Annotated in this window: 42 protein-coding genes (1 of these 42 running past the window's edge); 22 read left to right on the plus strand and 20 right to left on the minus strand. The window is 42.1% G+C overall.

Annotated elements, in window-relative coordinates; all coding sequences use genetic code 11:
• Nucleotides 1-109 precede the first annotated feature (109 nt).
• From R9C00_01035 to R9C00_01045, 3 genes are all read right to left on the minus strand, one after another.
• Entirely contained in the window at nucleotides 110-2,653 is a 2,544-nt protein-coding gene (locus R9C00_01035; protein WPO36032.1) for an XrtN system VIT domain-containing protein, read from the minus strand.
• A 206-nt stretch (nucleotides 2,654-2,859) separates the two neighbouring features.
• The gene (locus tag R9C00_01040; protein WPO36033.1) at nucleotides 2,860-3,165 is read right to left on the minus strand and encodes a transcriptional regulator; all 306 of its coding nucleotides are present in this window, start codon (nucleotides 3,163-3,165) and stop codon (nucleotides 2,860-2,862) included.
• Nucleotides 3,146-3,787 carry a hypothetical protein gene (locus R9C00_01045; GenBank protein ID WPO36034.1) on the minus strand — a complete coding sequence of 214 codons (642 nt, stop codon included), beginning with the start codon at nucleotides 3,785-3,787 and terminating at the stop codon, nucleotides 3,146-3,148. Before R9C00_01045 ends, R9C00_01040 begins: the two co-directional genes overlap by 20 nt.
• Before the next feature lie 403 nt (nucleotides 3,788-4,190).
• Between R9C00_01045 and R9C00_01050 the strand changes: the two genes are divergently transcribed.
• The 4 genes from R9C00_01050 (at nucleotide 4,191) to R9C00_01065 (ending at nucleotide 8,013) form a co-directional block, all read left to right on the plus strand.
• Nucleotides 4,191-5,900 carry a GMC family oxidoreductase gene (locus tag R9C00_01050; protein WPO36035.1) on the plus strand — a complete coding sequence of 570 codons (1,710 nt, stop codon included), beginning with the start codon at nucleotides 4,191-4,193 and terminating at the stop codon, nucleotides 5,898-5,900.
• Nucleotides 5,900-6,439 carry a gluconate 2-dehydrogenase subunit 3 family protein gene (locus tag R9C00_01055; GenBank protein ID WPO36036.1) on the plus strand — a complete coding sequence of 180 codons (540 nt, stop codon included), beginning with the start codon at nucleotides 5,900-5,902 and terminating at the stop codon, nucleotides 6,437-6,439. The genes R9C00_01050 and R9C00_01055 overlap by 1 nt, the downstream gene beginning before the upstream one ends.
• Before the next feature lie 140 nt (nucleotides 6,440-6,579).
• A complete protein-coding gene (locus tag R9C00_01060; GenBank protein ID WPO36037.1) occupies nucleotides 6,580-7,017 on the plus strand; it encodes a peptidylprolyl isomerase in 438 nt (145 codons plus the stop codon).
• 129 nt (nucleotides 7,018-7,146) lie between these two features.
• Entirely contained in the window at nucleotides 7,147-8,013 is an 867-nt protein-coding gene (locus R9C00_01065; protein WPO36038.1) for an RluA family pseudouridine synthase, read from the plus strand.
• Between the two features lie 3 nt (nucleotides 8,014-8,016).
• On the opposite strand, the gene R9C00_01070 is transcribed toward R9C00_01065, so the two are convergent.
• Nucleotides 8,017-10,506 carry a ligase-associated DNA damage response DEXH box helicase gene (locus R9C00_01070; GenBank protein ID WPO36039.1) on the minus strand — a complete coding sequence of 830 codons (2,490 nt, stop codon included), beginning with the start codon at nucleotides 10,504-10,506 and terminating at the stop codon, nucleotides 8,017-8,019.
• A 135-nt stretch (nucleotides 10,507-10,641) separates the two neighbouring features.
• Between R9C00_01070 and R9C00_01075 the strand changes: the two genes are divergently transcribed.
• The 3 genes from R9C00_01075 to R9C00_01085 all read left to right on the plus strand — a co-directional run bounded on the left by R9C00_01075 (nucleotide 10,642) and on the right by R9C00_01085 (nucleotide 12,628).
• Nucleotides 10,642-11,151, plus strand: coding sequence for a shikimate kinase (locus tag R9C00_01075; protein WPO36040.1), 510 nt, complete (start codon nucleotides 10,642-10,644; stop codon nucleotides 11,149-11,151).
• Nucleotides 11,152-11,638: 487 nt separating this feature from the next.
• Nucleotides 11,639-12,196, plus strand: a complete 558-nt coding sequence (locus R9C00_01080) for a SiaB family protein kinase (GenBank protein WPO36041.1) — start codon at nucleotides 11,639-11,641, stop codon at nucleotides 12,194-12,196.
• 39 nt (nucleotides 12,197-12,235) lie between these two features.
• Nucleotides 12,236-12,628 carry a DUF1987 domain-containing protein gene (locus tag R9C00_01085; GenBank protein WPO36042.1) on the plus strand — a complete coding sequence of 131 codons (393 nt, stop codon included), beginning with the start codon at nucleotides 12,236-12,238 and terminating at the stop codon, nucleotides 12,626-12,628.
• Nucleotides 12,629-12,705: 77 nt separating this feature from the next.
• Here the strand turns inward: R9C00_01085 and R9C00_01090 are convergent, their stop codons facing one another.
• Nucleotides 12,706-13,071: a phage holin family protein gene (locus R9C00_01090; GenBank protein ID WPO36043.1), complete on the minus strand. Its 366-nt coding sequence runs from the start codon at nucleotides 13,069-13,071 to the stop codon at nucleotides 12,706-12,708.
• A 110-nt stretch (nucleotides 13,072-13,181) separates the two neighbouring features.
• Nucleotides 13,182-15,578: a TonB-dependent receptor gene (locus R9C00_01095; GenBank protein ID WPO36044.1), complete on the minus strand. Its 2,397-nt coding sequence runs from the start codon at nucleotides 15,576-15,578 to the stop codon at nucleotides 13,182-13,184.
• 486 nt (nucleotides 15,579-16,064) lie between these two features.
• Between R9C00_01095 and R9C00_01100 the strand changes: the two genes are divergently transcribed.
• Together R9C00_01100 and R9C00_01105 are read left to right on the plus strand one after the other, a co-directional pair.
• Nucleotides 16,065-17,021, plus strand: coding sequence for a CorA family divalent cation transporter (locus R9C00_01100; GenBank protein ID WPO36045.1), 957 nt, complete (start codon nucleotides 16,065-16,067; stop codon nucleotides 17,019-17,021).
• 47 nt (nucleotides 17,022-17,068) lie between these two features.
• The gene (locus tag R9C00_01105) at nucleotides 17,069-17,278 is read left to right on the plus strand and encodes a hypothetical protein (GenBank protein WPO36046.1); all 210 of its coding nucleotides are present in this window, start codon (nucleotides 17,069-17,071) and stop codon (nucleotides 17,276-17,278) included.
• Here the strand turns inward: R9C00_01105 and R9C00_01110 are convergent, their stop codons facing one another.
• Nucleotides 17,279-17,836 carry a pentapeptide repeat-containing protein gene (locus R9C00_01110; GenBank protein WPO36047.1) on the minus strand — a complete coding sequence of 186 codons (558 nt, stop codon included), beginning with the start codon at nucleotides 17,834-17,836 and terminating at the stop codon, nucleotides 17,279-17,281.
• 72 nt (nucleotides 17,837-17,908) lie between these two features.
• On the minus strand, nucleotides 17,909-18,769 hold the full coding sequence (locus tag R9C00_01115) for a mechanosensitive ion channel (protein ID WPO36048.1): 861 nt from the start codon (nucleotides 18,767-18,769) through the stop codon (nucleotides 17,909-17,911).
• 309 nt (nucleotides 18,770-19,078) lie between these two features.
• Between R9C00_01115 and R9C00_01120 the strand changes: the two genes are divergently transcribed.
• Complete coding sequence (locus R9C00_01120) at nucleotides 19,079-20,257, plus strand: sorbosone dehydrogenase family protein (protein WPO36049.1); 1,179 nt, start codon at nucleotides 19,079-19,081, stop codon at nucleotides 20,255-20,257.
• Nucleotides 20,258-20,348: 91 nt separating this feature from the next.
• On the opposite strand, the gene R9C00_01125 is transcribed toward R9C00_01120, so the two are convergent.
• The 4 genes from R9C00_01125 to R9C00_01140 form a co-directional block, all read right to left on the minus strand.
• Nucleotides 20,349-22,940 carry a fibronectin type III domain-containing protein gene (locus tag R9C00_01125; GenBank protein WPO36050.1) on the minus strand — a complete coding sequence of 864 codons (2,592 nt, stop codon included), beginning with the start codon at nucleotides 22,938-22,940 and terminating at the stop codon, nucleotides 20,349-20,351.
• 220 nt (nucleotides 22,941-23,160) lie between these two features.
• A complete protein-coding gene (locus R9C00_01130) occupies nucleotides 23,161-24,639 on the minus strand; it encodes an arylsulfatase (protein ID WPO36051.1) in 1,479 nt (492 codons plus the stop codon).
• 167 nt (nucleotides 24,640-24,806) lie between these two features.
• The gene (locus R9C00_01135) at nucleotides 24,807-26,357 is read right to left on the minus strand and encodes a RagB/SusD family nutrient uptake outer membrane protein (GenBank protein WPO36052.1); all 1,551 of its coding nucleotides are present in this window, start codon (nucleotides 26,355-26,357) and stop codon (nucleotides 24,807-24,809) included.
• Between the two features lie 12 nt (nucleotides 26,358-26,369).
• The gene (locus tag R9C00_01140; protein WPO36053.1) at nucleotides 26,370-29,444 is read right to left on the minus strand and encodes a TonB-dependent receptor; all 3,075 of its coding nucleotides are present in this window, start codon (nucleotides 29,442-29,444) and stop codon (nucleotides 26,370-26,372) included.
• Between the two features lie 289 nt (nucleotides 29,445-29,733).
• Here R9C00_01140 and R9C00_01145 point away from each other — a divergent pair, with 289 nt between their 5' ends.
• From R9C00_01145 to R9C00_01165, 5 genes are all read left to right on the plus strand, one after another.
• Complete coding sequence (locus R9C00_01145) at nucleotides 29,734-33,885, plus strand: two-component regulator propeller domain-containing protein (GenBank protein WPO36054.1); 4,152 nt, start codon at nucleotides 29,734-29,736, stop codon at nucleotides 33,883-33,885.
• Nucleotides 33,886-34,038: 153 nt separating this feature from the next.
• Entirely contained in the window at nucleotides 34,039-35,481 is a 1,443-nt protein-coding gene (locus R9C00_01150) for a sulfatase (protein WPO36055.1), read from the plus strand.
• Nucleotides 35,482-35,833: 352 nt separating this feature from the next.
• Complete coding sequence (locus tag R9C00_01155; protein WPO36056.1) at nucleotides 35,834-37,195, plus strand: leucine-rich repeat domain-containing protein; 1,362 nt, start codon at nucleotides 35,834-35,836, stop codon at nucleotides 37,193-37,195.
• Between the two features lie 282 nt (nucleotides 37,196-37,477).
• The gene (locus R9C00_01160) at nucleotides 37,478-38,047 is read left to right on the plus strand and encodes a sigma-70 family RNA polymerase sigma factor (GenBank protein WPO36057.1); all 570 of its coding nucleotides are present in this window, start codon (nucleotides 37,478-37,480) and stop codon (nucleotides 38,045-38,047) included.
• A 214-nt stretch (nucleotides 38,048-38,261) separates the two neighbouring features.
• On the plus strand, nucleotides 38,262-39,221 hold the full coding sequence (locus tag R9C00_01165; GenBank protein WPO36058.1) for a FecR domain-containing protein: 960 nt from the start codon (nucleotides 38,262-38,264) through the stop codon (nucleotides 39,219-39,221).
• Nucleotides 39,222-39,250: 29 nt separating this feature from the next.
• Here R9C00_01165 and R9C00_01170 read toward each other — a convergent pair whose 3' ends face one another.
• Nucleotides 39,251-39,577, minus strand: coding sequence for a hypothetical protein (locus R9C00_01170; protein ID WPO36059.1), 327 nt, complete (start codon nucleotides 39,575-39,577; stop codon nucleotides 39,251-39,253).
• A gap of 405 nt (nucleotides 39,578-39,982) precedes the next feature.
• Here R9C00_01170 and R9C00_01175 point away from each other — a divergent pair, with 405 nt between their 5' ends.
• The gene (locus R9C00_01175) at nucleotides 39,983-40,819 is read left to right on the plus strand and encodes an energy transducer TonB (GenBank protein ID WPO36060.1); all 837 of its coding nucleotides are present in this window, start codon (nucleotides 39,983-39,985) and stop codon (nucleotides 40,817-40,819) included.
• Nucleotides 40,820-40,921: 102 nt separating this feature from the next.
• Here the strand turns inward: R9C00_01175 and R9C00_01180 are convergent, their stop codons facing one another.
• Entirely contained in the window at nucleotides 40,922-41,803 is an 882-nt protein-coding gene (locus R9C00_01180) for a nucleoside phosphorylase (protein WPO36061.1), read from the minus strand.
• Between the two features lie 255 nt (nucleotides 41,804-42,058).
• On the opposite strand from R9C00_01180, the gene R9C00_01185 reads away from it, so the two are divergent.
• Nucleotides 42,059-42,400: a hypothetical protein gene (locus tag R9C00_01185; GenBank protein WPO36062.1), complete on the plus strand. Its 342-nt coding sequence runs from the start codon at nucleotides 42,059-42,061 to the stop codon at nucleotides 42,398-42,400.
• Between the two features lie 12 nt (nucleotides 42,401-42,412).
• On the opposite strand, the gene R9C00_01190 is transcribed toward R9C00_01185, so the two are convergent.
• Complete coding sequence (locus R9C00_01190) at nucleotides 42,413-42,754, minus strand: SMP-30/gluconolactonase/LRE family protein (protein WPO36063.1); 342 nt, start codon at nucleotides 42,752-42,754, stop codon at nucleotides 42,413-42,415.
• A gap of 1 nt (nucleotide 42,755) precedes the next feature.
• A complete protein-coding gene (locus R9C00_01195) occupies nucleotides 42,756-43,160 on the minus strand; it encodes a hypothetical protein (GenBank protein ID WPO36064.1) in 405 nt (134 codons plus the stop codon).
• Nucleotides 43,161-43,758: 598 nt separating this feature from the next.
• On the opposite strand from R9C00_01195, the gene R9C00_01200 reads away from it, so the two are divergent.
• The 3 genes from R9C00_01200 to R9C00_01210 all read left to right on the plus strand — a co-directional run bounded on the left by R9C00_01200 (nucleotide 43,759) and on the right by R9C00_01210 (nucleotide 50,437).
• A complete protein-coding gene (locus R9C00_01200; GenBank protein WPO36065.1) occupies nucleotides 43,759-48,888 on the plus strand; it encodes an amino acid permease in 5,130 nt (1,709 codons plus the stop codon).
• A 1-nt stretch (nucleotide 48,889) separates the two neighbouring features.
• Nucleotides 48,890-49,432, plus strand: coding sequence for a GNAT family N-acetyltransferase (locus tag R9C00_01205; GenBank protein ID WPO36066.1), 543 nt, complete (start codon nucleotides 48,890-48,892; stop codon nucleotides 49,430-49,432).
• Between the two features lie 246 nt (nucleotides 49,433-49,678).
• On the plus strand, nucleotides 49,679-50,437 hold the full coding sequence (locus R9C00_01210; protein WPO36067.1) for a mechanosensitive ion channel: 759 nt from the start codon (nucleotides 49,679-49,681) through the stop codon (nucleotides 50,435-50,437).
• 22 nt (nucleotides 50,438-50,459) lie between these two features.
• On the opposite strand, the gene R9C00_01215 is transcribed toward R9C00_01210, so the two are convergent.
• Complete coding sequence (locus R9C00_01215; protein ID WPO36068.1) at nucleotides 50,460-51,395, minus strand: ADP-ribosylglycohydrolase family protein; 936 nt, start codon at nucleotides 51,393-51,395, stop codon at nucleotides 50,460-50,462.
• 150 nt (nucleotides 51,396-51,545) lie between these two features.
• Entirely contained in the window at nucleotides 51,546-51,866 is a 321-nt protein-coding gene (locus R9C00_01220) for a hypothetical protein (protein WPO36069.1), read from the minus strand.
• Nucleotides 51,867-52,253: 387 nt separating this feature from the next.
• On the opposite strand from R9C00_01220, the gene R9C00_01225 reads away from it, so the two are divergent.
• The gene (locus R9C00_01225) at nucleotides 52,254-54,137 is read left to right on the plus strand and encodes a hypothetical protein (protein WPO36070.1); all 1,884 of its coding nucleotides are present in this window, start codon (nucleotides 52,254-52,256) and stop codon (nucleotides 54,135-54,137) included.
• A gap of 9 nt (nucleotides 54,138-54,146) precedes the next feature.
• On the opposite strand, the gene R9C00_01230 is transcribed toward R9C00_01225, so the two are convergent.
• Complete coding sequence (locus R9C00_01230; GenBank protein WPO36071.1) at nucleotides 54,147-55,463, minus strand: gluconate:H+ symporter; 1,317 nt, start codon at nucleotides 55,461-55,463, stop codon at nucleotides 54,147-54,149.
• A 288-nt stretch (nucleotides 55,464-55,751) separates the two neighbouring features.
• Here R9C00_01230 and R9C00_01235 point away from each other — a divergent pair, with 288 nt between their 5' ends.
• Nucleotides 55,752-56,525: a TIGR00266 family protein gene (locus tag R9C00_01235; protein ID WPO38752.1), complete on the plus strand. Its 774-nt coding sequence runs from the start codon at nucleotides 55,752-55,754 to the stop codon at nucleotides 56,523-56,525.
• 352 nt (nucleotides 56,526-56,877) lie between these two features.
• On the opposite strand, the gene R9C00_01240 is transcribed toward R9C00_01235, so the two are convergent.
• Nucleotides 56,878-57,671: the 3' portion of a hypothetical protein gene (locus R9C00_01240; GenBank protein WPO36072.1), read on the minus strand. 148 nt of this gene lie beyond the right edge of the window; the window shows 794 of its 942 coding nt (coding positions 149-942); its start codon lies off the right edge, out of view; it ends in the stop codon at nucleotides 56,878-56,880.

Below are 57,671 nucleotides of genomic sequence, written 5' to 3' on the forward strand. Positions count from 1 at the left end.
ACCGAGCGGCATTTGCGGTGTTTTTAAAGTTGCCAACAGAAGTTATCAACATATCAACACCCCAAAGATGTTTCACTTGAGAGCCAAGGCATGCCTTAGCTCTACTATATTAAACTAGTCTCATTTTCCTTCTCCAAATCATAAATGCCAAGAAGCCCAAGCCGATGATAATGAGCGCCCATTCGTGCGGTTCAGGGACTGCGCCTGAATTGGAGATGGCGGCGTTGCCCAGCCCGTTCACCGAGTTGTCGATGTCGAAGCGGTCGTAGTCCTCTTGGCTTTCAAGGCTTACCAAACTTGAAAATGGCGAGACCACATAGGCTTCTTTTGCCAAGGCAATTTGCTCTTCGGTCACTTGGTTCTTATCAAAATAACTAGCCCTCAAGTTTTTCATCAACTGCCCAAAAGCATGGACACGCATGAGGTGATCGGGCGCTGTGCCAGCTGATTGTTGATAACTTTCCGACTTTCTCACTACCATCTGTGCCTGAGGGATATAGGTGTCATTTTCTGCCAATTCTACCTGTGGATAAGTTTGCTTATCAACAGTAGTTATCAACATATCAACATCCCCTCGGAGGTAATGGAAGCAGCCCAATTCGTTGAGCGATTGCACATAAGGCGAGGGCGTTTCCCCAAGGTCGAGCAGCTTGATTTTTGGTATATCTTTGTTGAGAAAGTTGTTCATTTTATAAGCGAAGTCGATGCCTTCCATGTCTTCGAGCAATGGAGAAAAACTATTGGATTTGCTGATGATCAAACTCGACTTGGGCTGGCTCACGAGGTGCAAAGCAGGTAGTCCGTAGTTTTTCCGAGCTAGCTTTCTGAAAAGTTTTTCTTGGTTTTCCTCATTCATTTTTATCAATTCACCACCATCGAAAGCAAATACCTCCAAGTGGTTTATCCCTTCCCAAACTTCTTCCCACAGGTCTTCGTCCCAGCTTTGGTCTATGTCCAAATACACTTGCTCAATGCTGGTAGGCATTTGCCTAAATTGCGGTGCAAATGCTTGGTACTCGTACCCACCCCAAGCGAAAGTAGCAGGGGAAATGTCTAGCAAAGGCTGCTGGTAAATCCATTCGTTTTTTGAAGTACTTTCTTTCACGAACGTGCCGTCCTCTGCTTCGTAAAACCCGTTAGGCATCTGGCTGCCTTCGGGCATTTTACCCACTATTTTCAGCTTCACAGCTTCCATGGCATCGGTTGAATTTGGACCTTGGAAAGCAATGTTGTCTACTACGAGCTGTCCATCAGTTAACCGCATGGGCATGGTGAAGCCAACTTCAAATTTACGGGCTTCCTTGGAGGTACAAGGGAACACCGAAACGGTGATGCGGTTGCCTTCCTGCCAGTGCATCAGCGCAGGGTCTCTTCGCTCCACGCCTACGATGGTGCTGTATGCCGAATCGGCTTTGTGGCGAGTGGTGAGCGCTCCTTTTTCTTCCTTTCCATTTATCCACAACGAAAGCGAAGTGCCGATAGCCCCTTCGGGCAAATGGAACGTGTAAAGCGCTTCTTCTTCTCTTGGCCAACTGTTTTTATTCTGGTTTTCTATGGTGAATGTCTTTTGGAAATACGCCAAGCGGTGCTGGGGGAACACCTCTACATCGGTGCGGATAGTGCTTGTTGCCAAATGCGTTCCCCGCCACAGCCTGCGGTTGAAGTTGTGGCGGTTTCCGTGGTCGCTTTTGGAAATTAGTTCTGCAGCATTTCTGTCCAGTCCGAGTTTGCCCAAAAATAGGTTGCTAATAAATACCATTGGGTTGTGTTCCTTGCCTCGGTCAAATCCAATCCAAAGAAAATCATTCGAACGGTTGATTTCTGTATTGAGGTGAAGTTCAAATGCCTTGTTTGTCCAAGCATTTTTGGTGATATGTTGGTCAATATACATCCATTCGGGTAAGCCTTGTTTGCTGATGAGGTAGTCCTTTTTTACACTCTCGATGTCTTGGTGGATAATCCCAACAGAGCTTAAAAACCATATAAGGATGATAATAGGTGATGCTATGCCCAAGATGAGCGGGGTACGCATATAGTTGTGTTTTTTCACGCTGTTTTTACCTTCTTTAAAGAGTAAAATAAAGTTGGCAAGAGGAACAAAGGAATGGAGCGAAAGCCCAATGAAGAAGAAAAGTATGGCAGAAAAAGGATAAATTGGGATAAGGTAAATTGCCAAATACCCGTGAAGTACCAAGCCCGACCCAATGAGGAAAACCAGCACCGCATCGAAAATAGTGGGTACTTCAACGCGATGGCTTTTGATGATAAGGGCAAATTGAACCAAAACCGTATAGCCAAGCAGCCAAGCTGGGAACTCGCTGAATACCCTCATTTCTTCATTGAGGGCAAAGCAACTGATGAGGAAAAGGGTGTAGGCAAATGCTTTGTCGCTGGCGGGATGTTTCCAGAATTTTAATTTGAAGTGGGGATAATAGAAAACTATTCGGATGAAAAAATAGGAAAATACTAGCACAAAGTTTACAAAGAAAGAGGCCTCTTCAAGATTATTTTTGATAGAAAGATAATAAAAGCCTAAAGATGCCAGCACCATGACGATGCCGGCAAGTGACATTGGTGACCATTTAAACTTGAGTTTGCTAGAGCTTGGCACTTTGCCTTCTTGCAAGATTTCCTTTTCTGTGATCTGTTCCATTAGCGTATGTTTTAAGTTGTATTTTTTGTTGCTAACTCCCGCTCGGCTCCTGCCGAGTGAGGGATATTTGGTGAGCGTCTCGCTCACAGTAGCCAGAGGCTACTTAAATAGTTGCCACTCGGCTAGAGCCGAGCTACTGGCTTGTTTTTATTTACTAAAGTACTTTGACTTACAAAGTGAATGCTCAAAAAAATATCCTACCTCCTCTACATCGAATTTTTCATTTTGAGCAAGGCTTCCAAAGCGTCTAGGTGGTCGGTAAAGGCTTTTTTTCCCTCTTTTGTCACTTCAAACGAAGTATTTGGTTTTTTGCCAATAAAGATTTTGGTCACGGTGATATAGCCCTTTTTTTCAAGGGCACTGATATGGCTGGCTAAGTTGCCATCTGTAGCGTCCAATGTTTCCTTTAGGTGATTGAAATCCACCTTTTCGCTCACCACCAGTACCGACATTATTCCCAACCTTATCCTATTTTCAAAAGCCTTGTTCAGCTTATTTATCAGATCTTTCACGCTCGTACTTTTGGTACATGATGATTCCATACAAAATGTGTAGCAGCCCGAAGCCTACGCTCCAAAACAGCAAGCCATAGCCCACAAAAAAGCTCGACAAAATTCCTAAGCCTATTTCGAGGACACCCAACTGCCTGATTTCCCCATGGGTGAACTTGCCTGCGTTTACCAGTGCCAGCCCGTAGAAAATCAGCGTTGCGCCAGGCACCAGACCGCCCACGCCCCAGTAAAACAGCTCTAGGCAAAACAGCCCTCCTGCCACAAGCGGCAAAAGTAGGTGGAAAAGCCACATTTTCATGGAACTGTGCCAGATTTTCTCTCCACGCTTGCGGGTATTTTTCACCGTGAAATAGATTCCTGTACTTACGGCTAGCAGTAATACCACCACCGCATCTAGTAAGAGGTAGGAGATTATCTCGGTAGAGCTGAGGAAAATACCATCGAGAAAAGGTACTCGACCCCGGTAGAGAAGCATGTAGGCAACAGCTGCTCCGCCCAAGGCGAAAAAACCTGCAAATACCCCCGAAAGCCCGCTGAGGGACAAGAAACGAGAAGATCGCTCCATCAAGCTCCTGATCTCCGTTAAGTCGTTGAGGTAATCCGTTTTTGTTTGTTCTGACATTTTGATAAAGTAAAGTACTTTGAATTACAAAGCGAATGTAGCGAGCTTCCTTCAATCTTCCAAAAAAAGGTAGAATGTTTTGCAAGTTTTAACAAGTGGGAGGGGACGGTTTTAATAAAATTATGAAAAACCAGTATCATTCGCATCTGCATGGGGAATGGTTCGGTTCTGGTTATGAATGGATAAACCATAGGATAAAAAAGAAAAAAAGCCGCTGACAACCCATCGTACCAAACGTTCCCAAGATTCCCTGAACCACAAATGCACTTTATTAATTAAAAAGCAAAAAGTGGGCTCACAGTTTTACAAAAAAAATGATAAATTGTGAGTTTTTACATACCTGTAAGCCTGCTTACAGACAATCAGTTTAATCTATTATTAACATAACCTCACAAATACAACAATGAGTAAATATTATTATGGAGAGGAGCGTGACTTCTATGATGCGATCGTCGTTGGTACGGGCATCAGTGGGGGATGGGCAGCCAAGGAGCTTTGCGAAAGCGGTTTAAAGACCTTGGTGTTGGAACGTGGTCGGATGGTCGAACACGTAAAAGACTACGAAACAGCAAACAAAGACGATTGGGATTTTCCTAACGGAGGCAAGTTGTCTCAAAAAGAATTGGCATTGCAGCCTAAACAAGCCCGCACGGGTTATATTATGCATGCGGCATCGCACAAATGGTTTGTCAATGACATTGAACATCCCTACAGCGAAACCAAGCCGTTTGATTGGCACAGGGGCTACCATGTGGGGGGGAGGTCTATTATGTGGGGACGCCACAGCTACCGATGGAGCGACATGGATTTTGCAGCAAACAAGGAAGATGGGCATGGCATAGACTGGCCCGTTCGATACAAAGACATTGCCCCGTGGTACAGTAAAGTAGAGTCTTTCATAGGAGTTTCAGGTGAGCCATTGGGGCTTCCTCAATTGCCCGATAGCGAGTTTTTGCCCATGATGGAGCTCAATTGCGTAGAGCAACATTTTAGAGAGAAAGTTTCTGAAGGATTTGATGGGAGAGTGGTGACTTCGGGAAGAATAGCGCACATCACAGGTGATAAGCGATTTGAAGGAAGGACAAATTGTCAATATAGAAACCGCTGTATAAGGGGCTGCCCTTATGGAGGATATTTCAGTAGCAATGCAGCTACACTTCCTGCTGCTGCAAAAACAGGAAATATGACACTTCGCCCCGATTCGGTTGTAGCAGAAGTAATTTATGACCCAGATACGAAAAAAGCCTCTGGTGTAAAAGTGATCGATAGGCTCACAAAAGAAGAGATGGTTTTCAATGCCAAGGTTATCTTTTTGTGTGCTTCCACGGTAGGTTCAACTTCTATTTTGATGCAATCACGTTCTGACCGTTTTCCTAATGGTCTTGGAAATGATTCGGACCAGTTGGGAAGAAATATGATGGACCATCACCTTGGGGTAGGTGCTAGTGGAACGTTCGATGGTTACGATGATAAATATTACAAAGGTCGCAGGCCAGGTGGGGTTTATATCCCTCGCTTTAGAAACCTAGGCGGAAACTCGAAGAAGGATTTTATTCGAGGGTATGGTTACCAAGGAGGTGCCAGCCGAGGAAATTGGCAAGATGCCGTGGCAGAGCTTTCTATGGGAAAAGACCTTAAAGAAGCGATACTTTCTCCAGGAGGATGGAGAATGGGGATTAGCGGATTTGGAGAAATCCTTCCTTATGAAGACAACCGAATGACTTTGGATTATGATAAGGTAGACGGTTGGGGACTTCCAACTGTGAATTTTGACGCAGATATTCGTGACAATGAGCTCAAGATGCGTGAAGACATGGTGAGCCAAGCTGCAGAAATGTTGAAAAAAGCAGGTATGAAGGATGTGAAAGAGAGAAATGGTACTTACAATATGGGGCATGGCATCCATGAAATGGGAACGGCCAGAATGGGAAGAGATGCGAAGACTTCGGTATTGAATGGAAATAACCAAGTACATGCCGTGCCAAATGTGTACGTAACGGACGGCTCGTTTATGACCTCGGCCAGTTGCGTAAATCCTTCATTGACATACATGGCATTTACCGCACGTGCCGCTAATCATGCAGTTAAAGAACTTAAAAAAGGAAATATATAATGGACAGAAGAAAAGCATTATTAAACATGGGAAAGTCGCTGGGGTATACCGTGGCAGCACCCACTTTCCTAAGCTTCATACAAAGTTGTAGCAAAGGAGACGAAAGCGCCGTTTGGGCGCCTACTTTCCTTACAAAAGACCAAGGGGCAACGCTAACGTATTTGGTAGATGCGCTCTTGCCCAAAACGGATACTCCTTCGGCTTCGGACATGAACGTACACGTGTTTATCGACAAATTTGCTGCCGAGGTAATGGACGATAAGCAGCAAAAACTCTTGAAAGAGACCTTGGACAAAATAGCGCAAACAGTTGGAGGAGAGATAAGCCAAGAAGCCGTACAAAAAGTAGCCGTTTCTATTTATAAGGAAAATACAGAAGGTTTTCCATTTGCTATGAGAATAAGAGACCTGACTATTTGGGGCTACAAATGCAACGAATATATAGGAGAGCAAGTGCTTGCTTATTTACCTGTGCCGGGTCAATACGTTTCCTGCGGAGACGTGCAAGAGCTTTCGGGTGGAAGAGCGTGGTCTATTTAAATTATAAATAGGATTTTTAAGCCTACTGTACGAGGGGGCAAGTAAAGTGGAGGCGTCGTTGACATATCCCACAGTGCTTGCCCCCTCCATATTTTTCCCTACCTTTGCACCCATTATTTTACCAAACAAGATCTGACATTATGAAAAAGGCAGAATTCCATACCGCAAAGGGCTTGATGAAAGTAGAGTTTTACGAAAAGGATGCTCCTATAGCGGTTGAAAACTTTACCAAATTAGCCAAGAAAGGCTTTTACGATGGGCTTACTTTCCACCGAGTGATCCCTAACTTTGTAGTACAAGGCGGATGCCCAGATGGTACTGGCGCTGGCGGTCCTGGCTACACCATAAAATGTGAGCTTGACGGCGACAACCAATACCATGACCGTGGCGTGCTTTCTATGGCACATGCAGGAAGAAATACTGGCGGTTCGCAGTTTTTCATCTGCCACAGCCGTGACAATACTTCTCACCTCGACGGCAACCACACTTGCTTTGGCAAAGTAGTGGAAGGCTTGGAAGTGATCGATGAGATTCGCCAAGGCGATAAGATCGAGAAAATTGTTGTGATTGAAGAATAGTAGCTATTTGTGAATAGGGAAAAGGCATGGGAGACTATGCCTTTTTTCATTGAATAGCATCTGCGTTAAAACCAAAACCCATTTTTTACCCATACTTTTTTGATAGTACTACAGCAACATACCGTCCCCATGCTTTCAGAAAAAGCCCGCATCAGCGAATACTTAATCGGGATTTTTGAGCAATTACCTTCCCGCAACAGCGTGAAAAAAGCCATCAAAAAAGGCGAGGTTTACCTCAATGGGGATGAAGCAGACTCAGGCAGGTGGGTCAACTCTGGCGATGAAATCCAACTTATGGACTTGGAGGAAAAACTGCCAAGGGTGTTTGAATTTAAGATGGATGTGGTGTTTGAAGACGAGTATCTTGCCATAGTTCATAAGCCGGCCGGGCTGTTGGTGAGTGGCAATCAGTTTCGCACCTTGGAGAATGCCCTTCCTTTTAATGTGCAAAAATCGACTGAGCCAGATGCGCTCAAGTACCCCAAACCGGTGCACAGGCTCGATTTCCAGACCAGTGGCTTGCTCGTAACTGCTAAAACAGCTAAGGCACATGCCGAACTGGGCAAGATGTTCAAGGAGCGAACAATCCAAAAAACATATCATGCAGTAGTGGTTGGGCTGACTCCCGAAAGTGGGGTGTTGGAAGAAGATGTAAACGGGCAGCAAGCCGTTACCGAATTTGAATTGGTTTCCAGCTCTCCTGCCTTGCAAAGCGGGCAGATTTCTTTATTGAAACTAAAGCCCTACACGGGCCGCACCCACCAGATTCGCATCCATACCGCAGGCATGGGCAGCCCTATAGTTGGGGATAAAATCTATGGAAACAAGGAAAAATCCATCCAACACAAAGGATTATTCCTTTCCGCCACGGGCTTAGATTTTACCCACCCAATTACTCAGCAGCCTATTTCCCTCCAGCTCGATATCCCCTATAAGTTCCTTTCCCTCATGAAGAGGGCGAAGCGCAGGTGGCTAAAGTTTAAAGAGGAGGAGTAGGCTTTAAATTTCTTCCTCGGCAAACTGCTCTAGCTGAACCTGCATTTTTTGGATGCGGCTTTCAAAAGATTCGGAACTTAGCGAATCGCGCCTTCTGTCCACCATAATAGGGAAGGCAAACGGGGTGAATTTGGGAGGGTTGGTCACTTTGATGTGCATCGTTTTTATTTTGTCCATTGCCTTTTCTAGCCTTCCGTGTTCCAGTTGCATATCTATCACTTCTTGGAAGGCTTGCTTTATCAAAAGGTTTTCTGAGTCATATTCGGAAAAAACATCAAACAGCAACTGGGTTGAAGCTTGCAGGTGTCTCGCTTTTTTGCTTTTGCCTGGGTATCCTCTAAATACCAAACCGGCAATGGTGGCTATTTCCCGAAACCTACGCTTAGCCATTTCCGTTTCGTTGAGACTACTTTCTATGTCAAAGAGCAAGTTTTCGGTGCTGAAAAGGTCGCTTTCGAGGGCATCTTCCAGCGGGATTTCTATATCGGAAAGGATTTCAAAGCCATAATCGTTCATGGCAAAAGTGAGGCTGATCGGCAGCATTTGGCTTATACGAAAGCAGACCATAGCTGCCATGATTTCGTGCACCATTCTTCCCTCAAAAGGATAGAAGAAAACGTGGTAGCCCTCATCTGACCGAATTTTCTCAATGAGAAACTGGTTTTTGGCAGGAACGAGCGACCAACGATGTTGCAGTTCTAGCATAGGGCGGATGGTTTGCATTTCAATGTCGATTGATGTTCGGAAGGCATCCAGCTTTTCCCTTATCAGCCCAGCTAGCTCCGAGGAAAGCGGCATCCGTGCGCCCATCCAGCGGGGGACTTGCCCCTTTTTTTTGTTAGATTTTTTCACCTTGGCGGTAAGCTTGTCCATTTTCACAAACTCCAAATTTCTGCCCGCAAACCAAAATACGTCCCCTGGGTTTAGCTTCGAGATGAAATACTCTTCTACCGTACCGATGTAGCCACCCGTTACAAACCGCACTTTTATCATCGGTTCGCTCACAATTGTGCCCATGGAAAGTCTATGACGGATGGCAACTTTTCGAGATGTAACTTTATACAAGCCATTTTCGACTACCACTTTACTAAACTCATCGTAAGCACCAAGGCTATTTCCCCCTGTGGTGATAAATGCCAGTGCCCATTCCCATTCTTCCCTGCTCAGTTCTCTGTAAGCGTAGGTGCTTTTTACTTCTTGCCAGAGTTGTTTTGCTTCAAACCCATCCGAAACAGCCAAAGTAACCATATATTGTACGAGCACATCCATCGGCTTTTGGAGTGGAAAACGGCTTTCCAAGTGGGTGACATTATCTTCTTGGGTGACTTCCCTCACGGCTTGGGAGAGGGCTGCCCCTTCCATAAGTTCTAAGGAGTGGGTAGGCATGAAATAGATTTTGCTCACAGCATCGGGGCGGTGGCCACTTCTTCCAGCCCGCTGCAAAAATCGGTTTACCCCTTTTGGACCACCTATTTGGATCACGGTTTCCACAGGTCGGAAATCCACGCCCAAGTCGAGGCTAGAGGTGCAGGCCACCAATTTCAATTTCCCCTCGTGGATGGCATCTTCTACCCACATCCGAATGGCCGGATCGAGCGATCCGTGGTGCATGGCCAGTTGCCCAGCAAGCCAAGGGGCTTTTGCCAATAGGGTCTGGTACCAAATTTCGGTTTGGGCTCGGGTATTGGTAAAAAGTAGGGTCGAGGTGCTTTTTTCAACAATGGGTAGAACTTTGTCGATGAGGTTTAAGCCCAAATGCCCCGTCCAAGGAAATTTTTCTACGGTATCGGGGAGGATGGAAACCGCTTCGATTTTCTTTTGAACTTTCGCTTTTACGGTGTAAAACCCATTTCCGCAAAGAACTTCCCCTGCTTGCTGTAAATTGCCAATGGTAGCCGAAATCCCCCAAACTCGTAGCTTTGGCTGCAAGGCTTTTAACCTGGAGATTCCCAGCTCGGCTTGTATGCCTCTTTTAGAGCCAAGAAGCTCATGCCATTCGTCTACAATCACCGTTTTAAGTTCTTGAAAAAGAGAGGGGTATCCTTTTTGTGCCAACAGTACATGTAGGCTTTCGGGTGTGGTGATGAGGCAGTGGGGCATTTGTTTTTTTTGTAGCCTTTTGGTTGCTGCGGTCGTATCTCCAGAGCGAATACCCACTTCCCAAGGCACGCCCAACCCTTCGCAGGCTTCTTGCATAGCTCGTTGAATATCTTTGGCGAGTGCCCGAAGTGGGGTAATCCAAATGACCTGCAAGCCTTTAGGCTGTTTGTTTTTGGTAATATTGTTAAAATATTCGGCTAGGCAGCCTAGCCAAAGTCCGTAGGTTTTCCCACTGCCAGTTGGGGCATTGAGAATGCCGTTCTCTCCTCGAAGGTACGCCTGCCAAGCTTCAAGCTGAAAGGGAAAGGGTTTCCAGTCTTTTTGGGCAAACCAAGTCTCTATTTGTCCAATTCCAAGAAAATTATCCGATATGGCTGTGTTTTTTTTCTCCATTTCTCACAAAAAAGGAAAGATAAGGATTTTCAACATAAGCTTTTGGTTGCGCTTTCAGGAAAGAAGACTAGTAATCTTCCCGAAGGTTTTTATTTTTGGATCATAAAATCAACAGGTTCAAACAAGAATAAAATCATGCGCATATATTTGATAGGAATGCCCGCTTCGGGGAAAAGTACGGTGGGGAGTGAACTTGCAGAGAGGTTGGGCTACGATTTTGTAGATACCGATGACCTGATTGCAGAAAGAGAGGGGATAGGTATTCCTGAGATTTTTTCTGAGAAAGGTGAGGATTACTTTAGAAAAGTGGAAGGAGATGTGCTTAGAAGTACCTTGCCAGAAAAAGCTGTAATAGCCACAGGCGGGGGAGTCCCTTGTTTTGCCGGTAATATGGAGTTTATAAAAGAACAGGGGATTTCTGTGTACCTGAAAGTTCCTGTGGAAGAGTTGGCCTCTCGTAGTATGGCACAACATGGGGCTCGTCCTCTGCTCAAAGATTTTGTTGGATTGCAGTTGCTCGACGAGTTGAAGTCGAAACTGAAAGCCCGTGAAGTGTTTTACAACCAAGCCGATTTACAAATTCAGGGTAAACAACCAGATATTGATACCCTCATAGAAAAGCTTAAACTTAAAGCTACCCTCTAATAATCTAGCCCCAACTGGTTATGTCATTTTATTGCCTTTCCTTCACTTTCGTAGAAAGAATCAGTGTGTTGCTCTTCAAAAAAATATGTTTCATAGAAAATATTGCTGTTAAGAATTAGTTTAAAACACTGAGGTCTAAAAGGATCCTGTGCGCGAAAAAAACCTGTTTTTTGCGCTTTACCAACCCCTAGGCAATAAGGAAAGGTAACGCCTGCCCAAGCTTAGATAACACCAACTGAATGAAAACGCTTACTGGTAAATTGACTAAACAAATCTTGACCTTCAGGAGAGGGGCTATTGGAGTTTTTGATCAGATTGAAAATAAATGGTGGGGAATGTTTTTTGAGCAGCCTCAGTCAAAAATGGAATTACAGCGAGTCCCTATAAGAGTACATAAGAAGAATCGATAATATAATTATTTGCGAAAAGACTTTTATGTCGCTTGCAAGCTCATACATAAAATTATCTTAAATAACCTAACACGTCTATGGAGGTGAACTTACTTGATTATTACCTGAGTATGGATCAACAACGTATCATTCTTTATTATAAAGGGCCATTCGACGAGACTATTCTTGCGAAGATCAGTACCTATATCAAAAATCATTTTGCTGATCAGCCTAAATCTGGGCACAAGCTTTTTGCGGTGTTCATAGAATTGGCTCAGAATATTGCATTTTATTCTTCTGAAAAAGACCATTTTGAAGGTGTAGATGAGAAAAAAGGAATAGGTACTATTCTGATCAGAGATGCACACGATAAAGTTACGTTTACTGCGGGTAACCTAGTGAAAACAGAAGTGGTAGAAGAGATTTCTGCAAAATGTGACAAGATAAACTCGCTTACATATGATGAGCTTAGGGCTTTCAAAAAAGAAGTGAGGAAAAGACCAAGAAAAGAGGGGCACAAAGGGGGGAGTATTGGCTTAATCCAAGTTGCGCTGAAATCTGAAAGCAGCCTCAAAATGGAACACAAACCAATTGACGACAACCACTCTTTCTACATGATATCTACAGACGTAGAGAAGGAGGTAGTTGGTTCTTAAATTAATTATTCAAGTGGTAAATTTAAATAACTTAAATAAATGGAAGATATTCATATTCAAGGGGAAAGTGGCACATTTTTTACCCCTAATGTAGATTTTAATGCGAGTTCTGGCCATTGCTCCATTACTGGGGAATCATACCTCGAAAACTCATTTGAATTTTATGACAAACTGATCCAATGGTTTGATAGTTATTTTGCCGAAGGCGGAGAAGCAATAGTGCTTGATATCAAGCTTACGTATTTCAATACAAGTTCGTCAAGGGCTTTGCTCGATTTGTTCATTAAGCTAAAAGAGCTAGAAGACGAAGGTAAAAATGTGACCGTAAACTGGCATTACGGTGTTCCAGATGACACAGACATGGAGCAAGAAGCCGAAGATTTTATAGATGATTCGGGACTCGAAATAAATTTAGTAGAGTTTGAATCCTAAAATACTTATTAAATGAGTGTTCTAAGTTGTTTATTCATTGGGTTTTGACCTAGGCTGACTCGCCTAGGTTTTTTTTGTTATTTGTTTTTCTCATGCTTGTCTAGTCCAAAAACCTGGGTGAGCACAGAGTAAAATATAGAATAGACAAAGCCAAATAAGATGGCAGACCACACACTGCTCACCTCAAAGCCTCCTACCAAATCACTGGTGAAATAGATGATAAAGGCATTGATGAAAATGAGGAAAATCCCTAGGGTGATAATGGTGATGGGGAAAGTGAGAATGACCAAAATAGGCTTCAAAAAGATATTGAGCAACCCAAGTACCAGCGCAACTACAATAGCGGTACTAAAATTGGCTACATGAATGCCAAAGCCTTCCAGAAGGTAACCAGTTGCGAGAATGGCGATAGATGAAACAAAAAATCGGAGTATAGCTTTCAAAATATTCTATGTTTTTTAGTTGAATAATGCTAGTTCAAGATAGCGATTATAATTCATTAAGAATACTGTAATTTACTTAGGAGGTAATTAAACTTTGTCATTTGTGTTTTCTAGTATTTCAGCACGGCTTTTAGGTTGAAAAACCGTTGGGAAAGGCTGTTTGGTACTGCAAATTGGTTCCCGTCAAAATCTGGAACCCAGTTGAAGGAGATGTTATTAGATACGCCAAAAACGTTCAAAATATCTAGTCCTATAAATAGGGTTTCAAATGTTCTTTTCCCCTCTTTTTGTTTGAATTTGACCACTTTGGAAAAGCCCATATCTGTTCTGAAGTAGTTGCTTCCCGAACTGAATGAGTTTCTGTATTGGGGCGTATTTGGCGGACCATAAGGAAGCCCAGAACCGTACAAGGCTCTGAAGTTTACCCGAACACTAGGGTTGTTGGGCAGATGATCTTGAAAGAAAAAACTAATGGTCACCCGCTGATCGCTAGGCCTGCGGATGTATCCTCTTCCATCTTCTTCCACATCTTCTTCAGTTTTCAAAATACTTAGGTTGAACCACGATTCGGTGTTGGGAATAAACTCCCCGCTGATGCGGAAATCAGCTCCCCAAGCATAGCCCACAGCATTGTTTTCGGCATAGTATCTCAGGCGGACATTGTCGATGTCGTAAGGGACAAGGTTCCACATTTTTTTGTAATACACTTCTGTAATGAACTTAAACGGCCTGCCCCACTGGAAGAAATCATAGTCCATTCCTACTATGGTATGGAGGGAGCTTTGCGCTTTTAGCGAAGTATTTACATTTCCCTCAAAATCACGCATTTCCCTATAAAAAGGCTGCTGCTGGTAGAGCCCTACCGAAGCTGTGAAAACGATATCCGAATACCAATCGGGCTGGAGGGCATATTGCAACCTTGGGCTAAAAATCCATTCCTCGTTGAGTGTCCAGTACGTAGCCCGAAGCCCATAGGTAAGGCTGTGCGAATAGCCAATGGCATGGCTAGCTTGCAGGTAGCCACTCATACGCTGGCTTTCTAGTTCATTTTCCGAAGTAATTGTTTCCGTGAGTTGGACATATTCCGCAGAATCCAAAAAGGAATATTCGTGGAGCTTATCGTCTATTTTTTCATAATCTAGCCTTGCTCCAAACTCTATTTTTGTATGATCGGCTACCTCCCACGTGTTTCTCGATTCGGCAGAATAAATTTCCGCTTCCAAAAAATTACGGGCATAGCGAAACTCAGAACCAATTCCTCTAACCAATACACAGCTATTTAGCTCTCCTGTGTTCAAATTTTGCCCAATGTCGCAGAGCTGGTAACCTCCCTCCACGTTCACAAATTCGCGCTCTTTTGTACCCATAGCCGAGGTGATGAACGAAGTGGTAAACTTCTCGCCAACCTTATGCTTGAGCCGTAAGCCTCCTTGGAAAGTATCGTAGCTTAGTTCTTCATTTCCTACAAAACCGACATTTAGCCTAAAAACTTGGTTGAAAGTTCCAAAAGTTGTTACCCGGGAGGTTGGGGTGAGTTCGTAGCGGTTGCGGGCATAAGAAGCTAAAAGGTCGATGGTCGTAGTGCCTGCCTCTTTGTTTTTCCCACTTAGGTCGTAGGTCAAAAAGGTTTGGATATCGGTAAAGCGAGGCAAGTATTCCCCTTGGGTTTCAAGTGTGCCCAGTAAATATTTTGAAGACTTGTGTCTAGCGCCTACTAAGTAGCTTAGCTTTTTATTTTTGCTAATTCCTTCGAGGTGCGCGCTGCCGCCAAGTAAACCAAGCATCATAGAAGCTGAGGTTCGCTGCGGAGTTTTATAATCTACATTGAGTGAAGAAGAAAGTTTGTCGCCATATTTTGCTTGCCAACCTCCCGAAGAAAATTCTACGCTCTTTACCAAATCGGGGTTGATAAAACTGAGCCCTTCTTGCTGCCCTGCCCTCACCAAAAATGGTCGGTAAATCTGCATATTATTTACATACACCAAGTTTTCATCGAAATTTCCGCCCCTTACCGAATAAGCCGAAGAAAGCTCGCTGTTGCTAGACATACCCAAAGCAGCGCCTGAAAGTAAAGCTTGGTTGAAATCCATGAAAGGAGTAGGTATTTCTTGTAAAGTCTTTGGGTCTACCTTTACCGCTCCAGCTTCTTTGCGGGTATCGTCGTTGGGTTGGCTAGTGATATCCACCTCTTGCAACTGAACCGTTTTTTCCACCAAAACAAAGTTGAGTATTAGTGTTTCATTGGGTTGTAGGGTTATTTCCCTCCGTTGCGATTTAAAATTGCTGTGGCTAATTACGATGTTAAAAATTTTATTAGGGCGTAGGGCAAGCCGATATTCTCCCTTTTCGTTGGAAACAGCTCCAAGGGTAGTTCCTTCCACAGAAATGGCGGTCAAAGGAATGCTAACCCCCAAGGAATCGGTGATTTTACCCGAGATATTGGAACTTTGCCCAAAAGAAAGCTGGGAAAGGAGAAGAAGAAAAAATATAGAAGGAGTATGTTTCATAAAGCAGGTGCTTGCCTGAAAAGGTTGATAGCTAGTTTGACCCGAAGGTAAAAAAATTATTCTTTGGGCAAAAATGAATTGTTTTGCTAATAACTTGTTTAAAATTCAATTTTTCTCGCAAATTTCTCTTGGCTAGTGTTAGGCGAGTTTGCTGCCCTCCTATTTCAAATTCTCTTTGAGCAAGTTTATTATAGATTATCACGGTTTGTGACGGTAAAGGCATTTCCAACTATCAATAACGCACATAGTTTGGATTAAAGACGAATAGGTACTGTGTTATACAACGAGCTAAAGCCCGTTGCTAGTGATAAAAAAAATCAATAGGCGGGGCTTTTAAGCCCCGTTTGGAAGTAAAAACGATGTTGGCTTTAGCCTAAACTAAATTTCACCCCAAAAAATCTATACAAATCAAACCGTGATAAACTCTATTGTAAAAGTAAAACTTGACCTATCTTTCTGCTTTATCATCATCACTCGTCTATTCACATGGAAACCACAGCTTACCTCATTACATCCGAAGGACTTTCTCCCCAAGCTTTTTCTGGAAATATAGAAGAGCTTGATAAAGAGAAAGCGTATTGGCTTGACATCAAGCTCAACAACAGGTCTGTAGCGGAACGCCACCTCCAGCACTTTGGGTTTAGTAACCGTGTGATGAAGTTTATAGAAGAGCCGGTTCGCTCTACACGGATCAATTTTTATGACGAGGTAATGATAATGAACCTAATTATTTCTGATTCAACAGACATCTATGAACCAGAGTACTTCACCACGTTGGTGAAAGGAAACCTGATTTTGACAATTATGAAAGAGACAAGCAACGTGTTTGAAGAGTTGGAAGAAGAGATTGAAAATAATGTGTTCGAGTTCGATTTTAACCTCAATCATTTGCTTTACTATATGATAACTGAGGTTCTTCATCAAGGAATGGATAACTTGTTGGTAACCAGAAAGAGGGTGAAAAAGATGGCGCAGCTAGTAGATGACGACCCGGGCGAAGTACCCTTAACTGAAATTACGAACTGTAAACATGAAATAAGTCAGCTGACCAATATAGTGGAGGATCAGTACAACATGTTGGGTTTCATCCCAAGGTTCGACTGGTCTTCTGATGCTACTACCGTAAGAAAAGAAATTATGGAGCTGGTGAGAGGCTTTGGGCATTTGTTCAATGCCTATGAAAGGTTGGAAGAAAAAGTGGAGACCATTCAAGCTCAATACCAGCTATCTCTTCAGGAGAGGGGTAACAAAAGGCTAAATACGCTGACGGTGGTGCAGGCTATTTTTGTCCCCCTCACGCTCATAGCTGGTATCTATGGAATGAACTTTGCCATTATGCCCGAGCTCCAATGGGACTATGGATATTTTTATGTACTTGCACTGATGGTGGCAATTGCCGTAGGCGAACTGCTGTGGTTTTATAAGAAGGGATGGTTTGATTAAATTTCAGTACTAAAATCAGCTAGTAGAAAACTCGGCGTTACTTCCCTATGAACACTGTAGAAACCGATTTAAGTTTTTTATTTACCCTACTCCATTTAGCTTGGATAGTAGGTTGTATAGCCTTGATTGCAGTTGGGGTTTTTCGAAAGAAAAAGGGCTTTATATGGATTGGAGCTCTTCTTTTGTTATCGTATTTGGGGTTTATGGCATGGGGTATTCACGAAATGGGAGAATCGATGAAGGATTTTAATTTTTAATTACCCAATTTTGATATCGTATTTCCTCAACAAGCCCAATACGGCAGGTAGTGAAAATTTGGTCTTTTTTATGCGGTTATTTTCGGGGTCGATCTCATAGTTTTCCGCCGAGCGGAGGTCAGCTTTTTCGAGATTGGTTCGGTCGAACATTGCCCCCAAAAGGTCAGCATTTTGGAAAGAAGCTTCAGCCAGATTGGCTTCGGTAAAATCAACTTCTTGCAAGCTGCATTTCTTGAAGCTCGCCTTTTTTAGGTTCAATTGGTAGAAAGAAGAAAGGTTGAGCTGGCAGCTGTCGAAACCCACCGAAAACAGAAATTCATTGCACTCGGCAAACTGCAACCCAAGCAGCTTGCAGCTGATAAATCGGACATCTCGCATGGCCGTGTTTTGCAAATTAGCCGCACTCAGGTCGCAGCTTTCAAACTCGCAGTCTGTAAAAGCACAACCGCTCAGATTTGCACTTGGCAACGAGCAGTTGGTAAATGTGCAGCCATCGTATTCCCCTTTTTCTAGTGAAACCAAGCCTTTAAATTCTTCGCTATCGAAATACTTATTCATCTCTTTTTTTTGTGGCTAAAAATAAGAGAATTTTTTTAAGCTTATCTCATAGAAATAGAGTTGCCTTAAAATTTATAGGGGAAGAGGCTTGGGCTTGCTATAGGGCTTTACTTCCACGATATTGGCTGGCAAATTGAAACCATTGTTGATCAGAGAGCTTACTACTCTATTGACCACCTTGGTGCGTAGTTCAGCTATATGGTCCATAGATTTGTAGGAATTGACCCAATAAAATATCCGGAGATTGATCGTGTTGGTACCAAGTTCTTCTAGTAAAATAAAAGGTTTTAAATTCCCTTCATTTTCAATTTTTTGTTCACTTTCCAATGTTCTAGTAACTAGGTCTACGGCTTTAGTTACATCATTAGCGTAATCTATGCCTACTACAAAATCGTAGCGTAGCAGACCGTCGCGAGTATAGTTGATGAGTGGGTGCTTGATGAGCATGGCATTGGGTACATAAATATCTTTTCCATCGAACGTCCGTATGTGGGTATTTCTGAAGCTGAGTGCCCTTACCTTGCCTTTTATGCTTTCTATTTCTATCACATCGCCTATGCCAAAAGGGCGACTGAAAGCGAGGAAAAAACCTGCCAAAAGATTCTCGCCTATATCTTTGAACGCAAAACCAATGATAATTGCAGAAACCCCTGCTCCGGCAAGTAACCCGCCAGCCGCTTTTCCCAAACCTACTTGATTGAGGAAAAGCACAATCCCAATGGTGAGCATGGCAAGAAAGATAAAACGACCAATAAAATTGACAAGTAAGCGGTCATTAAGACGCTTGAAAAGCCTTTTGCGAGAATATTTGCGCAAAAGAGAACCTATGCTGGTAAATGTGGCAAGAAAGACAAGCCCTATCACAAAAGCGGGCAAGCCGTGGATGACAGAGTCTTTAAAGTCGGAAAAGGATTGGATAAGTTCTTCGAGCATAGGAAAATTGATGGGTGTAACAAGTAATTGGAATTTAAGTCTAGGATAAGGTGTATCTTTTTACATTATGTATGTAAATTTTATTCCAAACCACTGGCTTGGAATAAAACAAGCTGCAATTTTACTTTATTGCAATTTTATTTTTCATATACGTCATTAGCCCGATATACTACCGTAGAAGTATTTCCCCAGTCAATTGTGGAAATATTAAAAGGATGGGACGGTAAAAAAAAGATCTTCAGACCAATTCTTTAAACCGATTTAAAATCTAGCAGTTAATATTGGGGGTAAACCTAAAAATTATTCATCATGAAAAACAACTCCTATATTGTACTAGCAATTTTGCTGTTCTTCTTCCCCTTGATGGCTTGCAACGAAGCAGCCCAACAAGGTCAGGCAGAGGCGGAGGAAGAACAAGAAGAATCGACACCTATTTCTGGTTTCGAAACTGATTTGCCACTCGAAAAAATAAAGCTACCCGCTGGTTTTAAGATTTCTGTTTATGCCAAAGAGGTGAAGAATGCTCGCTCTATGGTGCTCAGCCCAAGCAATACGCTTTTTGTAGGCAACCGTACTTCCAAAAATGTATATGCCCTCAGAGATGAGGATGGTGATGGGAAAGCGGAAAAGAAATATACCATAGCAGAGGATATGAAAATGCCCAATGGCGTGGCATTTAGGGATGGTTCGCTGTACGTAGCCGAGGTCAGCCGTATTTTGCGCTACGATGATATTGAAAATAAACTAGCTAGCCCGCCTGAACCTGTGGTGATTTACGATAAATATCCCACTGAGACACACCACGGCTGGAAATACATCAACTTTGGCCCTGATGGTAAACTCTACGTGCCCGTAGGTGCACCTTGTAATATTTGCAATGAAGAGGATGAGGTTTACGCCTCTATCACCCGAATGAACCCCGATGGGTCAGAGGTGGAAGTGTTTGCTTCGGGCGTAAGGAACAGCGTAGGCTTCGATTGGCACCCAACTACGGGCGAGCTGTGGTTTACCGATAATGGAAGAGACCGCTTGGGCGATGATGTTCCGCCAGACGAGTTGAACCATGCATCGCAGAAAGGCTTACATTTCGGCTATCCGTTTTGCCACGCTGGCGAAATAACCGATCCAGAGTTTGGTAGCGAGCGCGATTGCTCCGAATTTACCAAGCCTGCCCAAAAGCTTGGGCCGCACGTAGCAGCCCTCGGCATGGAGTTTTACGAGGGAAAGCAATTTCCATCCGAGTACAAAAACCAAATCTTCATTGCTGAACACGGTTCTTGGAACCGTTCTTCTAAAATTGGTTACCGCATTATGTTGGTGAAATTGGAGGGGAATAAAGTAGTTAGCTATGAGCCCTTTGCCACTGGCTGGCTTCAAGGCGAAGACGTGTGGGGCAGGCCTGTCGATGTTGAAACCATGCCCGACGGTTCGCTCCTCGTTTCCGATGATCAGGCAAATGTGATTTACCGTATTTCGTATGAAGGGTAGTTGAGGAAAGAGACTTATAAGAACGAAACCCCTCTTGCCGATAAATTTCGGTGAGAGGGGTTTTTGTATGTTATTTATCAAAAAAAATACGCTAATCAGCTTGAATGATATTTTCCGAATCGGGGCTGAATAGGTCTTTGCCGTTTGTATTTACAAAAGCTTTTATGGCAAACCTCGCCTTGCTTTGAAGTTTGTTTTTGGGAAGTATTACTTGAAAAGTACCACTGTTTGTGTTTAAAGCTTTTCCTTCCACTCTTGCCTCTTCTACATTCAAAAATGAAATATTACTGTACACAATTCCGTAGCTGTACTCTCCATCTAGCAAGATGTTTTTAAAAGCAACGTCAATAATGAAATCACCTTTTGCGTCCTTTTTTGTAGAGGTTATTTCAATAGAATAGCCTTTGTTTGCTTTTAGCGGAGTAGCTATGTTAGGATAAAAATTACTCTCGCCAGCTTCCGTTTTGGCTTTTACGGTGTAGAAATACTGCTTTCCTTTTTCGGTGCTGCTGTCAATGTAGAACTCTTGCTCCACGTTTTCCGCCAGCACTTCAAACTCATGAAGCTTTGCCCCTCTATACACCGTGTATTTTGTTTGAGGCGGGTTTTGTTTTTGGGCTATCCAATTTATTTTAATGTCCCCATTGGTCATTTCCTTTGCAGAAACATTCCTTGGCGAATAAGGGATATCTTTTTTGAGAATGATTTCTTCATCAGCTGAAAAAGCGCTTTGCCCAAGTCCGTTATAAGCAGCTACGGAAAACGCATAGTTGGTATCCATTTGTAAGTCTTTTACTCGGTATCCAAATACATTTTTAGTATCTACTATAACCTCTTTACCATTTTCTTGAACATATTTTAATAAATAGCCCTCAGCTCCGGCAACACTTTCCCACATGATCGTAGCCGTATTATTTCTTCTGGCCGTTTTAAAAATACGGGGACTTTGTGGAAGGCTAAAGTCCAAGGAAAGTATGGTTGAGTACGAAAGCTCGCCGTACGAATTAGTTGCTTTCAATTGGAAATAATACGTTTTCCCTTTTTCTAAACCCGAGATTTCCACTTCATTTCCTTTAACTACAGATGTTTTTTGTTTGAGCTTTTTAGAGTCTTTTCCATAATGTATTTGGTAAGTTTCCACCCCATTTTGTTTTCCCCAAATAGCCTTAACCCCATTTTCCATCACTTTCAAATCATAAATTCTGGGAGACTGGATCAAGGGCTTAGTATCCGATTTCCATTTTACTACGGTCAAGCTCAGTGGCCTCACTAGTATTTTTCCTTCTTTTCCAATTTCCGTTTTTATATCGGTATTTTTTGTGTCAAGAGTTTCGGCGCTGATATATTCGATTTGCAGTTCTTTTTTTAAAGGTTTTCCGCCTAATGTTAACTCGAAGGAAGTCGAGTTTGTACTTCTATTGGTCACAACCAAATAGTCAAATCCATTGATGCCTCGGTAAGCTTGGGCAAAATTTCCATCTACTTGCGAACCTTTCATTCCATCTACCTTAAATCCATTCTCTATTTGTGTGTTGTAGATAAAATTGGAGTTGTTGGTAGCCTCATGAAATATTTTGTAGGCTTTGCCTTCCAGGGTTCTATTTATACCTGTGCGAATGCTGTCTGTATCAAGCTTTTCTCCTTTTTCAAAAGCATCTCTAATGAGCTGGTTGAAATTTTCCTTTGGCGAATATTTGCTACTGACCTCATGCGCTCCCACAAACCGAGTATTTGGATGTTGGAGCTGGCGCATTACATATTCTATATGGTAGACGCTAGAATAAATCCCATTTAGGGGCTTGTTCCACACACCAAATTCCGTGATGATCATTGGGATTCCCTCGGCAGTATACGCTTCTATTTCTTCCATTGCGTACTTATCCGTAGCTTCTAGCAGTTTCGTGTTTGCCCGCTTGTATGCTTCTTCTATTGTCTGCTTTTTCCCCGTATGCGGAGCGTAAGAGTGTTTGGAAAAAGTATTCCAAAAAGCGCCATGTTCTTTTTGGTAAAGGTTTATTTCTTTCATAAACCCCCAAATGCCGTCCCAAGTAAAGTTTAAAGCCAATTTTGCCTCAGGAAATACTTCTAAAATCGCATCGGCATGAGGCTTCATTTTTTGGGCATAGTCGTAGCCACTGTTCCACCAGTACCGCTCGCGATGGGGAACGTAGAAATACGGCTCGTTGCAAAATTGCCATGCTTCCACCTCTATGTGGTTGTTTTTGACAAATCTTGCCAATTCTCTAGTTATCGTTGGCGATTCGGAAAAAGCATTTACAGTAACGATTAGTTTCCCGTTGATTTCACCGAGTAATTGGTAAAGGTCCGTAATGCGGTGTGGACCTTTAACGTCTGTGAATTCATAGCCAGTGAGGTATTGTTTCGATTTGTCGAACATCATCGCATAATCCAAATCATATTGCCCTGTGGCGCTGTTGAAGGCATCTCCCATAGTACCAGAGAAATAACGTAACCAACCAGGCTGCAATTCGTGGACTGCTTCTCGTAAATCAGGATGTGTGTAGCTCCAAACCTTATCTGCTATGCGTACATTAAACCCACTGCTGCCTACATCTATTTTATGTCCGCTGTTAGGGTCGATATTGATACTTCGTACTTCATTTTGTGCATAAGCGAAAGAGCTGTATAAAAGTAAAAATAGGGGGATGAATAGTTTTTTCATGACGAGTGAAGTGTAATGGGCTCAAAGAGCTTTATAAGGGTATTTGTGAAGTGAGTACTTTTTTGTGCAAACCAGTTTTTTTTTAATGAAACAACTAGTTTTTGTGATGAGAATTGAAGTGAAAAAAGGTTGTGCAAAACCGAGTATAGCCTATGGTTAAAGCTTCTATAGCTGCTGCACAACCTTCAAAAATAGCTGGTAAGTATTCTTGATAGTTTTTCTACTGACTGTTCAAATAGGTTTGTGACTTGAAGGTAAACACATTGGAAGGCGTCCTTGAGTTTTGTATCAATTGTGCCATTTCTTTCACAACCTCTGGGTGTTGATCGGCTACATTTTGCTGTTCCGCAATATCTTTTGAAAGGTCGTAAAGTTCAATTTCAGAACTCTCTTTGAACACGTTATATTTAACAGCTTTCCAGTTGCCTTTTCTTATCGCTTGTCGGCCTCCCTTTTCATGGAATTCCCAATACAAATAATCGTGCTGGGGCTGTTGTTCTTGGTTGCCCAATAAGGTTGGCAAAAATGAGATCCCATCAAGGTTCTCTGGAGTGCTAGTTTCGGTCAATTCACAAAATGTAGGAAATACATCCCAAAAAGCAGAAATATGTTCAGTTTTAGATCCTGCTGCGATTTTCCCTGGCCAAGAGGCGATCATGGGGACGCGTACGCCCCCTTCGTATAGGTCACGTTTGTAACCGCGAAGCTCACCGTTACTTTCGAAATAATCAGGATCTGCTCCGCCTTCTTTGTGCGGACCATTATCTGAAGTAAAGACAATTAGCGTATTTTCTGCAAGACCTAAGTCTTCTATTTTTTTCACAATTTCTCCCACTTGCCTATCCAGCAGATCGACCATGGCGGCAAAAGCAGCGTGCGTTTCTGTTTGAGATTCGTAAGGACCATTTCTGTATGTAGGGCCATCGTCTACTCCCTCATAAGCCTTTTCGGGTGGATATTTTCCCCGGTGTTTTTCCATCAAATATTCTGGAGCGGCAAGCTCAGCATGAGGGATAATAGACGCCACGTACAAGAAAAAAGGCTGATCCTTATTGTCATCTATAAACTGCAAAGTTTTTTCGTGGATGAGTTCTGGGGCATATGTTCCTTTGCCGAAGCCTTGGTTGTTTGTAAGCACCAGCGAATCGGTATTTGACCAAAGGTGTCGGGGGTAATAGTTGTGGCCAAGGCGCTGGCAGTTGTATCCAAAAAAAGTATCAAATCCTTGTTTAACAGGGTCGCCTTCTGAGCCTGGGTATCCCAATCCCCACTTACCAAAGGCTCCAGTTGTGTAACCCGATTTTTTGAGGGCTTCGGCAATGGTGAAAGTATTGTCGGGAATAGGGTATTGACCCTCGGGCTGAATTTCTTTGTTTCCCCTTATCATCGTATGGCCTGTGTGCATCCCAGTCATCAAGGTCGAACGTGATGGTGCGCACACCGTACTTCCAGAATAGTGTTGGCTAAATAGCATGCCTTTACTGGCGAGTTTGTCAATGTTTGGGGTTTTTAATTTTTGCTGCCCGTATACACCAAGGTCGCCGTATCCCAAATCATCGGCTAGTATGTAAATAATATTAGGCTTCTGCAGAGTATTGTTACTTTGGTCGGTTTCATGCTCTTTTTGTACCTTATTCTCGCATGAATAAGATACGCATATCACTACGCACAAAAGAGCAGCTTTAATTAGTCGTTTCATCAAGGTCAATAATTAGTTGTACTTTTAATAAGTGGATCTAAACATCTATCTAGTAAGGAATCACGAATGGATTTGAAAGAAATTTCATTTGTTTGACAAAATACTAGAAGTCTCCATCAAACCATTCGTGATAAAATAATGCATTTGTTAATGATAGGCTCTATACCCTAACGGTAACCATTATTGGTTGGGTCCGTGTTCAAGAGGTTAGGGTTTAGAATGATTTCATCTTGTGGGATGGGCAATAATACATGATAAGGCTGTATGTTGTTAGCAGGGTTGTTCCATGAGCGGTGTTCCACTGTTTTCACCACGTCCAAAAGTATGCCCCATCTAATCAAATCCATTCTGCGGTATCCTTCCGTACATAGCTCGAATTTGCGTTCGTCGTACATAGCTTCCCTAAATTGCTGTTGGGTCATTCCGCTCCAAGGCTTATCTGGCTCAAAGGCTCTTTCTCGTACCCTGTTTACATACACATAGGCATTATCAGGTCCGCTTATCTCGTTTTCTGCCTCGGCTGCCATCAAATAGATGTCTGCTAACCTAAAGACTACGTAGTTTTCATGGTGGTTACCCCGTGGAGAAGAGTTGTTCAAATTCCAATTTTTGCGGTAGTAAGGGTGTGTCAATTGGTAGCCAAGGTATTCGGTGACGATACTAACATCGTAGCGTAGATCGTCTGGATCCCAATTGGCTCTATCGGCAATCTCAGGAAGAGGAACTGCCCATCCATATCCACTCATATCCTGATCGTTGGCTTGTAGGTCAGCTTGGAGCAGTTCCCACCTCGTCGGGGTGCCAGCGCCATCAGGGCGGTCATTTCTATTGCTTGGTTCATCCCTCAGCCTTGGGTTATAATCATCTGTCCTTTGTGTAGCCCCATCTCCAAATACAGGGTCAGTAGTGAAATCTATTACAAAAATTTGTTCGTTATTGTACTGTTGCGTTTTGTCAACTTGATTGAAAACTGCTGCAAAATCATCTAAAAGGCTGTGTGGAGAATTATTGATAATTTTATCACATTCAGTTTTTGCCTCTGCCCACTCTTTATCGAACAAGTGGAACTTTGCTTTGAGTGCTGCGGCAGCCCATTTTGATGCTCTGCCCAAGTCCGATCCAGAATATTCACTTGGTAATAAGTCATACGCAAGGGCTAAATCAGCCTTCATGTCTTCACGAATGATGTCTTTAGAGGTACGTTCCAAGCTGCCTAGCTCATCTAAAGGAAGTAATTCTCTGAAATAAGGTACATCGCCCCAGAGGTTGGTCAAATGGAAATAGGCAAGGGCTCTGAGGAAGTATGCTTCGCCCAATGTCTGGTTTCTTATCGTTTCTGAGATGTTTTCGTTGCCTTCTAAGTTAGTGATATTCAAGGAAGCGTTTCTAACAAGCTCATAGCAGGATGCCCATGTTCCGTTTCCGTCTGCAACACCTTCGGCTATCAGGTAGTTATGGATTTGCCCATTTACGTTACGGCTTGGTCCCACCTCATCGGCGCCGTTTACATAATAATTGTCAAGACCCCTGGTTTTGTACATGTCCCCTCTGTGAAGTATTCTGTAGAGTCCATTAGAAGCCAAAAGTGCTTCTTGGTCGTTGTTGAAGAAGTTTTCCACCGCTATTTGATCCCTCAAATCTTCTTCTAGAAAACTGTCGCAGCCCGAGAGTATTCCTAGAAATACGAGAAGTGATATAATTATTTTTATATTTTTCATTGCTGTCAATTTTTAAAAGTTAATTTTTACTCCTGTTACAAAACTCTTTGCGTATGGGTACTGCCCACTTGCAAATCCTTGGGATATGGAGTTGAATCCGCTACCTGCTGAAAAGTTATTAACCTCAGGGTCACCCAAAGTAAAGTCTGATATGAGAAGGAGGTTTCTTCCGGTCACGTACACATTCACGCCTTTGAAAACCTTGTCGATGTTAAGCTTCTGGACAGGAAGATCGTAAGAAAGCGATACCGTACGAAGCCTGATAAATGAGCCATCTTCAATATTGGCGGTGCTGTTAGGGTTGAACAAGCTTGTAGACGTACCCGCTCTTGGGATGTCGGAAGTTTCATTTACATCAGGCATCCAGCGGTCAAGCACTCTTGGATCAACGTTTTCTTCGCCTCTACCAAACAATGACCTCTGTGTTACCACATTGAAGATTTCTGCTCCGTAAGAATACTGGAAGAAAATACTTAGGTTGAGCCCTTTCCACGATAAGTTGTTATCAAAACCACCGTAGAAGTCAGGTTGCGGGCTTCCTATTATCATATAATCTTCTTGATTGATAGTACCGTCTTCGTTCACATCGGTATATCTTGGGCTGCCTAAGAATGCGCGTCCACCTGCTTGGTCGTCCACAATGTCTTGAGGGTCTTTGTATGTGCCCAAATATTCAGCTCCGAAGAATACGGGCATCGATTCGCCTACTATTAAGCGGGCAGAAGGACCACCTTGGTTACCTGTAGATTGTAGGTTTATAAATGGTTCGTCACCGAGATCCAGTACTTCACTTTTGTTCGTGGTGAGTGTAAAGGTTGAGCCCCATTCAAAATCACCTTTTATAACGTTGACTGTTTTCAACATAAACTCGAGGCCTTGGTTTTCAACGCTACCTACGTTTTCGAGCACCCGGTTTCCTGCCGTGTTGGGCAAGTCCCTGAACAACAATAAATTTTCCGTTGTTTTCTTGTAATAATCTATTTCGAGGGAAATTCTGCTATCAACCAGTCCAATTTCCATCCCTATATCAAGCTGTTTGGTCGTTTCCCATTTCAATCCTTTTGAGCCTGGGTTTGCCAAAATGACCGCAGGAACTAGTGTTTCATTAAAATAATTGAACTGAGGGTTGAATAAGTCAAATGAGTTATAAGGGCTAACTCCTTGTTCGCCAACTATACCATAACTTGCCCTGATTTTCAAAAGATCAATGATGCTCAGGTTGTCCATGAAGGCTTCTTCATCTACATTCCACGCACCACCTACCGATGGGAAGAAGGAGTACTTGTTGCCTGGTTCAAAAACCGAAGAACCGTCCCTTCTGCCTACCAAAGTTAAAATGTATTTGTTATTATACCCGTAGGTAATACGCCCTAGAATAGAAGCTAAAGTTCTTTGGGAGTATCCAGAGCTTACTTGGTATGTTTCTGGATCCGAGCCTAAGGAAAGGTTGTTGTACCCTACTACATCGTTAGGGAAACCTTCTGCGGAAGAACTACTGGACTCTGAGATGATTTGTTGAGCAGTGAAGCCTCCTAATACTTTTACGGAATGGTCACCAAACGTTTTTTCCCAGTTTAATGTGGTTTCACTAAGTACATCCCTACTAATAGTGTTGTTGACTTGAGCATAACCGCCTACGTTGTTGTTCAAAATTCTTTCGGGTAAGGCTCCTGGTAAGTACTGGTTCCTTTTGTAGAAATTAAGCGATGCACCCATACTTGTTTTCAATGTAAGCCCCTCAATAGGTTCAAACGCTATATACGTATTGGCAATGAGGTTAGTCACCAAGTCATGGTCTTGGCGCAACTGAATATCTGCTTCTGGGTTACGTTGCAGTGTACCGCTAATAGGATTTGTTCCTGTAAACTCCCCTTCTTCGTCATAAATAGTACGAATAGGCAGCACACTGGAAATAACTTGTCCAAAATTAACTTTGTTGTTTTCTTTTTTGAATGTGCTCAGGTTCAAATTTGTACCAAATTTGAACTTATCCGAAACATCAACATCAAGGTTTCCCCTAAAAGTGATTCGTTCTATTCCCGAGTTTCTGATAAGACCATCTTGCTTAAAGTAGTTTAGAGATGTATAATAATTAGTGCTTTGGGTTCTCCCAGTAACCGAAAAGTCAGTATTATAGATTTTCCCAGGTCCAGAGATCACGTCTATCCAGTCGGTAGTAGGAACTTCTCCAGGGTTATCGAACTGAAGGGGGAGGCTGGGGTCGGTCATGCCAATGGGTATCAATGTGCCATTTACATCAACAGAAGGTCCGGGGACAAATTGGCCAGCCTCATTTAAGTAGTTTACGTAGCCCTCACCACCCAGAATATCAATTTTATTGGCAAGCTGATCGAAGCCTACATAAGAGTTTAGTGTAAAACTAGGTTTGCCAGGAGGTAGTGATTTGCCGCTTTTGGTAGTGATCAAAATCACACCAGAGGCACCCCTTGTACCGTAAATAGAAAGAGCAGTCGCATCTTTCAAGACCTCGATGGATTCAATATCGTTTACATTGATATTATTCAGGTTGAAGTCCGTGCCAACTATAAAGCCATCTACTACAAATAATGGGTTGTTGTTTCCATTGATCGAGCTATTGCCTCTGATCCTAATTGTTGCTCCGCTACCAGGGGCACCATTGTTTGAAGTAACTTCAACACCGGTAGCCCGCCCTTGCAGCGCTTGGTCAACCCTAGATACAGGCTGGTTTTCTATTTCTTTTGCCTTGATAGATGCTACAGAAGAAACCAAGTCTTTCTTGGTAGATGTACCATAACCAATGATTACTACTTCTTCTAGCTGCTGTATATCTTCCTGGAGGGTAACATTCATTATGGAGGAAGCAGACTCCACGGTTTTTTGCTGTGTCAAAAAACCGATATAAGAAAACGTAAGCACATCACCTATATCTGCCTGAAGTGCGTATTCTCCATTGATGTTTGTAACTGTACCGTCACTCGTGCCTTGAATTACTACAGATACGCCAGGCAGCGGTTCTCCTGTATCATCCGATACAGTTCCTTTGATAGTTTGCTGCGCACTTGCAGAAAACCATCCAGTTAATAAGATAAGTAAAATTAAGCGCATAATTTTTTCCATTTTCATTTGAATAAAATAACCGTAACAAACATAACCGGTATAGGGTAGGGGTAGGGGTGATTATTGTCTCACAAAGAGGGTAGGTTTGTCTCTTAGTAGATGATTATATGCTGTTTATTAGGGTTTGCAACATTTTTACCCTCTAATTGGGACGAATGAATGAACTGTCGGCTAGATGCTTATTGATAATTTCTTATTTTTGACCTATAAGATTAGTGAATATGAGAACCGCAAACGTTTTAAGTAGCATAAAATCTACTTGGCGTAAGAGCTTTATATGAAAAAACATACCCATCTCTTATTGCAACATTTGTTTTTGCAAGTGCTACTTTGGCTCTTTGGAGTAGTTGCGCTATCGGCTCAGTCATCCACATTGAATTTCCAAAAACTATCTATCAACGGAATGGGTTTTGATCTTGATGCAAATTTTGTTATGCAAGATAGTATTGGCTACTTGTGGATTGGGACAAACAATGGCCTTTATAGGTATGATGGGAGAAGCCTTGATGAGTTTCAATACAATGTGTTTGATTCTGTGTCGCTTCCAAATAACTCGGTCAATAGCATAGTAGAGGATGATAATGGAAATTTGTGGATAGGGACAGAAAGCTATCTTGTCTTTTACAATAGGGTGGCAAATTCTTTCCACGGTTTTTATAAAAATACAACGACTAAAGTATTAAGAAAAGCTTCGGACGGAACGGTTTGGGCGTATCTCCAAAAAATAGGCTATGTAGTAATAACGCCACATGTTAACCTGGATAGTTTGCAATTTGCAACCGTCCAAAATTACCAAAACGAGAATAAAAAGCTGTTAGAAAATAGTAGAATCAATAGTTTCTATGAAGATGTGTACGGTAGGACTTGGATTGCGACCGACTCGGATATCCTGACAGTAGGAGAAACTGGTTTATTGAGCAAGACCAGTTTTAATGAAGAAGTAAGATTCTTAGAAAAATATAGAGGCAATTCGTTTTTGGCATTTACTACGAACGCTATTTATGTACTTGCTTATAGGAAAGGGAACAGAAAGCTGGAAGTATTAGAAAAATACTCAGAAACACTGCCGCAGCCGTTTTCGCCCACTGCCGTACAGCTCGACCCAGAAAAACCGGAATACTACGTAGCAACTAAAAAAGGGCTTATTAGGCTTAAGATTGGGGATAACGGCCATGTCTCTTACAATTGTTTATTTGGGAATGACGCTTTGAACCCATCTTTTATCATTACCTCTTTAACGCTCGACAACCATAAAAACCTTTGGATAGCTAGCTCCAATGGCATGTACAAAATGGTGGATAGAGGAAATATCTTTAATAGCATTTCCATGGCAGGAGGAAGTTCAAGAATCAAGGCGCTGTACAGGTCAAGAAATAAAGAGAATACCTACGTAGGAACTTCTGAAGGCAAGGTTATTCGGTTTAATAGCGATGTTTATAGTAGACCTAAGTTTTTGCTCAACATTGGTACAGGTAACGCAATTAATAATATTGTTGCTGAATATGGAACAAACGAAGTCCTTGTTTCGGTGAACTCTACGCTCTTTAGATCTACAAATCTTGAAAGTGGAAACCCATTGGAATTGGAAGAAGTGAAGGGTTACAAGAAGAGGATTGAGGATGTTTTGTCTATTAACCAAAATGAAATATGGGTAGGGGTTTGGGGTGATGGAGTTGATATTATTAATAAAGCTGTTCCATTATCGAAGTGGAAAAAGAACCTTATAGAAAGTTTGAGAGGGGCACATGTTTCGGTGCTGCATTTGGACAAATACAATAAGCTGTGGATAGGGACAAGGGGCCAGGGCATTTACCTTGTAGACTTGACGAATGAGAAGATGACCCATATTTATCCTGACAAGCCTGAAGGTCTCAATTCAGACGCCATACTTTGTTTTCTGGAACTTGGAAGTGAACTTTACATTGGTACTCGTGGAGGAGGGGTTAACGTATATAACCTGGAAGCCAATGAGTTCGATCGGGTATATACCAAAGAAGAAGGGCTGAATTCTCTCACTATCGCTTCTATGGAAGCCGATAAAAAAGGAAATATTTGGATGAGTACGATGCATGGTATTACCCTATTTAATATCCATACTGAACGGTTTACAAACTTTGGACAGTCAGATGGGCTTTCGGAAAACCAATTTACTTTTAATACAAGTACCAGCGATGAGTCAGGAAATATCTGTTTTACCGATGGGGCAAGCTTGGTGCAGGTTAAGACAGGTGAGTACAGAAAGAATGAAACGCTGGCTAAAACCTTGATCACAGGCTTTGAAGTAATGGGGACTCAAAGTGAGGACAATGAGTGGGTGAAACCTGAAAATAAGCCGATTGAGCTCGGGGGGAGAATAGAGTTACCTTACGATAAATACACCATTTCTATAAGGTTTACCTCGCTTGATTTTACTGCTCCAGAAAAGAATAAATATGCCTACAAGCTGGAGGGAGTGAATGACTATTGGGTGGATGTGCAAGCAGGTAACAGTGTAGCTAGTTATAATGGATTGAAACCAGGCGCTTATGTGTTTCAGGTAAAAAGCTCTAATAGTGATGGCGTGTGGAACTTAGAGTCAGCAAGTTTGGAGTTTGAGATAAAGCCACCTTTTTGGCAGACTAACATTGCAATTTTATTATATGTTTTGTTCATGGTCTCGGGGGCTTGTGGAGCAGCTGTGATCATTAGGAATTGGTACCAAATGAAAAAAAACTTGGTGGCGGAGACAGTTAGCAGACACAAAGATAATGAGCACCACCAGATGAAAATGATATTTTTTACCGATATCTCTCATGAGCTGCGAACTCCCTTGACGTTGATCCAAGGTACTATCGAGAAAGTGATAAGGGAAAATCAGTACCAGTTAAAAGAAAATACTGCAAGGCGTATTTATAACAATTCATTGCGCATAGGCAGGCTGATAGACCAGATAATGGATATCCGAAAAAATGAAGTGGGGGCTTTCCAATTGAAAGTGGGCAAGGGAGACATCATTAAAGACATCCTTTCCATCAAAAATGCCTTCAATGATTTTGCCCTTATTTATGACATTACTTACGAATTTGAAAGTGAAGAAAAAGAACTACAAGGGTTTTATGATCCGCAAATAGTAGAAAAAGTCTTGTTTAACCTTCTTTCCAATGCGTTTAAATACACTCCAGAAAAGGGAACGGTTGAAGTGCTATTGAGAAGACTAAAAGTAGAAGAAGACCAGCTTGATGAAAATATATTGAAGCCGGGCATGTACATTGAATGCTCTGTTTTTGACAATGGTGCGGGAATACCAGAAGAAAGCTTGCCTCACATTTTCAACCGATACTATCAAACCACAAAAATACCTGCCCACAAAATACCAGGGACGGGAATTGGGATGGAATTGGTTCAAAAGCTGGTAAGGGCTCATGGGGGAATGGTGAGGGTGGACAGTGTAGAAAATGAATTTTCAAAGTTTACTTTTTTACTTCCCATCGAGAAAAACCACTACGATGAGAAGCAGCTGATAGATGAAGATGTAGAAAGAACGCCTTCCATTTTGACTCGTTCAGAGTACCAAGTTTTTGAAGAGGTAACTTCCAGCGGTGTCCATAAAAAGGTAAGTGTATTTGAGGAAAAACCTAAAATTCTTTTGGTGGACGATAATAGTGAGTTACGTCTGATGCTGAAGGAAGAACTGTTCCATGAGTTTGAAATTATAGAAGCGGAAAATGGGCAAATTGGCTACCAAAAAGCAGTTGAAGTTCAGCCAAAACTCATTATTAGCGATATTTTAATGCCCATAGAAGACGGTGTGGCTATGCTAAAAAAATTAAAATCGAACGAAAACTTGGAGCATATTCCCGTATTTATGCTCACGGCAAAAGATTCGCAGGAAACCAAGATCGATTGTTTGCGCTTAGGGGCTGCCGATTATGTAGAAAAACCTTTCAGCCCAGATTTTTTGAAATGGAAAGTGAAAAATACACTTTTTTCCAGAGAGTCGCTGAAGGATAAATACAGCAAGGTGATTTCCGTGAAAACATCTGATGTGGAGCTAGAGTCTAACGATGAGAAACTAATCAAAAAATTGGTGCTGATAGTAGAAGGCTCGTTGGACAATGAGTCTTTGAGTGTGGAAACCCTAGCTTCAGAAGCGGGGATGAGCCGGGCAAATTTGTACCGGAAGCTTCAGGCTATTTTGAACGAGAGCCCTGTGAACTTCATCAAGAAAATCAGGCTGAAACGAGCATGCCAATTACTTGAAAAAAATAATATGTACATAGCTGAGGTGGCATATATGACAGGGTTCAGCAATCCAAAATATTTTGCCAAATGTTTTCACAAGGAATTCGGAATTAGCCCAACGAATTATGCCAAGCAATTTGAAAAATCAACAACAGATAAGGGGCATATCTCCATCGAACTTTCAGATTTATTTGCCAAGATTGGTTAGCGCGAACATGCTCTAAAGAATCAAAGATTTTGACTAATTCTGTATTGGCGCATTCTGTCATTCGCCTTCGGGCAAAATATTTTTTACTATCGAACCTGGTTTTTCCAAAAATGACATTGGTCTGAAGACCATTCCTAAAACCTTTGAAAACAGATGAGAATTTTTAGTTTAATGTTAACCATTCTTCCCTTGTTGGTTTCTTGCGGTAGCGCACCAAAATCGGAAAAGTTGCCCAATATTGTTCTTATCAACGTTGATGACCTCGGCTGGAAAGATGTGGGCTTTATGGGAAGTACTTATTACGAAACGCCCCATCTTGATGCTTTTGCACGGGAAGGGATGGTATTTACCAATGCGTATGCGGGAGCGGCAAACTGTGCGCCTAGCAGGGCCTGCTTACTTTCTGGGCTCAATACGCCGAGGCATGGGGTGTACACCGTAAGCCCATCGGACAGGGGGAATGAGAAGACCCGTAAGTTGATTCCAATCAAAAACACCAAACACCTGCAAGACTCGATCTACACCCTCCCGCAAATGCTAAAGTCGGCAGGGTATGTCACCGGTAGCTTTGGCAAGTGGCATGTGGGCGAAGACCCAAATGAGCAAGGGATAGACTATAATATAGGAGGGAGTGGAAGAGGCAACCCTGGGAAAGGGGGGTATTTTGCTCCGTATAACATAGATTTTATAGAAAATGGGCCTGAAGGAGAATACTTGACTGATAGGCTGACGCAAGAAGCTATTTCTTTCTTTGAGAATAACAAAGACACTACTTTTTTTGCCTATATCCCTTTTTACACTGTGCACACGCCACTTATGGGTAAAGAAGAATTGGTAGAAAAGTATAAGCCCAAAACTGGGGTAGATGGGCAAGATAATCCAACTTTTGGGGCGATGGTGAGCGCCATGGATGAAAATGTAGGGCGAATTTTCCAAGCGCTCGAAGCCCTAAGTCTTTCCAAAAACACTTTGGTCATCTTTACCTCTGACAACGGTGGGATTAGGGATATTTCTTATCAGAATCCTTTGCGTGCGGGAAAAGGATCGTATTACGAGGGAGGGATTCGTGTGCCGTTGGTGATTCGTTGGCCGGGCAAAGTGCTAGAAGGAACAACGAACGGCAGCAATGTGAGCAACCTAGATTTTTATGCCACTTTGCAAGAGCTTGCCAACCCGAAGAAAAAAGCTCAAATGCTCGACGGAATAAGTTTAGTGCCGCAATTTCAGGATACTTCTTATGTGGAAAGAGACGTGTATTTCCACTTTCCTATCTACTTGCAGGCTTACAATAAAAAGGATGATGGGGGGAGAGACCCTTTGTTCAGGACACGTCCAGGCTCGGTGGTTATCGCTGGGGATTGGAAGCTGCACCAGTATTTTGAAGATGGCGGGCTGGAGCTTTACAACCTGAAAACTGATGTAGGGGAAACAACAAATATGGCTGAGGAAAACCCCGAAATAGTCCAAAGACTATTGGGCAAACTTGACAACTGGCGACAAAGAACTGGAGCGCCCGTACCTACTGAACAAAATGGAAAATATGATCCACTTTATGAAAAATCACAGATTGAAAAAGTATTACAAAAAGGGAAATGATAGTCTTGTAAAATAATATGTTGAGCCTTTGATTTTTACCAGCCTTGTCATTGTTTTTCTGCAAAATGGAAAGTTCCCTAGCAACCGAAACTAAGTTGTTTCGATAAGGGATTGGTGTTATATAGACTTGGTTGGTGAGTTTCCAACGATCAGGACAATGTGATTTATCACATTTCTTATGGAGGGTAAGTTTTAGAAAATAAAGGTTAGAAAATGTAGAGATCCTCAAAGTGAGTGTCTTTTTTGTAGGAAGGTGTGATGTTTTTATGTTAAAACATTGTTAAACTAAATAAAAAGTTTTATAACTAATTATTTAGTTTTATATTTATGCTATCACTTAACTTCCATAGATATGAAAAATAGCTCTTTCTTTTTTTGTTTGATCCTATTGCTTTCCACCTCTGGCTTGGCTACTGCCCAGCGGTTTTCAAGAGAAGTTACCTTTGAAAATCCTGCTGACTCTATAAAGCTCGACAGCCTTTACAAGGAGCTGTCAAGAAGAAGCAGGGCTGAAGGCAAGATTGATCAGAAAGATATTCTTTGGGCTCAAATAAGGGAGCTTCGGGCAAAGGGCTGGCAAGATATTATTCCCTCCAAAGGTTTTGTTACCTACGAAGAAGCTCTGCAATCGGGCGAAACAAAAAACATTCGAAAACTCACGATTGATCGCTACCCTGAAAAGACATTGCCAGACCTCAGTCAGTTTTCCAAGCTGGAAGAGCTAGAGATTATCAACAGCTCCGTGAAGAATATTTCGAGGAGTAGGCGCTCCCTCAGAAAGATAAAAACGATTGCTATTTACAACAGCCAAGTAGAGGAAAAGCTGCGGTTGGGAAAATTACGAAGCCTCAAGAAACTTGAGCTGGCATATAATCCAAGTGGCTTTGTCCCTAGCAATACTTCAAAAACGCGAAAGCTTCGCTCTATTTCCTTCAAAAATCAAACGCTAGTGGGGCTAAAGCTGAACATCAAAAGGAACAAGAAACTGGAAGAGCTTATTTTTGAAAATAGTGATTTTGAAGGGAAGGTAAAAATCAGTGAAAGCAAGTCGGTGAAGTGGTTGAATATTATCAGATGTGAGCTTACAGAAATACCTGATTTTGTCTTTAGTTTTCCCAACCTGGTAAAGCTCCAGCTTGCCCGAAATTACATCGAACATGCACCGGCTCAACTTGCCCAACTCCCAAATTTAGCAAGTCTGTCATTTTACGAAAACCAACTAAAAACTATCGATTCTGCTGTTTTTACGCTTACCAAGTTAGAGGATGTAGATTTGTATCATAACCAGCTCACCAGCCTGCCAGAAAATATTGGCAACTTGGAAAACCTAAAGATTTTCTATGCTTCTTTCAACCAGCTTAGGGAAGTGCCGGAGTCTGTAGGTAAGCTTTCCAAGCTAGAACAGCTGTACCTCCATCACAACAAACTGAGCTATTTGCCTGAGGGAATTACTGGGCTTCAGCACCTCAAAGTGCTTCATTTAAACAACAATTATTTCACTACTTTTCCCCAGGGAGTAGTGGCGCTAAAAAAGTTGAAGGAGTTTAAGATTTCGCACAATCATTTGGGGAGTATCCCTAAGGAGTTGATCGAGTTGCCGCATATCAAAACCTTGTTTGCTGATGAAAACCCGCTAGAAGAACCATTTTTGAAAAAGGAACTTGGGGTGTTTCAGCAAATGGCGGATAGTGCAAAAATCAATTTTCGCTTGTAAATTATACTCTGTTGTAGGTTTGGGGTATTAGGTTATAACAAAAGCCACGGTCGTTCACTAATGAACGACCGTGGCTTTTGTTTTATGCAAAAAAAGTCGCCAAATAATGGCGACCCTTTTTAACCTCTCTAACTTAAAACACTCATTGAATTCTGCTTTTTTCTATTACAAATGTGCTGGGTAAGCCCTGATTTTTTAAACAAAATGGAGTGATTGGGAATTAATTATCATTAAACAGGATAATTAGAGAATGAACTGGCGTTGGATAAACCTAAAAAGACATTGAGAGAAATAGTACAAGAGCTGAGGAGAAATGACAAAAATGCCTTAGAAAGGCTTTTTAGGAATAACTACTTGAAGTTGGTTACCTATGCCACAAAGCTGTGCAACAACAAAAAAATGGCAGAAAGCATAGCAAAACACGTGTTTGTGAGTATTTGGGATGAGCGGGAAAGCCTTCCCCAGAAGGTAGATTGGGGGACGTACCTGTTCCAGCAAACCCATTTTTATTGCAGGGCGGCATTCAATGCAGATAAGCACGATGCCAATTCTGTTTTTTTACCTAGCAAAGCTTTGGCCAACAAAGAATATCACCCCCATCTTAGAGAGGAATGTGAGTTAGAGCACCGGGTTTTTCAAGCTATCTCTTCCCTTCCTGCCAACGAGAAAAATCTATTGCTCATGAATAGGTTTGAAGGGGTTTCTTTTGAAAAAATAGCCCAAACGCAGGGTATGGAAATAGCAGAAGTAGAAAAGGTAATAGCAAGTGCTGTGGAGAAATTACATAAGCAATTGGAGGCTGATATCCCTGTTATTCTCACTATTTCTATGCTTTCCTTCATAATATCTTGACATTAAATAGCCCTGTATCGATCAGAAATAGGGTTTTATATGATATAATGAGAGCTTCTCAAAACAGTTTCGTTTTTCAAATCGTTAATATCACAATTAATAAAAACACATCCACCACCGAAGAAGAAAGCTAGTTGCTTGTGAATAAAGGCAAGTATTTTAGATAGCCATGAAAAATGTAGGGAAAGACATAACAACGACCATAATTAGTTTTATGTGCCGAAAGCATAGCGATGAGCAGCGTGCTGCATTTGAGAAGCAAATAGAAAACAATCCTGAGCACGAAATGCTGAACGACGAGCTGAAGGGATTGATGGATTATGTACCTCGCTCAAAATTTATGCATCAGTGCGACATAGACGAAGCGTGGCAAGGAGTTTCCCAAAAAATAGCAGTGCCTTTGGATCAGCGTTTGAAGAAAAGTTCTCGAAAAATATATTGGAAACCGATAGCTGCTTCTTTGGCTATCTTTTTTGTACTGGCTGCTGCTTTCAGTTTTCTTTCTAATAAGAATGATGTTGATGCTTTTGTTATCATAGAAAGCAATCAACACGTAGAGCAGGTCAACCTGCCCGATGGTTCGAAAGTTACGCTAAATAAGCATTCTACACTTACCTACCCTAAGGGATTTAACAAAAACAAAAGGGAAGTAGAATTGGAAGGAGAGGCTTATTTTGAGGTTGCTGATGGTTACAAATCATCTTTTGTAGTGGAAACAAAAACTGCGAGGGTAAAGAGTGCAGGAGATGAATTTAGCATATGCTCTTACAGAGAAGTAGACCACGTGCAAGTGATGGTGGATAAAGGGGAAGTACTCTTACAAAACTTTTGTATTTTCAAAGATACGGCTCCTGTTGCAGCTGGGAATTGTGCTGTTTATATGAAAAATAAAGGGGACATAAATGTTGCTGCTCACCAAGATCCTAACTACTTGGCGTGGAAATCTGGAAAAATGGTTTTTGATAATACAGACTTGGCAAGTGTATTCCAGTCTCTTGAGCACCTTTACCATGTAAAAATCACCTCGGATACACTGGTAAGAAATCTACACTTGTCAGGATCATTCAACTACTGTACCCTCGATAATTTTTTAAAAGAATTGAAAGGGAAATTACCTGTACATATAGTCCACCATGGTGATTCGGTAAATATTCAACTAGCTCGCCGTCTCTAAATTAGATAAACAAACTAGTTCGCCGATTTCTATACCTGCTTTTTCTTTTTCCCCTGCTTCTGCAATAGCTTTATTAGCTCATCTTTATCTTTTAGTTGCTGTTTCAACAACTCTACCTGCTCTTTTAGGTATTTGATCTCCAATTCTTTCGAGATTTCTGTTACATCTACGTCAACCGTCTCTTCGGTTTCGCCTTCCCACTTCTTCTTAAATTCTTCAAAAAGATCGGTAAGCTCATCAATACCCTGTTTTCCAAACGAGGTAGCAGTATTTCCTACTTGCTCAAATCCTTTAGAGATAAACTCTTTGGTGAATGCTTTAAACATTTTTTCGAAATTATCGTCTTTCTTTTCCATTAGTGTACCGCATCAAAAGTGAAATATTACCTGAATATACGATCAATATTCAAAGATTGTCAATTGATTTTTGTGACTTACCCATCACCACGCTGAGTGGCAATAAAACTTTATATACGGCAAGGCTTGTGATATGCTATAAATCATAGGTGTTTATGCTTTCTAGTGATGGAATCGTTGATAATAATATAAATTTTAAATGTATTTTTTATGAAATTTATATAGAAGCAACCTTCCTTATGCTTTTTTAATTAATAATCATCAAAAAAAAGGAAAAACACTCTCAAGTTGACAAAAGTCATCATTCGTGGTGACCCCTATCATCACTCTCGCTACCGCTATGCAGATATATTTGATTAAAACAATTACAAACGTTGCCATTATCCATATAAAACAAAAATAACCATGAATAATATATTAAACACAATAGGGTTACCGGGCACAGTGGTTGCCTTTGGTTTACTCGTGGTTGGTATAATTGCCCTGTTCAGGCTTTACATCAACAGACAAGCTCATAAAGCCTTAAGTATGAACAAGGCGCAGGTGAATAATCATTTGGTAAAAAAATATCGAGGGGCTGACACTGGAAAGTTCCGAGGCATATTTTTCAACTTAGGTCTTATCCTTTCTCTAGGGTTTGTACTTGCCTTATTTGAATACAAGGATTATGACAAGGCAGAGCTAATGGTGCTTACTGGCGAAAGAATCGATTTTGATGAAATGCAGGAAGTGCCCCCAACAGAGCAAAAGCCCCCTCCACCGCCAAAAGTTAGGGCTCCTGAAATTGTAGAAGTTCCAAACGAAGAAGAGATTCAAGAAGAAATTGAGGTGGATTTGGATATGGAAGCCGATGAGGAAACGATAGTAGAAGAGGTGCAAATGGTAATAGAAGAGGAGCCTGTAGTAGAAGAAGAAGCTGAGGAGATTTTTGAGATAGTAGAAGAGAGTGCGGCGTTTAAAGGTGGTATCAAAGCTTTTTACCAATACGTAGGAGATAACCTCAAATACCCAAGAAAAGCACTAAATATGCAGGTTTCTGGTAAAGTATATGTTCAGTTTGTGGTAGACAAAGACGGTACTATCACCGATGTGAAAACCATAAGGGGTATTGGCTATGGCTGTGATGAAGAAGCAGAAAGAGTATTAAGAATCTCTCCTAAATGGAAAGCTGGTAAACAAAGAGGTAAAGCTGTGAAGCAAAGAATGGTCATCCCTATTTCATTCAAGCTTGCAGATATATAATAGTTGATTGTATAGAATTAAAACAATAAATTTAGTTGTAAAAAAAACTAAGGGCGAGTGCTGATGCATCTCGCCCTTTTTATATTTCATTTTAGACTTCCATCAGAGTAGAAGTGTGCGTTCCAATACTTTTTTTATCAATTCGTCCACTGCCTTTTTGGGGTCTGGAGAAAACTCTTGGGTAGCCCTGTTGGCAATAATGGCATTGCAAGAAAGCATTTCGTGCCCCAAAATCCTACCAAGCGCATAATAAGCAGAAGTCTCCATTTCAAAGTTGCTCAGCTCAAAATCTCCTTCTTTGTAGGAGCTCAGGTTGTCCATTAGCCAAGGGAGCTTTAGCTCGTAGCGTAGCTTTCGTCCTTGGGGGGCATAAAAGCCAGGGCTAGTAACGGTGTTGCCCTTTACCAAACCTTCCCCCACTATTTCCAGTAGTTTTTCCGAACTATGAACGCAGTAGGGAGTAAAAGGCAAGCCTATTAGCTCTTGTAGTTCGTTGCCTATTTCTTGTTCCTCCTTGGTTAGTTCAAGTTCATAAAAACACATGAGCGTATCTAGCCCTACCCCTGCCTTGGAGGCAACGTGGCTGTCGTACGGGATAGAGGCTTGCATACTTCCCGAAGTGCCTATTCGGATGATATTGAGCGCTGTATGTTTGGCTCTGTCTTGCCTAGTAGACAGGTCGATATTTACCAATGCATCTAATTCGTGCATAAGTATTTCAACATTGTCTGTACCTATTCCAGAGGAAATTACGCTCAACCTTTTGCCCCTATAGTAGCCCGTGTGGGTTACAAATTCTCTCTTGGAAATTTTATATTCGACCTCATTGAAATACTTACTTACCATCCCAACTCTATCGGGGTCGCCAACTGTCAAAATAGTATCAGCTATTTGGTGAGGAAGTAGGTTTAGGTGGTAAATGCTGCCGTCTGGATTTAATATCAGCTCGGATTCAGGATAAAAGTTTGGTTTTGTTTCGGACATGCTTTTTTAAATTGTTGAAGGTGTTTTCTTGAAAAAACCGAAATTTTATTGGATATTGCTATATAATGAAATCAAGCTATGTATTCAATTTCCTCCCTATGATATTTTTGAGAAAAAAGTGAGGATGCCTACATGGAGTTTTAAAAATACTCTTACCCCAAAAAGAATTGTCAAAATTGGCACTAAACATACAAACCCAAATGTAGGTCTTGGTGTTATAGTTAAAAACCGATATTTATTTATAGTCACCTTAGTATGAAAACGATTGAAGAATTATCATTAGAAAACATCGTACAAATAGAAAAGTACCTCAGTGGAAAAATGAGTAATAGAGAAGCAAATGCTTTTGAAGAAAAGTTGAGGCGCGATGAGGAATTGTGTGATGATTTTGAGATGATAAACGAGGAGATAAATAAAAAAGGTAAGAGTCTTCGCTGGGGATATAATCCTTATTCCAATCCTCAAGATCGTAATGTGGTGAGGATGGAACGTAAGAGGCAAATAGGAAAAACCTTAACTGGAAATGGCTTTTTAGCTCTTGCAGTTATGTTGATTATGGTTGCGATTTGCGCTGTAATGATAGCTGTGGCAGGCTAGGTTTTTAAGGGATTACTCCTTCTTCCCTAATTTTAATTTATAAAGTCCCAGCTGTGCAGTAACAAATAATGTTTTTCCATCTTCCCCACCAAATGCACAATTGGTAGCCACTTCAGGAGATGAAACAGTTCCTAAGTAGTGTTTTCCCTTGGCATCAAAAATACCCACTCCACCTGATCCAGTGCAGTACAAGTTTAAGTTTCCCTCAATATCTACTTTCAGCGCTTCAGATCTTCTCTTTCCTTCAAGCTCCCAAAAAAAGTGAGAGGTAGCGTATAGTAAGGTGGGCGCATCATTATTATTTGGCAAAAAAAGCCCGACTAGCGGGCTTTTGAATTTCTTTGATGGAGGCAAATTAGTTTACATCAACTCTGTAAGCCTTCCATTTCCATTCGTGGTTTTTATTGCGAGCAGTTCCCTCAATCAATCCTTCGTGCACCATTGTGCCCTCATACACGGAAAAATTGTTGTTATAGCTAAAGTGGATAACGCCCTCAGATTGTTTCCATACATCGTTGTCAGGAGTTACATCGTGAGGATGTGTGGTGAACAATTGTCCATTTGCGGCAAAGTGAAGTTGGTACGAAATATCATCGTCTACATAATGCCAGATAGTTTCAGTTATATTATCTTCTATTCGAACTGCCTCGTCTTCTATTCGGACCGTTTTGTTGTCGCCTTCTGACCCAGAAACTCCAATACCTGTTACCTGAAAGAGCAGGCTTGCCAAAACAAGAGTACTTAATTTGATAAACATCATGATAGTTTAATTTTATAGCTTCAGTTTAATCCAGTTAGTCGTTTTTACCCATCCAGAATTGCGGATAAAGGTATTTTGTTAGGTCAGATTCTGATGTTGTGTTTTTCAGTTTTTAATTATCTATAAAACAAAAGTAATGAATTATATAAATAATATTACATGACATTAACTTCTGGTAACATAAAGGCAAACTAGCTTAATTTGCCTCTAAGGCAATTTACTGCATTATATACACTGAGAAACGGATATATAAACAAAATAAATCATACGTGTAAGGTTTTTTGGGTTTTCGTAAAAAAACAGGCTTAGGTTTATAAATTGTATAACTTGGTATATATTGTTTGATCAAAAAAATAGGCTCTTTATAAACCTGCTTGAGAACTCAAGTAATGGAAAATTTTTAAGATGGGCAGTGAAGAAGAAGGTCAGAGACTGGAAAAAATAAAACTCCAAAAGGTTATTTTTCTAACTTCACTTTAATATTTAAACTATCATCCCTAAACTAGGTTTTCTGAGGTATCAAACGTAACAATAAAGAACCGAAACAAAATACTACTTCCAAGGGCTGTTCATCTAAATATTGAACAAGTTTCAAACTATGGCTAAAGCAAGAAAATTCGGAACATTTGGGGGAGTTTTCACCCCATCTATCCTCACTATTTTGGGTGTGATCATGTACCTAAGGTTGCCCTGGATTATTGGGCAGGCTGGGCTGTATGCCACCTTAGGCATTGTGTTCATTGCCCATCTTATTTCAGCTACTACAGGGTTGAGTGTTGCCTCCATCGCTACCGATAAGAAGGTAAAAACTGGGGGTACTTATTATATGATATCCCGAAGCTTGGGCTTGCCCATAGGCGGTACGCTTGGTTTAGCGCTTTTTGTAGGGCTCGCATTTAGCGTCAGCTTGTATCTCATCGGTTTTTCCGAGAGCTTTTTGGGCTACTGGGATTTTGAGGTCACCAAAAATAATATCAGGATTGCAGGGACAATTGTGTTGGTAATTGTTACTACGGTCACGTTCATCAGTACTTCGCTGGCTATCCGCTCGCAGTACATCATCATGACCACCATTATTCTGAGTTTGATATCGGTGCTGCTGGGTAGCCATGATCTCCATCCCGTAGTGCCTACCTTAGAGCCTATTGCCGATGCTGCTCCTTTTATAGTGCTTTTTGGAATTTTCTTTCCTGCAGTAACAGGTTTTGAGGCTGGGGTTTCGATGTCGGGAGATTTGGAAAACCCAAAAAAATCTATCCCTATGGGGACTATAGCAGCTATTGTGGTTGGTTTGTTGGTGTATGTCGGGTTGTCTTTTTACTTTTCCTACACTGTAGCTCCTGAGGCCTTATTTGGAAACAAGCAAGTACTTTCCGAGATCGCACTTATCCCCGAATTAGTAGTAGCGGGAATTTGGGGAGCAACACTTTCTTCTGCCTTGGGTAGTATTTTAGGTGCGCCACGGATTTTACAGGCGACGGCGATGGATAAGATTACGCCTAAGGTTTTTGCCAAGGGTGTAGGGGCGTCCAATGAGCCTAGGAATGCGGTCATCCTTACGTTTATCATTGCCGAAGCAGGTATCTTAATTGGTGAATTGGATATCATTGCCCGAGTGGTTTCCATGTTTTTTATCACCACTTACGGCTTTTTGAACCTGAGCGCCACCATAGAAAGCTGGGCAAGTTCTGATTTCCGACCAGAGTTTCGCATCCCTCGTTTTGTGAGTATCATAGGAGCACTGGCGTGTTTCATTGTAATGATACAGCTTGATATTGTTGCACTAATTGGGGCAACTATTCTATTAGGTTTGGTCTATTTGTACCTCAAAAGAAAAGAACTCACCCTTTCTACAGGCGATACGTGGAGCAGCTTTTGGGCTTCCCTTGTTCGGGTAGGTTTGGGCAGGCTTTCCCTCCAAAAGTCGCAAGTCCGCAACTGGCGACCCAATATCATCCTGTTTAGTGGAGCGGGCCAGCAAGACCGACGACACCTGTTGGATTTTGGAACGGCAGCCATTGGCAAGTTGGGCTTGCTCTCCAACTTTGAGCTGATAGAAGATAAAAAAACGACCGCCGTCATCAGTAGGAATTTGCACCAAGAAAGCAAAGATTCGAACAGTGAAGATGGCGTTTTTACCCGTACGCACACCTGCCAAAATGTGTATGACGGTATCGATACCATCACGAGTACTTTTGGGTTTTCGGGCGTAGACCCGAACACGATCTTGATGGGCTGGGCGCCTCATACCAAAGAACCTGTGCGGTTTACCCAATTACTAGGCAAATTCCAGCAGCAGGGCATGAGCATTTTGCTGCTCAATTACCATAAGGAGCAGCAGTTTAAAGATAGAAAAGAGGTAGATATTTGGTGGGATGGAAAAGGGAATTTTATCACCTTCGCCCTCACTTCGTACAAATTTTTACTTTCTAATATAGATTGGAAAAGGGCAGATGCGCGGCTGATAATTTATACCAACGAGCCGATAATCGACACCACCACGGTGTACAAATACCTCGGGAATTTGCTAGAGGAAATGAGGCTCAACTTGGAGATAAAGATTGTGACCTTGCCTTTTGGCGAAGACCAATTGTACAAACTCATCCAAGAAGAGTCAAAAGATGCAGGTTTGGTGATTACTTCTTTGCCCAAAATAGAAAATGGGAACGAAGCAGAAGTATATGCCAAAACCAATGCCCTGACGCAAATAGATGCTTCGGTGATGTTTGGTTGGGCTTCGGAAAGCTTCAGTGATGTGGAGATAAAAACCGCTCCGCTAGAGGTAGTTCGACCCAAAAAGATTTCGGAAGACAAGAAGTTGCTACCACTTTTAGAACGACCCAATTTGCCTCAAAAAGTAAAAGCTCGCACCGAATTGGAACAGCTTTTTGACGCTACTCAGGGGCAAATAGTGGCGGCATCGGACAGGGGAATAGACCCTATGTTGCAGCTTAATGCCAGTTTGGTGGACGAGGTGGTCAAAATCTTGAGAAAGGGGAAAAACCAGTTGAGTCGCTTGGTGAAAAATGAATCTCCTACGTTGGTAAGTGATGCCTTGAACGCAAGGGAAGAAGCATTGCAAAGCCTGATAGAAGTATTTGAAAGCAGGAGGGATGAAGATATTGAAAGGCAAAATGATTTTTTTGAAAATGTAATAACTTTGGTAGGTGGCATAGCGACGCCTGTGCAAAACTTGCCTTATACGCTAGAAGTGCATTATTCCAAAGAGGAGCTAGATGCCAATAAAGAACTGTTGGGGAAATTTGGTTTGGGGCAGCGACTGAACTATCGCCTTTTCAAAAAAGATGCGACGTACAGAATGCGTTTTCGCAAGCTGGTGGCAGGGTTTTACCTCAGCCGAGGGCTGCGCTCCGTGCGCCGAATGAGCGAGCAGATGATGGCTGAATCGAACGGATTTTATCACCAAATCCAAGTAGCTCTTTTTGATTATAACAAAAAACTAAACCCTGAAGAATTTTCACCAGACGATACATCGCTGGAATTCCTCAACCAGAGTATTGGCAAGCTTACGACGATAAAAAAGGCAGATGGAGAGCGTTTCATTTCTTATCGAAATACGTTGCTACTCAACAACCTCAAATATTTCGAGCAGATTTCGGAACATATAGACGACCTTACGGCAAACCAACGTACGAAAAAAGGCTTGAAACCTTCCAAAAAAGACAAGGCTTTTCTCGATGTGTTCGATGGCTTGGCAGGGACTTGGAAGGCAAATGAAATTGCCAGTATTAACTTCCTTATTTTAGAATTGCACCTGCTGAGGTTTAGCAATTTGGTGGGGCGAGAAATTGGCAAACTCAAAGATAGCTTGAAGTACAACCTTCAGGAGACCATAAAAAGCTACGATCCGTACATAAAAGCTTTCCAAAAACTGGAACGCCAAATCAGCACTGCTAAGCAGCCTACGGCGGATTTCCCTTCGGAAAGTATGCCGCTAGCGCTACAAGAGCGAAGTGCAATTCAGCAGTGCGTAGAGCAGATTTTGAAAGGAATAGAGCAGTTGCCAAATAGCTTGGTGGTGTTGGATATAGAGGCGCTTGGTAGTAGCGAACAAGAGTGGCTCAATGAGTTGGAAAGTTTGGAGATTTTCCCAGCCAAAACGGTGAACTTCTTGGTGAATACCGAGTTTGTGGACGAGCTGCCGAAGCTTCCCCAGCAACTTGGGAAAGACTTGGTAGAAGCTGGGCAGGTGATAAACGATGCGGTAAGGATTTCGACATTTAGCGTAGAAAATACTACGTCGCAGGAGTGGGAAAGTGAGGAGAAAAGAAAAGAGGTAAAAAGCTTGGTGAAGGAAGAAAAAGATCGGCTGAAAACCATGACCGAATCTTTGGAAACGAAGCTCAATGAAAGATTGGAAGAACTGGACGAGCTTTTGGACGATTTATACGAAAAGCTGAACCCGTATGCGGTCATCAAGCTTGCCGACAACCTTTCGGGCAACCTTCGGGCACAGACCCAATCAAAAGTATTTTACAATGTAGAAACCTTGTTTAGGTCTATAAGTGAAAATATAGAATCGCAACTGATAAACTTGCGCTACCGCCGCAGCGAGGGCGTTTTGGCGGCTAGAAATTTCCAAAAGAAGGAAAATAGGGACAGCTCGTGGATGGCGGGACTGATCGATATTTCGCGAAAACTTCAGCCCAAAGCTGAGGTACTGGACAGCCTTCCGTTTTTCTACAAACAACTCTTTTTGAGCGGACACGCAAGTGGGACGGAGCTGTGGCTTGGAAGGGAAAAAGAACTCCAATTGGCAGGGCAGGCTATTGACGCATTCCGAAGAGGAAACTCGGGCGGAATCTTGGTGACAGGCGAGCCTGGCGAGGGCAAGGCCTTCCTTTCATCGTTTATCGCCCAGCGCTTTTTCGATAAAAAACATTCCTTCACGGTAAATCCACCAGAAGAGCGGTCGATCTCTTTGGAGGGCTTCACACTTGCCCTCCAACTGGCTACGGGCAAAGGCGGAACCATTGACCAAATAATGACTAAAATCCCAGAGAACTCAGTGTTGGTGCTCAACGATTTGGAGCTTTGGTGGGAACGCTCGGTAGGGGGCATGGTAGTGATAGAAGAGTTGGAGCGGTTGATAGATCGCTATGGACAGAAGTGCTTGTTCATCGGAAATATCAATATTTACACCTTCAAGCTCATCAACCAAATGCGGGATTTGGAGTCGAGTTTTATTCGAATTATTCGCTGTCGCCCGCTCAATGCGGAGGAACTTCGCAACGTGATTATGCTGAGACATCGCTCAAGCCAACTTAGGTTTCAGCTCGATACTGTGGATGAACGACAAATTTCCAAATGGAAAATTGCAGGCTTGTTTACCAAGTATTTCGATTTCTCGAAAGGGAATGTGGGGGTTGCCCTCCAGTCGTGGATTGGGAATATTTATAAGGTGGAAAATGGCGTGGTGCACATAGAGCAACCTACTCCTATTTCGCTAGCTGTCTTCCAAAAAATCCCAGCCAGTTGGGTGATTTTATTGGTGCAGTTGCTGCTGCACAAGCACCTAACTTCCAAAGATATCAGCCGCCTGCTCGACTTGGATGAGCTGGATGTATTCCGCATGCTCAATGCTATGAAACGCTCGGGGATAGTGGCAGAGAATAAGGGCTATTTTGAGATAGAACGGTTTGTCCGACCTGTGGTGATAGAAGCCCTACTCGAAAATGAGGTGATTAGTGATAAGACTTTAAGTTAAGGTGAAAACGTATTTGTTTACATCGGAAAGGCTTGGGTTTAGGAATTGGGAAGAGAGCGACATTGCCCCCTTCCACGAACTAAACAGCGACCGAGCGGTGATGGAGTTTTTTCCAAAACTACCTTCTTTAGCCGAGAGCAAGGCTTTTGTAGAGAGAATGAAGGGCATGTACGAAGAGAGGGGGTATTGCTATTTTGCCGTCGATCTGCTCAAAACCCAAAAGTTCATAGGGTTCATTGGAATAGCTTATCAAGACTACGCAGCGGATTTTACCCCTTGTGTAGACATTGGCTGGCGGTTAGCCAAGTTGGCTTGGGGAAAAGGCTACGCTACCGAGGGGGCAAAAGCTTGTTTGGAAGTGGCTTTTGAGAAGTTTGGTTTAGAAGAAGTCTATTCCTTGGCGCCTGCTGTGAATCTTAGATCCACAGCCGTTATGGAAAAAATAGGGATGGAAAAGCAAGAGTATTTCAACCACCCAAAGCTAGAAGATTATCCTTCTTTGAAGAAATGTGTTTTGTATAGGAAAGTGAATAGTTCTCTTTAAATGGAGTTAGGATTCATTTTGACTCTTGACGGACATTGATAATAGTTACTGGTTGCTAGTTTCTTGTTACTAGTTTTTAAAAGAAACAATATAAAGTTTCTCCATCTAGTAAAGCTTTAATAACTGGAAAGTTCAGAACCGCAGCGGCGGACCGTCAGCAACTCGAAACCAGTAACGCTTAAACAGGAGCTAAAAAATTAGGCGATGATCAAGTTCAATATTTATGTTGTTTATTAATTTGTTGTAATGAAAGATTTGACATTTGATATTTCAGGCATTGCCCTCGTGGAAGTATTGGTGGTGGGCGTGGCGCTTTTTATCCTATTGAGAATTGCTTTTTTGGCACTCAGAAGGATTAATTTGAGGAGAAAATCGCAAAAAATATGGCAGCGGTTTTTGCCCATAGCCGAAGCGGTTATTTGGTTTCTGTTTTTTGTTTGGGGAGCTAAAATTTTGCTCAACGATCCGCTGTGGTACTCGATAGTTGTGCTGCTAGTAAGCGTGGTGATTATGATTTGGGTGGGTTGGTTTGCCCTCCGCGATGTGGTGGCAGGGCTGATTTTGCGCCTCGATGCTGCTCTTTCCGTCGGCGAAAAGCTGAGCTTGCCTTTTGCCCAAGGGCGAATCACTTCTATGGGCTTTCGTTCTCTTTCTCTAGAGTCGGACAGGGGCGAGGTGATAAGCGTTCCCTATAGCAAAATAACTGGGGAAATGCGGGTAAGCGCCCAGCCTTCCCAAACGGTGCACAGCCAAGCCTTCCGCCTAAAAGTTCCGCAAACAGAAGACCTTGAAGGAGTCATAAATAAAACAAAAACACAGCTGCTCACCGCCCCTTGGTTTTCGCTCAACCGTGAACCGCAAATCAAAATCTTGGAAGAAAATGAAAACTACTTTTTCCTAGAAGCCGTCATCTATGCCATAGAACCTACCTACTTCGAGAAAATCAAAAAATACCTGATGCAGGCAAACGAGGATGTGGTGGTTTTTAATGGAAAACTAGAGTAGGGTAGAAAAATCTAGTAAGTTTTTATTTATACTTTTCATCTAGTTTTTTACCAAGCTCAGTTATTTCTTCAAATTTTGCTAGCGATGCCAGCCAAAATGGAGGGATGTTTTTGCCGCCATAATACAAGCCTGCGAGCCCTCCTGCAATAGCAGCTGTAGTATCGGTGTCGTGCCCAAAATTTATAGATTTCAATACACACTCTTCGAAAGAAGTTGAAGTGAGGAAGCTCCAAAAACTAGCTTCTAATGATTCGATAACATACCCACCTGCGTTGATAGAAAGCGCATTTAAACTTCTGATATCATCCTTCATGAGCCTTTTGAAATGAACTTGCTCGTTTTCGGAAAAATCAATTTCTTTCCAAAAATTTACAATGTCAGTTTTAGTCTTGAAGTAAGCTTCTTCTTTTTTAAGTCCATTTATCAAATATTCAGCAAATTTTAGGTAAATCATGCAGCTCATTGCGGCCCTTATATGTTTGTGGGTGAGCGCCGAGTTTTCCCAAACTACTTCAAATTGAGCCTTTATTGGTTGTTGGTAAATTTCAAAAATAAGAGGAAGAATCCTCATTAATGAACCGTTCCCATTGTCCGATTCATCAGCGGCATACTTTAAGCGTTTGAATTCTTCAGAGTTGCCATTTGCCAGGATAGTTTCTAGTTCGGATATGCTTTTTGCCGTAGTCATTCCGATGTCAAATACCTCATTGTGAGCTGTCCAATAAGCTTCATTTTTCCATTTGACAAAGTTGATAGCAACAGCTTCTAACGTATATTTTTGGATGAGTGCTTCCGCTAAGCAAAAGGTAAGTGAGCTATCGTCTGACCAAGTTCCAGCGGGTTGGTTGTGAGTTTTAAACCCAACCATATCCTTGGCTGGAGCTTTCAACATTTGTTCACGCGAAGAAAATTCGTAAGGAACGCCAAGCGCATCTCCAATGGCTATTCCAAGTAACATGTTAGTGCCTATTTCTTTCATCCTAATCGAATTATTGGTGACTTGATTGATTTATAGGACTAAATCTACCATATTCAATATGCTTTGAGAGTATTCTGTGAGAAGGAAATGAAAAAATAAAAAAAAGCCTCTTGCAAAAGAGGCTTTTCACTAGAGGTTTTCTTCTTGGAGCCGTTGCTGGAGCTTGCCCAGAATAGCGGCTTTTGTTCGCTGATCAACATCTAGTTTGTCGAGGATCAGCTGGGCTATTTCCCCAGCCCGTTCCAAGCCTAGGTGGTAAATGCTATTTAAGTTACTATTGAATGCGTTAAAAAGTTCGGTGTCTTTTTCTACATGTACCACAACTTTGTCGTCGGCACAATTGATGGCATGTTCTTTCGAAAATTCGAGCCTAAGGCTTTCCCCAGGAAAACCGAAACTTCTCTCCCAATGTTCGCTGGTTGTTTTGATAAAGGTTAATTTGGTGCTCATCTTTCTGAAGTTTAGCTGGGTTTGCGATTGATTAACCGGGGAGCTGTTGGCCTACAAGAATGCGATAAGAACCAATGCAATTAGCCCGGCAATTAAAATAAATGGCATGGCAGTTTCATCGTACCATCGCCAACTTTTAGATAGTAATAGTTTTAAGCATTTAGAGGCACTGTGGTGTAAACATGGTTTCATAGTTTGCAGGATTTTTGTCTTCAGTACTATTGTTTTCAAAGGCTGTGCCTTCGGTGTTAAATAATTGGTTTTCAAATTTATACTGCCTTTTTTGTTGCTTAGGAGTTGTGCGAAAATGTACACTTTTTGCCTACCCCTAACAAATCCGTACAGTTTGGTTTTAAATGGTAAAGTTAGGAACTATTTTTATTGAATATGGATGATAGTGTTTTTCGCAAAAAAATTGAACTTTATACTTCCCAATACAATGCTTTAAAACTAAAGGCAAAAAAGCTTTCGGTGGCTAGGCTCTTCGCCTTTGTGTCTTTTTTTATTGCAACTGTTTATTTAGCCAACAGTAGGGCGGGTATAGGCTTTTACATTGTCCCATTTGTATTGTTTGCCTGTTTTTTTCTTCTGGTAAATAGCTATACAAAAGTCCAGTTTTTACTGAAGCGTACTGCTTTGTTGAAAACAATCAACGTAGATGAAATAAAACGAAAGGGAATTGAACTTGAAAAGTTTGATGGGGGAAATGCGTATGCAGATGAATCACATTTTTACACATCGGATCTTCATGTTTTTGGGGAGTATTCTATTTTTCAGCTTATTAACAGGTGTGTGAGCAAGGAAGGTAAGGAAAAGTTGGCGCAGTGGTTGGGCAAGCGTGAAGTTAAAGCTGTGGTAGAACAAAGGCAAAGCGCTGTAATAGAATTAGCAGGAAAATTTGATTGGCGGCAAGCTCTACAAGTTTCGGCTATGCATTATAAAGGGGCTGGGGCTGGAATGGGCAAATTGGTAACTTTGGTAAAAGAACCGAGGTTGTTGGCGAAGTCATTTCTTTTCTACAAAACCTTGTTGTTGTCAATGTCAGTTTTGTCTATTTCAGCTTTGAGCTATTTTGTGATGAACCTCAAATCTGTAATAATTGCCTTGGCAGTAACAGGAGATTTAGTTTCTTACATTCCTGTTTTTCCCCTTCTAGCAGTGGTTGCGATCAACGCATTTATTCTTCGTAGAAAAAAAGCTGCAAGTGAGGATGTGATTTTTAAAACCCAAAATTTTATGGGTGCTTTAGGCGCTTTTCAACAGATGGTTTCTTTAATAGAAAAGGAAGCGTTTATTGCCGAACTATTGGTAGGATTAAAAAAGGAATTGCGTCAAGAAGCCTTTTTTGCGAGCAAAGAGTTAAAGAGACTGAGAGAAAACCTATTGGTTTTGCAATTGAGAGGTAGGGAAAATGCTCCATTTGCGAGCAATTCTTTTTATTCTTTGCTCAACTATCTCTTTCTGCTCGATATTTACTGTTTGCTTCGTTTGGAGCAATGGAAGCTTCTCCATTCAGAGCATTTTGAAAAATGGGTAAGTGCCATGAGCGAAGTGGAGGCTTTGAGTAGTTTGGGCGGGTTTTCTTATCTTAATCCCCATTATTCTTTCCCACAAATTTCAGATAAAGATTACCTACTTGAGTTTCAACAGTTAGGGCATCCTCTTATTCCAGAAGACCAACGGGTTTCCAATGATTTTTCCTTAAACGAACAAGGGCAAATTTGCCTGATTACGGGTTCAAATATGTCAGGGAAAAGTACTTTTCTAAGGACTGTGGGGGTAAATATGGTGCTTGCTTTTGCAGGAGCGCCTATTTGTGCAAGTGCTGCCACCATATCTGGATTGACTATTTTTACTAGCATCCAAACCAAAGATAGTTTGTGGAAAAGTGTCTCAGGTTTTTATGCAGAACTCAAAAGGATTGAGCAGTTGTTGAAGTTGCTTAAAACTGATGAGCCAGTGGTGTTTTTTATTGATGAAATAATGAAAGGAACGAACTCTTTGGATAGGCAAGTAGGGGCGGTTTCCCTTGTGAGGCAACTAAGCAAGCTCAATGCTTTTGGCATGATTACCACTCACGATATTGAACTGAGCAAGTTTTTGGAAGATGCTGAAAACGTGCTAGACTATAGCTTTAATAGCAGCATTGAAAAGGATGAAATTTTATTTGATTATAAAATAACAAAAGGGCGTTGCCAGAATTTTAATGCAAGTGCGCTTATGAAGAAAATTGGAATAGATATCCTTTCGGATATCCATTCCAAAAAATGATTTTTTTCTTTACACAAACTGGTTGACCAACAGTACACCCAGCAAGCCCATTACCGAAACGATGGTTTCCATGGCAGACCAAGATTGGAAGGTCTGTGCAATGCTGAGGTTGAAGTATTCTTTGAACATCCAAAAGCCGGAGTCGTTCACGTTGGAGAGCATGAGGCTGCCTGCGCCCGTGGAGAGCACCATTAGCTCGGGGTTGGCGGCTTGGCTCTGGATAAGGGGCAAGACGATGCCTGCCGTAGTGAGGGCGCTCACCGTGGCAGAGCCTAGGGCTATGCGAAGGGATGCAGCGATTATCCAAGCGAGTACGAGCGGGGAAAAGTCGCTGTCTTTGAGGATATCGGCGAGGTAATCGCCCACGCCGCTGTCTATCAATACTTGCTTGAATGCACCACCTCCACCGATGATCAACATAATCATGGCAATGCTTTTTACCGATTCGGTGAGTGTTCCCATTACTTCTTTTACATCCTTCCCTCGGTTTATTCCCAAGGTGAAAATGGCAACTATCACGGTGATGAGCAGGGAGATTATAGGATCGCCTATAAAGGTAAAAAACTCATAAATAGGCTCGCCTTCGGTAAGCTGAAGCTTGACTATGGCGGCTATGCCCATGAGGAGCACAGGTAACAAAGCGGTTGAGACGCCTACCCAAAGTGGGGGCATTTCGTCTTCGGGGACTACCTTGGTATCGAATAGCCCTTTGGGCGGGGTTACTTTAATGTTTTTGAGCAACCTGCCAAACATAGGCCCTGCCAACACGATGGTTGGGATGGCGATAAGGATGCCATAGACGAGGGTCATTCCGATATCGGCTTTGTAGATGACCGCAATGGCAGTAGGACCAGGATGGGGAGGTAGAAAGCCGTGGGTAACGGAGAGCGAGGCTACCATAGGGATGGCTACATAGAGCATAGGCAAGCCTGTAGAGGCGGCAATGCTAAATACCAAAGGAATGAGGATGACGAAGCCTACGGAGTAGAACATGGGAATTCCAACGATGAACCCGGTGAGTACAATGGCCCACTGGATGTGTTTGATTCCAAAGCTTTTGGTAAGAGCCGAAGTGATTTTTTGGGCTGCGCCGCTTTCGGCTATCAGCCCGCCGAGCATGGCGCCAAAGCCCAGTACCAATACTAAATATCCGAGGGTGGCGCCTACTCCTTTTTGGATGGAGTCGACTACATCGTTTACGTTCATCCCCTCGGCTATACCGACCCCAAGGGCGACAAGAATGAGGGCTATGAAGGCATTAAGACGGAAGGCGATCATCAGTACGAGCAGTACGAGGATGCCTAGGGCAACAATTACTAATGGCATGATTTGAGTAGTTTCAGTTGTAAAACAAGGTTCAATGTGAAAGGTGCAGTCTGCACACGTTCCCAATTATACTGTTTAATCTGTGAATAGGGAAAAATATGCTCAGGTTTATGAGCCAATGCTACTGTTTTGTTTTTTTGAATGGTATTGTTATACTTCTTTCTGCTGAGGAGCGTAGTATTGTTTATTGGAAAAATGGAGCGTATAAAATTTGCAAACTACGGGACTTTGCCTTTACTTAAGCTAAAGATTTGAATATTGAATTAACCTACACTGAAAATAGTTATGATGAATTCTCATGAAATAGATTATAAAATTATTGGGCGGTCTATCCAGATAGTGGAAATAGAGCTGGATCCTGGGGAAACGGTGATAGCCGAAGCGGGAGCGATGGTGTATATGGAACAGGGAATCAGTTTTGAAACAAAAATGGGGGATGGGTCTAACCCTATCTCAGGCTTTTTCTCCAAATTGGTGCAGGCTGGTTCGAGGATGCTTACGGGCGAGTCAGCATTTATGACGCATTTTACCCACCAAGGAGTAGGGAAAGGGCATGTAGCCTTTTCAGCACCTTATCCAGGTACTATTGTTCCCATTGACTTGAACAGCACGCCTGGGAAATCTTTAATAGTGCAGAAAGATGGCTTTTTGTGTGCGGCGTTGGGGACAAAAATTTCGGTGCATTTCAATCAGAAACTAGGCTCGGGCTTGGTTGGGGGCGAAGGGTTTATCTTGCAAAAGCTAGTGGGAGATGGGATGGCATTTATCCATGCTGGCGGAACGGTGATAGAGAAAGAGTTGCACGATGAGGAGCTGAGGATAGATACGGGCTGCGTAGTGGCTTTTGAAGAAGGGATAGATTTTGATGTGCAGCGAGCTGGTGGATTGAAGTCTATGCTATTTGGTGGTGAAGGCTTGTTCTTGGCTACGCTGAGGGGAACGGGTAAAGTTTGGCTGCAGTCCATGCCTATCCGTAAGCTTATCCAAGCTATTTCCCCTTATGGAAAAAATACGACGAAGGGAAGTAGCTCTATTTTAGGCGAGTTTTTGTCGGATGATTAGATGATACGATAATTTGATGATGTGCCAATGTGCTGATTGGGTAGGAGCGTGAGGAAGGGGTAAGTAAAAAGAAGGAAACAAAAACCAGTGTCGTCCCGCACGTAGATGCGGGATCTCCAACCCATGCACCAGCAGGTATTATGGAACTTTCTCTTTTGAAGAGCAGTGGTGCATTTCGGTGCAGTAGTAGGGAGATTCCCACTGGGCGTGCCCCACTTTCGTGGGAATGACTCGGATTGGGGAGGCTTCCTGATCAGGTAGGGAATGAAGGATTGCTAATAGATTGGATACAAAAAAAGGGAAGCCCACGCATTTGCGTGGGCTTCCCTTTTTTTGTAGAAAAATCCGTTGCTTATTCTACAATGATACCACGGGTCTTTTTCACTTGAGCGGCAATGTTTTTGAACGTATCGTTTTCCAATACTTCGTCTTCTTTGCCAGCTTCTATCAATTCTTCTATACCTATTAGGTCGTACATATCGAAAAGGTTTGAAACCTCAGTTCTGATGGCTACCACTTCAGCATCGTCGTCACCAAGCTCTTTCAATACGTTTACCAATTTGCCTAAAGGATCTTTTTGCTCCAATACAGTTTTAAGTAAACCATTAAGGTCTTCTTTCTTTTTAGCTTCTGGCGCATCAGCAGGGTAGTTTTCTATAAGCGTAGTAGAAATGTAAAGCCCTTCTACAAAACCACCAGCGGCTACTAATGCAGAAGTTCCAAAACGCTCACCTTCATAAAGGTAATCTTTGGCCAAAGAGATTGACTGGTTTACGATGCTGATAAGCGAGTCCTTGTCTGAAAGGTTAGCCTCAAAACGCTTGGTCATTGAAGTTTGAACAGCATTGTTCACGCCCAAATACTCCGAAAGTTTTTGTGTGGCTGTGAGATAGTTAATAGCGTCTTGTGTTTTGCTGTAAGCACACAAATACCCGAGGTCAGAAGAAAGTACGCCAAGGTTCATGGCAGCTTTGCCATTTGTGGTCATGAAGTCTTGCGCCTTAGCAGCAGGAACCAAAATACCTTGATCGAACTGAGCACCTACTTCTTCCAAGATTACTGGAACTTTGGTTGGGCTAGGTAGCTCGTCGAGCATCCTTTCGAAATCTTCCATTGCGACATCCATCGTTGTGATTTCTTCGTCTA

This window comes from Flammeovirgaceae bacterium SG7u.111, from assembly GCA_034044135.1.
Classification (GTDB): domain Bacteria; phylum Bacteroidota; class Bacteroidia; order Cytophagales; family Flammeovirgaceae.

Coding starts and splice junctions, on each gene's coding strand:
- R9C00_01035 (WPO36032.1), bottom strand. CDS start 2,653: ATGGAACAGATCACAGAAAAGGAAATCTTGCAAGAAGGCAAAGTGCCA.
- R9C00_01045 (WPO36034.1), bottom strand. CDS start 3,787: ATGTCAGAACAAACAAAAACGGATTACCTCAACGACTTAACGGAGATC.
- R9C00_01050 (WPO36035.1), top strand. CDS start 4,191: ATGAGTAAATATTATTATGGAGAGGAGCGTGACTTCTATGATGCGATC.
- R9C00_01055 (WPO36036.1), top strand. CDS start 5,900: ATGGACAGAAGAAAAGCATTATTAAACATGGGAAAGTCGCTGGGGTAT.
- R9C00_01060 (WPO36037.1), top strand. CDS start 6,580: ATGAAAAAGGCAGAATTCCATACCGCAAAGGGCTTGATGAAAGTAGAG.
- R9C00_01065 (WPO36038.1), top strand. CDS start 7,147: ATGCTTTCAGAAAAAGCCCGCATCAGCGAATACTTAATCGGGATTTTT.
- R9C00_01070 (WPO36039.1), bottom strand. CDS start 10,506: ATGGAGAAAAAAAACACAGCCATATCGGATAATTTTCTTGGAATTGGA.
- R9C00_01075 (WPO36040.1), top strand. CDS start 10,642: ATGCGCATATATTTGATAGGAATGCCCGCTTCGGGGAAAAGTACGGTG.
- R9C00_01080 (WPO36041.1), top strand. CDS start 11,639: ATGGAGGTGAACTTACTTGATTATTACCTGAGTATGGATCAACAACGT.
- R9C00_01085 (WPO36042.1), top strand. CDS start 12,236: ATGGAAGATATTCATATTCAAGGGGAAAGTGGCACATTTTTTACCCCT.
- R9C00_01095 (WPO36044.1), bottom strand. CDS start 15,578: ATGAAACATACTCCTTCTATATTTTTTCTTCTTCTCCTTTCCCAGCTT.
- R9C00_01100 (WPO36045.1), top strand. CDS start 16,065: ATGGAAACCACAGCTTACCTCATTACATCCGAAGGACTTTCTCCCCAA.
- R9C00_01105 (WPO36046.1), top strand. CDS start 17,069: ATGAACACTGTAGAAACCGATTTAAGTTTTTTATTTACCCTACTCCAT.
- R9C00_01110 (WPO36047.1), bottom strand. CDS start 17,836: ATGAATAAGTATTTCGATAGCGAAGAATTTAAAGGCTTGGTTTCACTA.
- R9C00_01115 (WPO36048.1), bottom strand. CDS start 18,769: ATGCTCGAAGAACTTATCCAATCCTTTTCCGACTTTAAAGACTCTGTC.
- R9C00_01120 (WPO36049.1), top strand. CDS start 19,079: ATGAAAAACAACTCCTATATTGTACTAGCAATTTTGCTGTTCTTCTTC.
- R9C00_01125 (WPO36050.1), bottom strand. CDS start 22,940: ATGAAAAAACTATTCATCCCCCTATTTTTACTTTTATACAGCTCTTTC.
- R9C00_01130 (WPO36051.1), bottom strand. CDS start 24,639: ATGAAACGACTAATTAAAGCTGCTCTTTTGTGCGTAGTGATATGCGTA.
- R9C00_01135 (WPO36052.1), bottom strand. CDS start 26,357: ATGAAAAATATAAAAATAATTATATCACTTCTCGTATTTCTAGGAATA.
- R9C00_01140 (WPO36053.1), bottom strand. CDS start 29,444: ATGCGCTTAATTTTACTTATCTTATTAACTGGATGGTTTTCTGCAAGT.
- R9C00_01145 (WPO36054.1), top strand. CDS start 29,734: ATGAAAAAACATACCCATCTCTTATTGCAACATTTGTTTTTGCAAGTG.
- R9C00_01150 (WPO36055.1), top strand. CDS start 34,039: ATGAGAATTTTTAGTTTAATGTTAACCATTCTTCCCTTGTTGGTTTCT.
- R9C00_01155 (WPO36056.1), top strand. CDS start 35,834: ATGAAAAATAGCTCTTTCTTTTTTTGTTTGATCCTATTGCTTTCCACC.
- R9C00_01165 (WPO36058.1), top strand. CDS start 38,262: ATGTGCCGAAAGCATAGCGATGAGCAGCGTGCTGCATTTGAGAAGCAA.
- R9C00_01170 (WPO36059.1), bottom strand. CDS start 39,577: ATGGAAAAGAAAGACGATAATTTCGAAAAAATGTTTAAAGCATTCACC.
- R9C00_01175 (WPO36060.1), top strand. CDS start 39,983: ATGAATAATATATTAAACACAATAGGGTTACCGGGCACAGTGGTTGCC.
- R9C00_01180 (WPO36061.1), bottom strand. CDS start 41,803: ATGTCCGAAACAAAACCAAACTTTTATCCTGAATCCGAGCTGATATTA.
- R9C00_01185 (WPO36062.1), top strand. CDS start 42,059: ATGAAAACGATTGAAGAATTATCATTAGAAAACATCGTACAAATAGAA.
- R9C00_01195 (WPO36064.1), bottom strand. CDS start 43,160: ATGATGTTTATCAAATTAAGTACTCTTGTTTTGGCAAGCCTGCTCTTT.
- R9C00_01200 (WPO36065.1), top strand. CDS start 43,759: ATGGCTAAAGCAAGAAAATTCGGAACATTTGGGGGAGTTTTCACCCCA.
- R9C00_01210 (WPO36067.1), top strand. CDS start 49,679: ATGAAAGATTTGACATTTGATATTTCAGGCATTGCCCTCGTGGAAGTA.
- R9C00_01215 (WPO36068.1), bottom strand. CDS start 51,395: ATGTTACTTGGAATAGCCATTGGAGATGCGCTTGGCGTTCCTTACGAA.
- R9C00_01220 (WPO36069.1), bottom strand. CDS start 51,866: ATGAGCACCAAATTAACCTTTATCAAAACAACCAGCGAACATTGGGAG.
- R9C00_01225 (WPO36070.1), top strand. CDS start 52,254: ATGGATGATAGTGTTTTTCGCAAAAAAATTGAACTTTATACTTCCCAA.
- R9C00_01230 (WPO36071.1), bottom strand. CDS start 55,463: ATGCCATTAGTAATTGTTGCCCTAGGCATCCTCGTACTGCTCGTACTG.
- R9C00_01235 (WPO38752.1), top strand. CDS start 55,752: ATGAATTCTCATGAAATAGATTATAAAATTATTGGGCGGTCTATCCAG.